Raw genomic sequence first — 54,767 nt, 5'->3', positions numbered from 1 at the left:
AGATGCCAGCCCCAGGGTGACCAGCACCACGCCGGCAAAGGACCCATCCGCCGATTCGACCCGGCGCGACACGGGCAAGACCCATTGTCCGCTGGTCTTGCTGAGCACCGGCGCACTGATGCGGCTGCCCAGCTGTTTGTGTGTCTTGTGATAAATAAAGTAATCACGGTCGGCATTGTTGCCTTCCTGCCCCGTGCCGGAGGAGGTGGCCAGCCAGTCGCCCTCGCTGTCAAAAATGAAGACGCCGGCAATTTCCACAAACCTCCTGGACAGCTGCACCAGATGCGATTCCAGGCGTTCGCCCGTATGGTCATCATTGCCTTCGTTGCGGACGTGCTCGGCGAGATCTTCCAGCATGACGTCGGCGATTTCCAGTTCCATGTACGCTTGCGAGGCGAGGGCACGCGCCATGTTTTCTGTCGTCGCGCCCGCTTCGCGCAGGCGCACCGTGTGCGAAGACCAGACGATCCAGACGGTCATGCCGAGCAGCATGGCGCACATGGAGAAAAAGGCGATGCCGGCCCAGATGACGGCTGGCCGCCTGTGGCTGCGCAAGTCCTCGGGCTGCGACGGGCCTGCCAGCGAGTGTATTGCGTCTTTTGCTGCGTGCATAGGCTTGCACCATTGATATGGTAAAAATATTGCCATACTACATTAAAAGCATGGGCACAAAGTTGCCACATTCTTATAGTTGCATGGAATAATAAGAATCGTCCGTTTGAACCTGGATTGGAATGGCATGGCCTACACAAAAAGCATCAGCACCGAACGCTTGATCCTGCGCAAACCGCAGCCATCCGATGAGGCGGCTCTGTTCGCCATGCATAGCGATCCCGACGTGATGCGCTATTTCAGCGAACCGCCGTGGACCGACGCCAGCCGCGCGGCGCGCCAGATCGCCGAAGACAGTGCCGCCTTCGAGAAAGAGGAATTCTTTCGCTTCGCCATCGAACTGAAGGCCACGGGAGAATATCTGGGCAGCTGCACCCTGTTTTCCCTGCACCCGCAAAACCGCCGCGCCGAGATCGGCTACGCGCTGGGCCGCCCGTACTGGGGCAAGGGCTATATGCACGAAGCCCTGTCGGCGCTGATCGAGTACGCGTTTGTCGAGCGCGACCTGAACCGCCTGGAAGCCGATATCGACCCGCTCAACGCCGGTTCGGCCAGCGCCCTGGAGCGCCAGGGTTTTAACCAGGAGGGTTTCCTGCCCGAACGCTGGATCGTCGACGGCCATGTCAGCGACTCCGCCCTGTACGGCTTGCTGCGGCGCGAGTGGGAGGCGGGGCGCCAGGATGGGGCGTCCGCCATGGCTGGACGGCGTGATGACGCCCGCTGACTTGCCCGCTTCCACCCACCCGCTGGTGATGCTCCGCCACCTGGCGCGCGCCGACGTGCCTGCCTGGTACGCCTATTTGTCCGATCCCGTCGTCGTGGAGTACACGAGCTGGGCCTTGCGCAGCGCCGATGACTTGCAGGCCAATGTCGATGACTACGCATCGGCCCGGCCAGCGTCATCGATCCGCCTGGCCGTGGTACTGCGCGACAGCGGCCGGCTGGTGGGCACCATCGGCTTCAATGCCATTTCCCCGCAGCATCGCACGGCGGAAATTGCCTATGACCTGGCGCCTGCCGTGTGGGGGCAGGGCGTGGCCACCTCCCTCGTGAACGCTGTCGCGGACTGGGGTTTCCAATGCCTCGGCTTCCTGCGCATCCAGGCGACTGTGCTGGAGAGTAATGAACGTTCGATCCGCGTGCTCGAGCGCTGCGCCTTCGGGCGCGAAGGCTATCTGCGCAGCTACCGGCAAGTCCGTGGAAGATCCGGCAACTTCTGGCTGTATGCGCGCATCGCCGAGCTTTCATGAGGCGCCTGGCCCGGTGCCAGGACCACGCGGGCCATGGAGGCGCATGCAGTCATCCGGGTATTTTCCAGCAAGCTCCGGCGTAGAAGGGGGGGCACGCGGCAGGCTGTGGCACACTCCTGTCCTCTTCACTCTTGCCGCAGGAAATGATGCACTGTCACCCCGTCACCGTCTTTTGCCGCTCCCTGGCCCAGCTGTCCGCCATGCTCGACAAGACCGGCACCGCGCCGCCACTGCTGGCGGCCCGCTTGCATCCGGACATGCTGCCGTTTGCCCAGCAGGTGCGCGCGGCGGCGGGCTTTGCCCTGCGCGGCTGCTGCCCGCTGGCAGGACTGGACGTGCCCGATTTTAGCGCGGCCGCCAGCCTGCAGGAACAGCTCGCGCAGACCATGCTTTACCTCCATGACATTCCCGCCGGGCGCTTTGACGGGCCGCCGGATCGCCTCTGCCGCGACCGCGCCGGCTTCGCCGACATCGCCTTGCCCGCCGACGAGTATCTGAATTTGTATATTTTGCCGAATTTCTATTTTCACTTCGGCATGGCGTATGCGATTGCGCGCAGCAGCGGCGCTGCCATCGGCAAGGGCGATTTCGACGGCTATCACGCATATGCGCCGGGGTTCAGCTTCGAGCGGCCGGCGTTATCGTAAGCGCGCCGGCCGCTACAGCCCCGCATCCTTCCAGGAAGCCAGCCCCAGCCGCTTCATTAGCCGGCCGGACAGCCCGCAGCTCCAGCAGCTCATGTGGATCTGCCGGTGCCGCGCCGGCCCTTGCGCATGCCAGGCGTGCTGTGCGTAATCGAGCAGCGCCTCGCTGAGCGGTGAGGCGTCCGCCGTGGGAGGCAGGCGCGTCATCAGTTCCAGCACGCCGTGGGGCGTCCCCTTGATCTGCAGCAAACCGGCCAGCAGGGCGCGCAGGATGGCGCCGTCGATGTTGCTGCTTGCTTGCGTGAACCGTTGTTGCCAGCAGAGGGGGCGTGCCGGCCACAAGGCCAGCAGCGCGGGCACGTCGGCCGTCCGCAACTGCCCGATCAATTCATCCGCCTCCTGAAACAGGTCGAGGCGGTCATACTCATCGTCGTCGCTGCGCAGCAGTTCATCCAGTTCGTTTAACAGGCTCATGCCACCACGTTGGTGGGCGCGCCCCGCACGAACGCTTCCACGTTGCCGATCAGGATGTCGGCCAGCTTCTGCATGGCTTCGCCGCTGGCCCAGGCCGTGTGCGGGGTGAGGATGAAGTTGGGCAGGCGCAAGTTCAACAGCGGGTTGTTTGGTGGCGGCGGCTCCTTGGAGAGCACGTCGAAGCCGGCGCCGGCGATGACGCCGTTCGTCAATGCCTGTGCCAGCGCCGCTTCATCGACGAGGCCGCCCCGCGCCGTGTTGATCAGCAGGGACGTCGGCTGCATGCGGGCCAATTCTTGCTCTCCGATGATGTGGCGCGTCTTGTCCGTCAGGGGCAGGTGCAGGCTCAGTACGTCGGAGGTGGCCAGCAATTCGTCAAAACTCACTTCCTGCACGCCGTCTTCCTGGATCGGGGAACGGTTGTGGACGATGACCTGCATGCCGAAGGCGCGCCCCAGCTGGGCCACGGCCTTGCCCAGCGCGCCATAGCCGAGCAAGCCCAGGCGGCTGCCGGCCAGGTCGCGGATGGGGTGGCCGAACAGGCAGAAGCGGTCCGACGCCTGCCACAGGCCCGCTTCCACGTCGGTACGGTAGGCGATGAGCTGGCGGCGCAGGGCCAGCATCAGGGCCAGGGTGTGTTCGGGCACGGTGGCGCGCGCATAGTCGCGGATATTCGCCACGACGATGCCCCGTTCGCGGCAGGCGGCCAGGTCGAGGATGTCCGTGCCCGTGGCGGCCACGGCGATCATTTGCAAGTCCGGCAGCTGGTCCAGCTCGGCTGCGCGCAGGGGCACTTTATTCGTGATGGCGATGGTGGCGCCTTGCAATCGGGCTACCGTCTGCTCGCTGCCCCGCGTGTGCGGGTATTCCTGCCAGCGGTGCGCGAAGGCGGGCGGGCGTACGGTGGCGATCAGGCTGTCGCGGTCGAGAAAGACGATGCGGTGCGGGTGCAGGTGCGGTGGTGTGCTTGCTGCGGTCATGGCTGGGCCTCGGTCAGGGCGGCACGCGCGGGCAGGGCGCTCTTGCCCTTCAGCTGCGTGGCCGGGTGGTTGGTAAACATGTCGGCGACCCATTCGACAAACACGCGCACCTTGGCGGACAGGTGGCGGTTGGGCGGATAGATCACGTGGATGGGCAGGGGGTCGGATTCCCATTCACTGAGCAATTCCACCATTTTGCCCTGTTCCAGCAGGGGCGCAAGCATGAAATGCGTCATTTGCACGATGCCCAGGCCCGCCAGGCCGGCCGCCGCATAGGCGTTCGAGTCGTTCAGGGCGATATGGCTGGGCATGGACATCTGGATGCGTTCGCCCGCGCGCGTGAAATCCCACTCGAACGTTTTACCGGTCTTGGCGGAAAAGAAATTCACGCCCCGGTGCTGCGCCAGGTCGGTCGGGTGCAGCGGCGTGCCGTAGCGCGCCAGATAGCCGGGCGCGGCGCAGGTCATGAAATGCAGCACGCCGACCCGGCGCGCGATCAGGTTCAGGTCGCCCAATTCACCGCCGCGCACGGCGCAATCCACGCCTTCCTCGATCAGGTCGACGGGGCGGTCGCTGCAGCCCAGCTCCAGCGAGATGTCCGGGTAGCGGGCAAAGAAGTCGGGCAGGGCAGGGATGATCAGTTCGCTGGCCAGGGCCGTGGGCGCATCCACGCGCAGCCGTCCGCTGGGACTCAGCCGCGTGCGCGACAGCGATTCCTCCGCTTCGCGCACGTCCGACAGGATGCGCACGCAGCGTTCGTAATACGCGGCGCCGTCGGACGTGATGCTGACGTGGCGCGTGGTGCGGTTGAGCAATTTAACCGACAAGCTCGTTTCCAGCGACTGGATCAGGGTCGAGACGGTGGCCTTCGGCAGCTGCATGTTTTCCGCCGCGCGCGTAAAGCCGCCCGCATCGACGACTTGGATGAAAACTTCCATGGCTTGCAGCTTGTTCACTTGATTTCCTATCACTTTCAGCGTGATTATTCAGAATCCTGAACAATCAATTCGTCATTGCACTCTTTATCAGATTGTAGATCAAGTCTATAGTTGTTGTACTGCAGCATAAATCTGATTGCCGCAGGAAGTTCACAGGAGAAAAATCATGGGTCATCGGAATGGAATCTTTGCAGTGCTCGCTCTCGCCATGAGCTCGCTTGCTCTGGCCGCGATGGTATCGACGGATGCCTACTCGATGGCGGCGCAAAGCGAAGCCAGCGGTTACAGCGCCCTGACCCATGAAATGGGTGGCACCTTGCTGTGCCTGAACGACGCGGTACTCGATGCTGCCGTGCAGCCCGTGGTGGCGCAATGACGTTTGCCGACGCCGCAGCCGAACTGGCACCTGGCCAGGCGCTGAAGATCCGCGACATCCAGGTGCAGGGCGCGCAGGATGCGCTGGCAGCGCGCGTCTATACGGCCGGCGTGCCGGGCGCCAAACAGCCGAACCTGATGGTCTTCTTCCATGGCGGCGGCTTCGTCGACGGCGACCTGGACGACGCGGACGACTTCCTGCGCTGCCTCGTGCTGAGCAACCCCGACCACGTGGTGCTGGCCGCGAACTACACCTTGGCGAAGGTGCGGCCATTCCCCGCCGCCGTGGAAGACGCGCATGCCGTGCTGCTGTGGGCAAAGAAGAACAAGTCCAAGCTGGGCTGGACGGGCAAGCAGATGGTGGTGTCGGGCATTGAGGCCGGCGCCAACCTGGCCGCCGTATGCGCCATGATGTCGCGCGACCGGGGCGGACCGCCCCTCGCGGGCCAGGTGCTGATCATGCCCATGCTCGACCCCGGCCTGTCGACCTGCTCGATGCGCTCCTTGCCGAGCTGCCCGGACTTGGCGGAAGTGGCCGACCAGTGCGCCGCCGCCTACCGCGGCTACCTGCCGAATGCCGCCGACCGCAGCCACCCGTACGCGTCGCCATTGCAGTCGAGCCGCCTGAAGAACCTGCCGCCGGCGCTCATCCTGTCCAGCGAAGACGACCCATTGCGCGACGAGGCTGAACAATACGGCAGCAAACTGATCGCCTGCGGCATCAAGACCACCGTGCGGCGCATGGCCGCCGCGCCGCTGCAGGACGCTACCGCCCGCAATGAGTGCGCGTGCAAGGTGCAGGTATTGAGCGAAATTAGCAGTTTCGTCGCCGGACTGGGGCAGGAACCCGAGTCATAAAGCCGCCATTTGCGGCGCTGCAAAAAAAATTACACTAATCAGTTTACTTTTTGAGTTTTGGTTGTTACACTGTCGAGTGTAGATTCTCATTGTAACTCCCTTTCTGTCTGCGTTGTGCATTCGCACAGCCGGCTTCGTCGTCCCCGTCTGCTTTTATCCCGCAGGCGGCCTGTTTACCTTTGATCGAGCGCCGTCGGGCGCCATGGCACCACCATTCACTTTTTAAGCTGGGTTGCTTCCTGCCGCCCATACCATTAGAAATTTTCATAAAACAGGGAAATAAAATGAAAAACGTTCAACAATTTTCCACTCTGCTGAAGCCCCTGGCTGCCTCGCTGGCGCTGGCAGGACTGGTGGCTGTGAGCCTGGCCGGCTGCGATTCGGCCAACAGCAAGGTGCCCGACGCGCCCGCGGCCGGCGGCCCGCCCATCTCGGCCGCCGCCGTGGTGGAAAAACAGATCACGGAGACGCAGGAATTCTCGGGCCGCCTGGAAGCGATCGAGCGCGTGGAAATCCGCTCGCGGGTCGGCGGCTTCATCACGGCCGTCAACTTCAAGCCGGGCAGCGAAGTCAAAAAAGGCGACGTGCTGTTCGTCATCGATCCGCGTCCGTTCCAGGCTGAAGTGTCGCGCGCCGAAGGCACGGCCGCTTCCGCCCGCGCCAAGGCGGAACTGGCCAAGCTGGAACTGTCGCGCGCTGAAAAGCTGCTGGCCGAAAAAGCCATCGCCCAGCGCGAATTCGATGAAAAGGCCTCGGGCCTGAAAGAGCTGGACGCCAACGTCCGCTCGGCGCAAGCCGCGTATGAAGCGGCCAGGCTGAACCTGTCGTACACGCAGGTGCAGGCACCGATCAGCGGCCGTGTCAGCAAGGCGGAAATCACCGTCGGCAACCTGATCGACGCGTCCGCCATCCTGACGTCGGTGGTGTCGACGGACCGCATCTACGCCAGCTTCGACGGCGATGAGGATACGTATTTGCGCGTGGCCGGCACGGCGCAAAAGGGCACGCCCGTCACCGTCAAGGTGGGCCTGGCCAACGAAACGGGCTTCCCGCATGAAGGCAAGCTGGAATTTGTCGACAACCAGCTCGATCCGGCCACGGGCAGCGTGCGCATGCGCGCCACCTTCGCCAACACGGACCGCCAGCTGGTGCCGGGCCTGTTCGCCCGCGTCCAGCTCGACGGCGGCAATGGCCCGCACGCGCAAAACACGGCGCTGCTGATCTCCGACCGCGCCGTCGGCACGGACCAGAGCCGCAAATACGTCTACGTGGTGGGCGCCGACAACAAGGCCGAATACCGCGCCGTCAAGCTGGGCCCGGCCTCGGACGGCTTGCGCGTGGTGCGCGAAGGCTTGAAGGCGGGCGAAAAAATCGTCGTCAACGGCTTGCAGCGCGTGCGCCCCGGCGCGCCCGTGACGCCGCAGATGGTGGCGATGGATTTTGACCCGACGGCGCCCGTCGCTCCCGCCAAACCTGAAGCAAAAGACGCCAAGATCGCCGCGAAAGCAGCATCGACTTCCAAGGAATAAACATGAATTTTTCCCGCTTTTTCATCGACAAGCCGATCTTCGCGGCGGTGCTGTCGATCGTCATATTCGTGGCCGGGCTGCTGTCGATTTTCGGCCTGCCCATCTCCGAATATCCCGACGTCGTGCCGCCATCCGTGGTGGTGCGCGCGCAGTACCCGGGCGCCAACCCGAAAGTGATCGCCGAAACCGTGGCCGCGCCGCTTGAAGAGCAGATCAACGGCGTCGAGAACATGCTCTACATGTCCTCGCAAAACACCTCCGATGGCGCGATGATGCTGACCGTGACCTTCAAGATCGGCACCAACGTCGAGCAGGCCGAGACGCAGGTGCAGAACCGCGTGCAGCGCGCCTTGCCGCGCCTGCCCGAGGAAGTGCGCCAGATCGGCGTGACCACCGTCAAGTCCTCGCCCAACCTGACCATGGTGGTGCACCTGGTCTCGCCGAACAAGCGCTATGACGACATGTATTTGCGTAACTACGCGGTGCTGAACGTCAAGGATCAATTGGCCCGTCTGCCCGGCATGGGCGACATCCAGATCTTCGGCGCCGGCGACTACGCCATGCGCATCTGGCTCGACCCGCAAAAAGTGGCGGCGCGCGGCATGACGGCCAATGACGTCGTCGACGCCATCCGCGAGCAGAACGTACAGGTGGCCGCCGGCGTGATCGGCGCCTCGCCAGCGAAGAACTCGGACTTCCAGCTGACCGTCAATACCCAGGGCCGTTTGCAGACGCCCGAGGAATTCGGCGCCATTATCGTGCGCACCAATGCCGACGGCGCCGTCACGCACCTGAAGGACGTGGCGCGCGTGGAAATGGGCGCCAACAGCTACTCGCTGCGTTCGCTGCTGAACAACAATCCGGCCGTCGGCATGGGTATTTTCGAGGCCCCGAATGCCAACGCGCTGCAATTGTCGTCCGACGTGCGCGCCAAGATGGACGAACTGAAAAAAGACTTCCCGCAAGGCGTGGAATACCGCATCGAGTATGACCCGACGCAGTTCGTGCGCTCGTCCATCGAAGCGGTGATCCATACGCTGTTAGAGGCCATCGCCCTGGTGGTGCTGGTGGTGATCATCTTCCTGCAAACCTGGCGCGCCTCGATCATCCCGCTGCTGGCAGTTCCCGTCTCCATCGTGGGCACCTTTGCCGTGATGCTGGGCTTTGGCTTCTCGATCAACACCCTGTCGCTGTTCGGCCTTGTGCTGGCCATCGGTATCGTCGTCGATGACGCCATCGTGGTGGTGGAAAACGTCGAGCGCAATATCGAGGAAGGCCTCTCGCCGCGCGACGCCACCATCCAGGCCATGAAAGAGGTGAGCGGTCCCATCGTCGCCATCGCCCTGGTGCTGTGCGCCGTGTTCGTGCCGATCGCCTTCGTGCCAGGTTTGTCCGGCGAGTTCTACCGCCAGTTCGCGCTGACGATCGCCATTTCGACCGTGATCTCCGCTTTCAGCTCGCTGACCCTGGCGCCTGCCCTGTCGGCCGCGCTGCTGAAACCGCACGATGCGCCGAAAGATGCGCTGACGCGCGGCATGGACAAGGTCTTCGGCCGCTTCTTCGCCTGGTTCAACCGCTTCTTCGGCCGTGCCTCGCACCGCTATGAAGCGGGCGTGAAGGGCGTGTTGGGCCGCAAGAGCGCCTCGCTGGGCGTGTATGCGCTGCTGGTCGTCGCCGCCATCTTCACCTTCAAGGCCGTGCCGGCCGGTTTCGTGCCGGCGCAGGACAAGCAGTACCTGGTGGGCTTTGCGCAACTGCCCGACGCCGCCTCGCTGGACCGCACGGAAGATGTCGTGCGCCGCATGTCGGACGTGATCAAGTCGGTGCCCGGCGTCGAATCGACCATCGCCTTCCCGGGCCTGTCGATCAACGACTTCACCAATGCGCCGAACTCCGGCATCGTCTTCGCCACCCTGAAACCGTTCGACGAGCGCACCAGCAAGGACTTGTCGGGCGGCGCCATCGCGGCCGAGATCAACAAGCGCCTGGGCGGCATCCAGGACGCCTTCATCATGGTCTTCCCGCCACCGCCCGTCAACGGCCTCGGTACCATCGGCGGCTTCAAGATGATGATCGAAGACCGCGGCAACCTCGGTTACGACGCGCTGTACAACGCCACGCAGGCACTGGCCGCCAAGGCCTACCAGACGCCGGAACTGGCGGGCGTGTTCTCGGGCTACCAGATCAACGTGCCGCAGCTGTTCGCCGACGTCGACCGCGTGAAGGCCAAGCAGATGGGCGTGCAGCTGCAAACCATCTACCAGACCTTGCAGATCAACCTCGGTTCGCTGTACGTGAACGACTTCAACCAGTTTGGCCGCACCTACCAGGTGCGCGTGCAGGCCGATGCGGCCTTCCGTTCGCATGCCCAGGATATCGCGCAGCTGAAGGTCCGTAATGACAAGGGCGAAATGATCCCGCTGTCGTCGTTGATGCGGGTCAAGGATACCTATGGTCCTGACCGCGTGCAGCGCTACAACGCCTACGCCGCAGCCGATTTCAACGGCGGCGCAGCCCCTGGCGTATCGAGCGGCCAGGCGCAAGCGGCGCTGGAACGTATCGCCAAGGAAGTGCTGCCGCAGGGGATTTCGTATGAATGGACGGAGCTGACCTACCAGGACATCTTGTCCGGCAATACGATGATCTACGTGTTCCCGCTGTGCGTGCTGCTGGTGTTCCTCGTGCTGGCCGCCCAGTACGAAAGCTGGACCCTGCCGCTGGCCGTGATCCTGATCGTGCCGATGTCCATCCTGTGCGCCTTGCTGGGCGTCAAACTGACCGGTGGCGACAACAATGTGTTCACGCAGATCGCGCTGTTCGTGCTGGTGGGGCTGGCGTCGAAGAATGCCATCCTGATCGTGGAATTTGCCCGCGAACTGGAAGACCATGGTCGCAGCGTCGTGCAAGCGGCGCTGGAAGCGTGCCGTCTGCGCCTGCGTCCGATTTTGATGACGTCGATCGCCTTCATCATGGGCGTCGTGCCCCTCGTGTTCTCGCACGGCGCCGGTTCGGAAATGCGCCATGCCATGGGCGTGGCGGTGTTCGCCGGCATGCTGGGCGTGACCTTCTTCGGCCTGTTCCTGACGCCCGTGTTCTATGTACTGCTGCGCACCCTGGCGCAGCGTTTTGAGAAAAAACCAGCCGCCGCTGCCGCCAAGCCTGTCGCCGCGCCAGCGCTGGACCTGGAAGGAGATATATATTGAAAACCAATTCAATCATCCGGCGCGCGGCGCCCGTCTTGAGCGCCATGGCCGCCGCAGTCCTGCTGGCCGCCTGCGCGGCGCCCGAGTTCAAGCAGCCGCAGATCGAGACGCCCACGGCGTTCAAGGAAGCGCAAGCGCCTGCCGTGCAGACGGCAGCCGATGGCACGCGCTGGAAGCAGGGCGTGCCAGCCGAGCGCCAGGCGCGCGGCGAGTGGTGGCTGGCCTTCAATGATCCGGCCCTGACTGGCCTGATCAACGATGCCACGCAGGCCAATGCCAACCTGGCCGTCGCCGCCGCCCGCGTCAGGCAGGCGAGGGCGATTGCCGGCATCGCCGAAGCGGACCGCATCCCGCAAGTGGGCGTGAACGTGGGGGCGCAGCGCAACCGCGCCTCCGCCATTTCGCTGGGCTTGCCGAACGGCGCGCCGGTCGCCGCCGGCAACGTCTACCAGGCCAACCTGACGGCCAGCTATGAGGTGGACCTGTTCGGCCGGGTGGCTTCGAACGTGAGCGCCTCGCGCAGCGATGCGCTGGCCGTGGAAGCGACCTACCGTTCCGTGCTGCTGTCCTTGCAGGCGGACGTGGCGCAGACCTACTTCCAGCTGCGCGCCACGGATGCGGAACTGGCGACCCTGGCCCGGACGGTGCGCCTGCGCGAGGAAAGCGTGCACGTGAACCAGCGCCGCTATGACTTGGGCGACATCGGCGAATTCGACCTGTCCCGTGCCCGCACGGAGCTGTCGACGGCGCGCGCCGAAGCCATCGGCCTGCAGCGCCAGCGCGCCACCAGCGAGCATGCGCTGGCCGTCCTGCTGGGCAAGCCTGCCGCCAGTTTCACGGCGGCAGCCAATCCGCTGGAAGACAGCGCCTTCCTGCCCGTGATCCCGGCCGGCATGCCGTCGTCGCTGCTGGAGCGCCGGCCCGACATCGCGTCGGCGCAGCGCACCATGGAAGCGTCGAATGCGCGCATCGGTGTGGCCAAATCGGCCATGTTCCCCGCCTTGACCTTGAATGCGTCCGGCGGCGGCGCGTCCGACACCTTCTCGGACATCTTCAAGTGGAGCAGCCGCTCCTGGCTGCTGGGCGCCCTGATGTCGATGCCCATCATCGACGGCGGCCGCAACAAGGCGGCCGTGACGCGCAGCGAAGCGCAGCTGGAAGAGTCGGTGGCGACGTATCGCCAGAGCGTGCTGGTGGCCTTCGCCGAGGTGGAAGACAACCTGGCCGGCCTGCGCATCCTGTCGGGCCAGACGCAGCAGATCGACGAAGCCGTCGTCTCGGCGCGCCGTTCGGCCGACCTGGCGCAGAAGCTGTACGACGCCGGCCGTTCCAGCTATCTCGATCTGCTGGACGCGCAGCGCAATCTGGCGACCATCGAGCGCAACGCCGTGCAGTTGCGCGGCAACCGCGCCGTCACCACGGTGGCGCTGATCCGCGCCCTGGGCGGCGGCTGGGGCGAGACGGAGCCGCAGGTGGCGGCCAACTGATTTCCGGCACCGCGGGCCGGCATTCCCGGCCCGCGGCAAGGAACATCGTCAAAACGGCGCCGTGCGATTGCACGGCGCCGTTTTTTTGTTTTCAGCGCGTTGAATCCGTTTGCGCAAAGGCCGCGTAAATACTCCTGCAATCACGCAAACGCAGTCATCCAGGAGATACCATCATGCGCACCTTTGTTCCCGCAGCACTGTTTGTCACGTCCATGCTGGCCGCCAGCGCCCCCTTTGCCGCCGACATGAGCACCATGGTGGGCGGCCAGAGCATGTACCCCAGCAAGGACATCGTCGACAATGCCGTCAATTCGGCCGACCACACGACCCTGGTCGCCGCCGTCAAGGCGGCCGGCCTGGTCGACACCCTGAAAGGCAAGGGCCCGTTTACCGTGTTCGCGCCGACGAATGCGGCCTTCGGCAAGTTGCCGGCCGGCACCGTCGAGACCCTGGTGAAACCGGAAAACAAGGCCACCCTGACGAAAATCCTCACCTACCACGTCGTGCCTGGCACCTACGACTTCAAGGCGCTGGCGAAGGAAATCCGCATGCATGACGGCAGGGCGACCCTGCCCACGGCCAGCGGCGGCAAGCTGATGTTCGCCATGAACGGCATGCATAACATCGTGGTCATGGATGAAAGCGGCAATAGCGCCAACATCAGTACCTATGATGTGTATCAATCGAATGGCGTGATCAATGTCATCGACACGGTGCTGATGCCGAAATAAAGAAACAGAGGACGAAAAAAAAGACAGGGAAAACCCTGTCTTTTTTGCCTGCGCGGCGCCGCTTACTTGGCTGGCGCTGCTGCTGGTGCGGAAGCTGCCGCTGCGGCTGGAGCTGCTGGCGTTGCCGGTGCTGCCTTCTTCGCCTTGTGATGCTTGGCTTTCTTGTGCGTGGCAGGCTTGACGGCGGCTGGCGCGGCTGGTGCTTCAGCCTTGGCTGCCGGCGCGACGGCGGCGGCAGGAGCTGCCGGTGCGGCAGAAGCGGCTGGCGCCTGGGCGAAAGCGGCGGTGGCGAACAGGCTGGCGATCAGGGTAGCGATAACTTTTTTCATGATGAAATCCTATAAGGTGAAGTGGCTGGTAAATTCGGGTACTGACGGACTGGATTACTTGGCTGGAGCCGCTTCAGCGGTGGCCGACGCCAGTTTCGCATCTGCCTTGGCCTTGGTTTTTTTCGCAGCGTGGTGGGCCTTGGCCTTGGTGGCGGCGGCTTCCGTTTTCGCGCTGGCGACTTCCGTTTTCGCGGCGACGACAGCCTTGGCTTCTTTCGCGTCCGCTTTCACGGCCGTTTGCGCTTCCTTGGCGTCCGCTTTCACGACGGCCTTGGTGTGGGCCGCTTCCACTTTGGCGGGAACCGAGGCTGCCGGGGTGGCTGGAGCCGCTGGCGTTTGGGCGAAGGCTGCGGTTGCGAACAGGCCGGCGATCAGGGTAGCGATAACTTTTTTCATGGTGCAGTCCTCAGTGGTGGTTTGTCTGGTAAGTCTGTTGGTGCCGGAATGATTCCCGTGTCACTGAGCATAAAACGCGTCCCCGGACGCTTGCGTTGACGACCATTACAAACGCTTACAACTACCGCGTATCCGCCGTCAGGATGGCTTTCAGGATGTCTTCCGAGCGGCGCTGCCCGTAGCCCTTGCCGTAGGCGCTGGAAGCCACGCTCACCACCATGCGGCGTGCGGGAATGACATAGATCTTGTTGCCGCCATTGCCCGAGGCGAAATGCACGGCAAGCGGCGTGCCCGCGATGTCCTGCGTCTTCGCATACCAGAAATAGCCGTAGCTGTCCGCGTAGCGGTCCACGGCGCCGATGGCCACGCGGGGCGCCAGTGCGGCGCGCAGCCAGGCGGCGTCGATCACGCGCTGGCCGGCGAACATGCCGTCGTCCAGCAGCATCTGCCCGATGTTCGCCGTGTCGCGCGCACGCAGCGACAGATTGCCCTGGCCCTTCGGATGGCCGGCCACGTCGCGGCCCCAGCTCCAGCGGGTGATGCCCAGTGGCGCGAACAGGGCCTTCGCGGCAAAATCATCGAGGCGCGCGCCGCTGGCGTTTTCCACCACGCGCCCGGCGATGTACGATCCCAGCGAGTTATATCTGTACGCGCTGCCCGGCGCCGTGGCGGCCGGCACGCCGCGCACGAAGGCCGCAGGGTCGGGCGCTTCATCGAGCTTGTCCTCGTTGCCCGGCGAGAGTTCGTCTTCATCGAAGGCGGCCAGGCCCGAGCGCATCGTCAGCAGGTCGTCGAGCACGACCTTGCCGGCCGGGCTGTTTGCCACCTCTGGCCAGTAGTCGCCCACCGTCTTGCCGGTGGCCAGCCGGCCCTGCGCCACTGCCGCGCCCACCAGCAGGGCGGTGATGCTCTTGCCGGCCGAGCGGATGTCGTGCAGAGTGTCGGCAGTCTCGCCGTTGTAATAGCGCTCGGCCACGATGGCGCCGTCGCGCAGCACGACGACGGCGCGCAGGTCGCCATGGCTGTCGCCGTCCCGGGCTTGCAGGACTTGCTCAATGGTGGCGGGGGGCGCGTCCTGCGCCAGGGCGGCGCAGGGCAGGAAGAGGAGGGCGAGCAATGACAGGGACAAGCGGCGCATGGACAGCTTTCGTGGCGATGGTCGGATTGCCAGTGTCGCCCATTCGCGCCGCCTTGTGGCGTTTTGCCCTGCCTATTTGCTGAAGTTTGCATGAAGGCGCACCATGCAAAAAGGACAGCCGAAGCTGTCCTTGGTATTCGGAGCGAAGCCACCACGGAAGCGCAGACCCGGCGGACGCGCTCCCGTGGCGATTGCCGCGATTACTTCGCTGGCGCCGGCGCTGCCGGAACTGCCTCTGCTGCTTTCGTTGCATCCGCTTTCACCTTGGCCTTGCTGGCCTTGTGATGGGCCTTGGCCTTGGTGGCTTTTGCATCGGCCTTGGCGCTGGCCACGTCGGCTTTCGCATCGGCGACGACGGCCGCTTCCTTCGCATCGGCTTTCACGACCGCCTTGGTTTCCTTGGCTTCCGCTTTTGCTACGGCTTTCGTATGGGCCGCTTCCGCTTTGGCGGGAACCGGCGCTGCCGGGGTGGCAGGGGTTTGGGCGAAGGCTGCGGTAGCGAACAGGCTGGCGACGAGGGTGGCGATAACTTTTTTCATTGTATTGTCCTGGAGAGTGGTAAGCGAAGGTGTGTCGATGATTACTTGGCTGCTGCCGGTGCTGCTTCAGCGGTGGCCGAAGCCTGCTTTGCGTCAGCCTTGGCTTTCGTGTGCTTGGCCTTGTGATGGGCCTTGGCTTTCGTGGTGGCGGCTTCCGCTTTGGCGCTGGCCACGTCCGTTTTGGCGGCGACGATGGCTTTCGCTTCTTTGGCGTCCGCTTTCACGACGGCTTGCGCTTCCTTGGCATCGGCTTTCACGACGGCCTTGGTGTGGGCCGCTTCCACTTTGGCAGGCACTGCCGGAGCCGCTGGGGCTGCAGGCGTCTGGGCGAAGGCAGCGGTAGCGAACAGGCCGGCGATCAGGGTAACAATTGCTTTTTTCATGGTGCAGTCCTCGGTGGTGGTTTGTCTGGTATGTCTGTTGGTGCCGGGATGATTCCCGTGTCACTGAGCATAAAACGCGCCCCGGAAGCTTACCGTTGACCTTGTTTACACTTTCTTACAATCAGGTGCTTTAAAAGAAATTACCGAAAGATGAAGGCATGAAAACGAAAAAAGACAGCCGAAGCTGTCTTTTTGTGTGGCGCAATAAAACGCGCGGAGGGGATTACTTGGCTGCTGCTGCGGTCGCTTCAGTCTTGGCTTCGTCAGCCTTGGCCTTGGCTTTTTTCGCTTTGTGATGGGCTTTGGCCTTGGTGGCGGCGGCATCGGCCTTGGCGCTGGCGACATCAGCCTTGGCATCGGCGGCAACGGCAGCTTCTTTCGCGTCGGCTTTGACGACGGCCTTGGTTTCTTTCGCTTCTGCTTTAGCCACTTCCTTGGTGTGCTTGGCTTCGGCCTTGGCAGGCACGGCTGGCGTTTGAGCAAAGGCTGCGGTAGCGAACAAGCCGGCGATCAGAGTAGCGATTACTTTTTTCATGGTGCAGTTCCTCGAGAAGTGGGTTGTAGTTCAGGAGATGCATTTCCCCTGTCACTGAGGCAAAAACGCGCCGTAGGGCAATTGCGTTGACACGTTTTTTCTTAATTACAAACACTTACATTTGCCGGGACAGGCACTCTGTTAGCTGGCGTACCGCGCCCAAGCCCCTGGCGGACTAGACTCGATGCCATCGTCACCGCATGGGTCCGCCATGAAAGCCGCCCTGAAAACCTATCAAGCCAAGCGCAATTTCGCCGTCACGCCCGAGCCTGCGGAGGGCGGCGAGGCGGCGGGCGAGGAGCTTACCTTCGTGATCCAGAAGCACTGGGCCAGCCGCCTGCACTACGATTTTCGCCTGGAACTGGACGGCACGATGAAAAGCTGGGCCGTGCCGAAAGGACCCAGCTACGATCCGCGCGACAAGCGCATGGCCGTGCAGGTGGAAGACCACCCGATTGCCTACGCCAGCTTTGAAGGCACGATCCCCGAAAAACAGTATGGCGCGGGCAAGGTCAACATCTGGGACAAGGGCACGTGGCAGCCGCAGCCGGCCACGCCCGATGCGCGCGCCGCGCTGGCGGCCGGCGAGCTGAAATTCACCCTCTATGGCCACAAGATGCAGGGCAACTGGGTGCTCGTGCGCATGAAGGGCAAGGGCGATAAACGCAGCGAAAAGCAGCCCGTCTGGCTGCTGATCAAGGAAAAAGATGAATATGCCCGGCCGGCGCTGGAATTTTCCGTCGTCGACGAATTCCCCGACAGCGTCAGGGACAAGGCCATGCCCAAGCGCAAACCAGGCGCGCAGCAGGCGGCAGCGCCGGCCGCGAAGCTGCCAGCCGCCCTGTCGCCGCAGCTGGCCACGCTCGTCGATGCGCCGCCGCCGGACGCGCAAGACTGGATTTTCGAGGTGAAATTCGACGGCTACCGCATCCTCGCGCGTTGCGATGGCGATCATATTGCGTTAATCACCCGCAATGGCAACGACTGGACGGCCAAACTGCCGAAGCTGCGGCAGGCGCTGGAGCAGCTGGGCTTGCCGCCAGGCTGGTACGACGGCGAAATCGTCGTCAACGACGCCGGCGGCCACCCGGATTTCGGCGCCTTGCAGCGCGCCTTCGATGCGGACACGAGCAGCGAGATCGTGTATTACCTGTTCGACGTGCCGTTTTTCGATGGCCACGATCTGCGGGGCCAGAGCGTCGAGACGCGCCGGGCGCTGCTGGAGCAGTTGCTGCAGCGCTTGCCGGCCTCGCCGCTGGTGCGCTTCAGCGGCGCGCTCGATGCCAAGCCCCGGCAACTGCTGGCCCATGCCTGCCGACTGGGGCTGGAAGGGGTGATCGGCAAGCGGCGCGGTTCGCCCTACGTTGCGCGGCGTTCCGGCGACTGGATCAAGCTCAAATGCGGGCTGCGCCAGGAATTCGTCATCGGCGGCTATACGGCGCCGCAGGGCGCGCGCGAAGGCATCGGTTCGCTGCTGCTGGGCGTGCACGATGCACAGGGCAAGCTGCGCTACGCGGGCAATGTGGGCAGCGGATTTGACGCTGCGGCCTTGCGCGACTTGCGGCGCCGCCTCGAGGCGCTGGCCATCGGGACGAGCCCGTTCGCGGGCAAGGCGGGCGGCGTGCGCCAGCCCATCTGGGTCAAACCGGAGCTGGTGGCCGAGGTCGATTTTGCGCAATGGACCAGCGGCGGCGCCGTGCGCCACGCCGTCTTTCACGGCTTGCGCGCGGATAAACAGCCGGCCGCCATCGTGCGCGAGCGGCCACAGCGAATCGACAGGGAGAAGACGATGCAACACCAAGCCACGCCGGACAGCGTCTTGCCGGCCAGTTTCAAGGTCAGCCATGCGGATAGGGTGATCGACAAGGATAGCGGCGCCAGGAAGATCGACCTGGTGCGTTATTACGCGCTGGTGGGCAAGCTGATGCTCGTGCATTTGCGGGGCCGGCCCGTGTCGCTGGTGCGCGCGCCGGCCGGCGTGGGCGGCGAGCTGTTTTTCCAGAAGCATGCGGACACGTCCACCATGCCCGGCGTCAGGCAGCTCGATCCCGGCCTCGATCCCGGGCATGCTTCCATGCTGGAAGTGGCCAGCGTACAGGGCCTGTTGTCGGCGGCGCAGTGGAATGTGGTGGAATTTCACACGCAAAACGCGCTGGCCAGCGCCTATGACACGCCGAACCGCCTGGTGTTCGACCTGGACCCGGGCAAGGGCGTGGCCTGGCCCGCCATCCGCGAAGCGGCCGTGCTGCTGCGCGCCTTCCTGACGGAACTGGGCTTGCCCGCCTGGCTGAAAACCAGCGGCGGCAAGGGCTTGCACGTGGTCGTGCCGATCCGCCCGAAACACGACTGGGATACGGTCAAGGCGTTTTCGCAAGCCATCGTGGCGCACATGGCGCAGCTGATACCCCAGCGTTTTGTGCTGAAAAGCGGGCCGTCGAACCGGGTCGGCAAGATCTTCATCGATTATTTGCGCAATGGCCGGGGCGCCACCACCGTGTGTGCGTGGTCGGCCCGCACGCGTTCGGGGCTGGGCATTTCCGTGCCGCTGGCCTGGGAGGAGCTCGACAAGCTGAAGGCGGGCGATCAATGGAACGTGGGCAACGTCCACAGCCGCCTCGACGTGGGCAACGCGCCGTGGGCGGGCTATGCGCGCAGCGCGAAAGGGCTCGATGCGGCCATGAAAAAGCTGGCCTTTACGCCTCCGGCTTGAATGGCAGGGCGGCGCGCGCCAGTTGCAGGGCTTCGTCGATGGCGGCGTTGAGCTGGGGAATCTCGACGGGTTTGGTCAGGTAGCGGAAAAAGCCCGCGGCCAGGCCATGCCGGATGTCGCCTTTCATGGCGTTGGCCGTCAGGGCGATGACGGGGATGTGCGCCGTGCGTGGATCGTTGCGCAGGATGCGTTGCGCCTGGTTGCCATTCATGCCGGGCAGGTTGATATCCATCAAGATGACATCGGGATGGCGTTCCAGCGCCAGCGCGATGCCCTGGCGCGCGTCGGTGGCCGAGATCATGCGCAGGTGGGGCAGGAAGCTGACGATGTCTTCCACCAGGCGCAGGCTGGCCGGATTGTCTTCCACGTACAGCAGCAGGGCCTGGCCGCTGTCCTCGCCCCCCGCGTCGCCGGCAGGTTCGGATGGCCCCTCCTTGTCTACCGGCATGCTGTCGGGCGGCGCGGCCATGGTGTCGAGTTCGATCCAGAACACGCTGCCCACGCCGAGGCAGCTGTGCACGCCCATGCGCCCGCCCATCAGTTCGACCAGGCGCTTGGTGACGACCAGGCCGATGCCCGTGCCTTCCTCGCTGCCGGCCTCCTGCCCCAGGCGGTTAAACGGCTGGAACAGTTCGGCCATCTGCGCGTCGTCCAGCCCCTTGCCCGTGTCGCGGATGGCGATGCGCACGCACAGCGCGTCGGGCTGCGAGATTTCCAGCTCCACCTTGCCGGCAGGGCGGTTGTACTTGATGGCATTCGACAGCAGGTTCAGCAGCACTTGCTTGAGGCGCGTATGGTCGGCCCTGAGCGTCAGCGCGTCGCAGGCGGGAAAAATCAGGTGGATCTGGCGCTGCTGCGCCTGTTCTTCCACCATCACGCGCACTTCCTCGATCAGCGTGGGCAGCGTCACCGCTTCCATCGACAGGCTCAGGCTGCCTGATTCGATCTTCGCCAGGTCGAGGATTTCATTGATCAAGGTGAGCAGGTGGCGGCCCGAGGTGACGATGTTTTGCACGAAGGTGCGTTTTTGCAGCACGGTGGCGGGCAGGGCTTCGTTGGCCAGCAGCTGGGCAAAGCCGAGGATGGCGTTCAGCGGCGTGCGCAGCTCGTGCGACATACTGGTGAGAAAACGGTCCTTCGCCTGGCTGGCCCGCTCCAGTTCGACCTTCTGTTCGTTGAGCGTGCGTTCGATGCGCTTGCGCTCGGAGATGTCGCGGATGGCCGATGAGACGAGCACGCCTTCGTCCGTTTCCAGCGGCGACAGGCTGATTTCGACGGGAAATTCGGTGCCATCGCGGCGCAAGCCGTACAGTTCCAGCCCGGCGCCCATGGAGCGGGCGCGCGGCGCAGTGGAAAAGGCTTGCCGGTGCTGCGGATGATCCATCGCATAGCGGGCCGGGATCAGCACTTCGACATTGCGCCCGAGCAACTCCGCGCGCGAGTAGCCGAACAGGCGTTCCGTCTGCGAATTGACGAGCACGATCTCGCCATCGCCGTTGACGATGACGATGGCGTCCGGCGCCGATTCGAGCAGACCGCGGAACTTTTGCTCGGCCCGGCGGCGGTCGCTGACGTCGCGGATGGCGCTGATGACGAAGGTGCCGATTTCCGTCTGGATGGGCGACAGGCTGATTTCCACGGGGAACTCGACGTTGTCCTTGCGCAAGCCCAGCAATTCCAGGTCGGCGCCCATGGTGCGCGTGCGGGGCTGGTCGAAATAGCGCGCCCGGTGTCCCACGTGCGCATGGCGCAGGCGTTGCGGCAGCAGGCTGTCGATTTGCCTGCCGTTCAATTCGCCTTCCGCGTAGCCGAACAGGCGCTGCGCCTGCTGGTTGGCCAGCACGATGGCGCCCGTGGCGTTGACCATGATGACGCTGTCCGGCGTCGATTCGAACAGCACGCGGTAGCGCACCTCGACGAACTGGGCGTCGCGCGCCGCCTTCAGCAAGGTCGTGTCCTTCATGGTGGAAATCAGGTAGCGGGGGGTATCCACCCCGGCCTGTGCGGCCTGGCACGCCACGTCAACATGGATGAGTTCGCCATCCTTGCGCCGCCGCAGCGATTCGCGGTCGTAGCTGCCGTGCAGGGTCAACTGTTCGTCGATCAGCAGGGCCGCTTCGGCCTGTCCTGGCAAGGAGATCAGTTCCCACAGCGTGCGGCCCAGCGCTTCGTCGCTGGCATAGCCGAAGATGCGCTGGGCACCCACCGTCCAGCGCACGACGGCATGCTCTTCGTTCGTGATGACAACGCCGCCAGGGGCGCCGCTGAGGATAAGCTGATCTAACTCGGCATCCATTTTTTTCCGCACGCATGACAGGGCTTGCCGGGCGGCAGGCTGTGTGCATAACGTAGCGAGAACCTTGACCAAAGTCAATGTATTTATGATACGACATTCCTGCCAGGCCGGAATGCGCGGATCAGGCTGTCTTGCGCTTGCCGGCGGCCGTCTTGCGTGGCGCGGCCCGGCTCGCGCGCTTGCGCGGCGCTGCGGCGGGCGCCCGCTTGCCCAGACTTTGCTGCAGCAGGGCCACCAGGTCGATCACGTTGCTGCCGCGATCTTTTTCCGGCTCCGGCGATGGGGGCGTGATGGTCTTGGTCTGTTTCGCCTTGATTTTCTTCCTGACCAGCGCCAGCACGTCTTCGCGGTAGCTGTCGTGGTATTGCTCCGGATTCCACGCCTCGCTCATGCCTTCCACGAGCGACAGGGCCATCCTGAGTTCCTTGTCGCTGATGCCGGCCGCCTGCAGCGTGTTGCCCGGCAAGTCCAGGTCGTCCGTGGGGCGGAGCTCATCGGCGTAGCGCAATGTGTTGAGCACGATGGCATCGTCGACGCAGACGAGCGCGCACAAATGCTGCTTGGTGCGCATGACCACGCTGGCGATGCCCACTTTATTGGCCTTGCGCAAGGTTTCGCGCAGCAGCGCATAGACTTTCTCGCCGCCCTTGGCGGGCAGCAGATAATACGGGTGTTCATAAAAAGTCAGCGGCACTTCCGCCGCATCGACAAAGGTGAAAATGTCGATGGTTTGCGTGGCCTTCACGTTCGCCTGCCTTAAATCCTCGTCGGACAGCACCACGTATTCATCCGTCTTGTATTCGTAGCCCTTGATGATGTCGTCCCACTCGACTTCCTTGCCCGTCTGCTTGTTGTAGCGCTTGTAGCCGATGGGGGCGAAGTCGCGCCGGTCCAGCATGGACAAGTCCAGTTCATGGTCGAGGCTGGCAGAAATCAGCTCGACGGGAATGTGCACGAGGCCGAAGCTGATGGCGCCTTTCCACAGTGCCCGCGCCATGGCCTAGTCTCCCACCGTGCCGGTGACGGGCAGGACGATGCCCGTGATGTAGCTGGAACAGGCGGGCGAGGCGAGGAAGACGTAGGCGGGCGACAGTTCCTCGGGCTGGGCCGGGCGGTGCATGTCCGTGTCCTGGCCGAATTTCTCGATTTCCTCGGGCGACTTGTCGGCCGGATTGAGCGGCGTCCAGACGGGACCGGGCGCGATGGCGTTGACGCGGATGCCCTTGTCCAGCAAGTTGCCGGCCAGCGCCATGGTGAACGCATGGATGGCGCCCTTGGTGGTGGAATAGTCGAGCAAGTGTTTCGAACCCTGCAAACCCGTCACGGAACCCGTGTTGATGATGGATGCGCCCCGCTGCAAATGGGGCAGCACGGCCTTGGCCATGTGGAAGTAGCCATAGACATTGGTCTTCATGGTCAGGTCGAAGCGTTCCTCGCTCAGGTCGAGCAAGGACTCCGCGTGCTCCTGGAAGGCGGCGTTGTTGACCAGCACGTCGATGTGCGTGAATCTCTCCAGCACCTGGCTGACGGCTTGCTGGCAAAAGCCCTGGTCGCGCACGTCGCCGGGTATCAAAAGGCAGCTCTGGCCTTCCGCTTCCACGTAGCGCTTCGTTTCGTTGGCATCCGCATGTTCGTTCAGGTAAATGATGGCGACATCGGCCCCTTCGCGCGCATACAGCACGGCCACGGCGCGGCCGATGCCCGAATCGCCGCCCGTGATGATGGCCACCATGCCGGCCAGCTTGCCGCTGCCGCAATAGTCGGGCGCCAGGAAGCGGGGTTTCAACTGCATCTGCGCCTCGATGCCGGGCTTGTCCAGGTGCTGGGCGGGCAGGGGAGGCGTTGGCTGGCTGCGGTGGCCCGTCTGCACGTGTGGCTTGCTATCGCGCTTGTCCGGCTTGGCGGCATCGCGGCCATCCTGCTCCTGCTGGATGGCGCGCTGCAAGTTGCCGGCGGACTGGTCCTTGTTCTCGTTCATGCTGGCCTCCGTGGAAACGACAAGCCAGTATCGGCGCGGCAGGGGCGCCAAACGGTGCGCTTGCTAACAGAGTGGCACATTCCGGGCGAAAGTTATATGATGGTTGACATTATTGTGGGAGGCGACATGAAAGTGAGCAGAGAACAGGCGGCGCTGAACCGCGAACGCATCGTTGAGGTGGCGGCAAGATTGTTCCGCGAAAAGGGCTATGACGGCATCGGCGTGGCCGACCTGATGAAGAACGCGGGCCTGACGCACGGGGGCTTCTATGGTCATTTTGCTTCCAAGGAAGACCTGATGGTCGAGGCGTGCCAGCATGCGCTGGAGAAATCGCTGGACGGCTGGCGCGCGAAGATCGCCAGTAACCCGCAGCGGGCGCTGCCGGCGATTGTCGACAGCTACCTGACCACCCGGCACCGCGACGCGCCCGGCACGGGCTGCCCGGCGGCGGCCATGGGCGTGGACGTGGCGCGCATGTCGCCCGGCGCGCGTCCCGCCTTTGCGCAGGCGACGCGGCAGCAGTTTGCGCTGCTGGAAGGCTTGATGCCGGACGGCAGGCCAGAAGAGCGGCGCCAGCAGGCCATCACTGCCTTTGCCGCCATGGTCGGCGCCATGGTGCTGGCCCGCGCCGTCGATGACGGGGCGCTGTCGCAGGAAATCCTCGACGCCGTGAAGGCGCAATTGCTGCCGGAATAGCCTCGTCCCCCTGTCAGCCGGCCTCGTCGCATGATAGGCTTCGGTTTTCAGATTTTGGGATTTCATCATGCTGCTCTGGCTCAGGCAATACCGGCGTCCTCTGTTGGCCGGGGACATCACTGCCGGTATCGTTGTCGCCATGATGATGGTGCCGCAAGGCATGGCTTACGCGCTGGTGGCCGGTTTGCCGCCCGTGGTGGGCATCTACGCCAGCATCCTGCCGCCCGTGCTGTACGCCTTCTTCGGCAGCAGCATGACGCAATCCGTGGGACCCATGGCCATCGTCTCGCTGATGACGGCCGCCGCGCTGGCGCCGCTGGCCGACCCCGGTTCCTCCCTGTACATCGTGCTGGCCGCCCAGCTGGCCTTCATCAGCGGCCTCGTCCTGCTGCTGTGCGGCGTGCTGCGCCTGGGCTTCATGGCCAGCTTTTTGTCGCGTCCCGTGATCAGCGGTTTCAGCAATGGCGCCGCCATCCTGATCATCTGGGGCCAGATCACGCCCCTGCTGGGCGCCACCTGGCCCCACTGGCATGTGCCCAGCCTCGTCCTGGGACTGTCCAGCCTGGTCTTCCTGTGGCTGGCCAAACGCTACCTGTCGCGTTTGCTGCAGCGCTGCGGCCTGAACAAGGTGGCCGCCGACGTGGGCGCGCGCCTGGCGCCCATGGCGCTGGTGATTACGGGCATCATGCTGGTGACGTATGGCGGCCTGGAAGCCCTGGGCGTGCAGACGACGGGCCACGTGCCCAGCGGCTTGCCGGGCCTGAATATGGCCACCTCCAGCGCCCATTGGCGCACCCTGCTGTCGCCGGCGCTGCTGATCGCCTTCATCATCTTCCTGATGAGCATGTCCGCCGCCCAGACCCTGGCGCAGAAGCGCGGTGAAAAGCTGCATACGAACCGCGAACTGCTGGGCCTGGGCGCGGCCAACGTGGCCAGCGCGCTGTCGGGCGGCTTTCCCGTGACGGGTTCCATTTCCCGTTCCGCCGTCAATTTCCAGGCGGGCGCAAATACGCCGCTGGCCAGCATCATCACGGCGGGCCTGCTGGCGCTGGCGCTGGTGGCGCCCACGGGCTGGCTGGCCCTGCTGCCGTTGCCCGTGCTGGCGGCCACCATCATCTTTGCCGTCGCCAGCCTGCTGGACTGGGATACCTTGAAGCTGTCGTGGCGCTACGACCGCAGCGACGCCCTGGCCCTGCTGGCGACGACGGCCGGCGTGCTGGTGCTGGGCGTGGAAGCGGGCGTCGTGATCGGCGTGCTGCTGTCGATGGGCACGCTGATCTGGCGCGCCAGCCGCCCGCACATCGCCGTGCTGGGCCGCATCCCGAACAGCGAGCACTTCCGCAACGTGGAGCGCTACGAGGCGCAGACCCTGCCCGACGTCCTGCTGCTGCGCATCGATGCGGGCTTGTTCTTCGGCAATGTGGAAGCCGTCACGGAGCGCGTGGAAGACGAGTTGCGCGGCCATCCGACGGCGCGCCACCTGGTGCTGGTCTTGTCGGCCGTCAACCAGATCGACAGCACGGCCCTGCTGGGCTTGATCGAGCTCAACAGCACGCTGGCCAAGCGCGGCATCAGCCTGAACCTGGCCGAAGTGAAAGGCCCCGTGATGGACCGCCTGCGCCAGAGCAGTTTTTTGAAAGACCTCAGCGGCAAGCTCTACCTGAGCACGGCATTGGCCACGGCTGACCTGAGCGGAGGAAACGCATGAGCATGGAATTGAATCTGCACGGCGAGCCGCGCGTGATTGATGGCATCCTGGCGCTGGAACAGGCGCTGCAGGAGGCGCTTACCCTGGCCCAGTGCGAGCTGTGGCTGACCCTGGCGACGGACGCGGAGCAGGGCCCGGCCCTGTGCATGCTGCGCAATGGCGGCAACGCCTGGCTGATGTATCTGTCGGGCCAGGATGATCTCAGCTTTCACTCGCTGGGCGACGAGGAGGCGGACGGTGTTTGCAGCTATCTGCTGGCGAACGGGCAGGTGGACGAATATCCGGAAGCGTGGTGCGTGGAGGTGGCACAGTGCCAGCGGGCTTTGCTCGCCTTTTTCAGGACGGGCGGCGCGCGGCCTGCCGCCATCGCGTGGGAGGCGGATTGACATGCCGCACACCATCATCGCCGATATCGACCGGGACTTGCTGGCCGCGCTCAACGCCCGGGCGGGCTTGCTCGAGTTGCGCGCCATTTTGCTGCGCTACCACGCCAGCGGCGTGACGGCAGCGCAAGTGGCCGCCTTGCTGCAGGAGCTGCGTGCCGCCACGCAGGAAGGGCTGCTGGAAGACGTGATACTGGAAACCCTCGACATGGTGACGGGCTGGTGCGCGCCACAGCTGCGGGTATGGGACGAAAACCATGCATCCTGACAAGTTCAAGCAAGTGGCGGGGCTGACGTCCGCCGAACGCCATGCCTACTTCGTGCGCAAGGTGGCCGACACGCAGGCAGTGTGGGGTCTGCACCAAGCGGGCTGGGCCACGGCGCAAGCCCATGGACAGGTGGCGATACCGTTCTGGCCGGAAGCGGCGTTTGCCCAAGCGTGCGCCAGCGGCGACTGGGAACATTTCCAGCCGCGCGCCATCGCGCTCGGCGATTTCCTGCACAAGTGGCTGCCCGGCATGACGGGCAATGGCGAGCTGGCTTTCGTCTTTCCGGTGCCGCAAGGCAGCGCCAGCGTCGCGGCGCCTTGCGATTTGCTGGCAGATTTGAAAGAGGAGGCCGGACAATATGAGTGAACAACGCCTCGATGCCTGGTACGACGGCTCGGCCATCTGCCTGATCGCCGTCGGTGCGCACGGCGACCCGTTGGACCTGGGCGACGACGAAGTGCGCGCCCTGATCGAGAAATTGCAGCAATGCCTGGCCGAGTCCGAGGCGGGCGCGGTACCTGAATGAAGGCTCAGGCGGCCGCCAGCGCCTTTTCCATCGCCACGCTGGCCAGACTGATGCCGCTGGGATGCGCATACGCTTCCTCGCGCAAGGCGACGAATCCTGCCGCCCGGTAAAACGGCACGGCATTGAGCGAGGCGGACAGGCGCAGGCGCCCCATGCCGCGCTGTCGCGCCAACTGCTCCAGCGCCGCCAGCAGGCGCTTGCCGATACCCAGGCCCGCGCGCGCGGGATCGACGAACACGGCATCGACTTCCTGCCTGTCCGCATCGAGCATGGCATAGCCGGCGAGAACGCCATCCTGCAGCGCGACGATGCCGCCACCGGCAGCCAGCATGGCCGCATACGATGCCGGCACGGGTGAGGTCGTCCAAACAGTAATGTGCTCCGGCGCATAATGCGTGGCGCAACTGACGCGCACGGCCACCGTGCGCAGGGCCCACAGGGCGTCGATATCAGAGGGCAGGGCGGGGCGCAGGGTGACGGGCATGGACGCTTTCGGGCAAAAGGCCATGCTAGCGCAATGGATGGCAAGGCGCCAGCAGGGGCTTGTCCAGCCGTCACTGCGCCGGCTGGTCCGGATCGATATAGTAGGACCCCGGCGGCGCGCCCGGTACCTTCACCCGATGGAGAAAGTCACATCTGGCAAGCTGGGTAAGTAAATACCTACGTCGTCTATTTCTTGATATTTATACTGATTTTCAATCATGAATCCATGTTCCACGCAAAGGCCTGGTTCGACCGGAATTTCTTCTGTAGCACGCAAGCGCAGACTCTTTGCTTGAAGGAATTGTCCTTCCGCAGTTGCCCTTTTGGTGTCGCCATCACCTATTGCATCGTGCCAGCTGGCATAAAAGGGCTGAAGCTGGAATTGTTCGGTATCAGCGGTACCGCTGCGTAACGATGGATGGCGTTGCGAGCGGTTGTATTGTCAAATGTTTTTCCTAAGCAATAGACTTGCCCCGCCAGTTGACGTTATCATGTTTTTGTAAGTGTCGGTGGCCGCGCAGTCGGCGCATCGATGACACGGGATGACAGGCGAAAGCGAGCATGGGCATGGCGAATGATGCGTGACGTGCCGGGCGGCTTGCGGCCTGGCGGCGGGATGGGCAGGGCAGCGGTGCGCCGCTGCCGCCGCCCATTGCTGTGGCTATTGTGTGCCGCCGCCGTTGCCGCACCGGTGTCCGCCGCCGCGCCACCGCTGCGCAGCCAGCGCGTGCTCTTCCTGAACGCCTACGATTACGGCCGCGCCGGCGTGGAATCGTACACGCGCACCTATGTGGCGGCCATGACGGCGGCCGGCCTGGCCAGCGAGAATGTCATGGTCGAGCATCTGAGCCTCAATACCCAGGGCGATCCGGCACTGCGCGGCGAGATGCGCGATTTGTTGCTATTAAGATACACTCATATGATGGGGCGCAAGGCCGATTTGATCGTGGCCATGCAGCAGCCGGCACTCGACTATCTGCTGACGGAACTGGCGCCCCTGGCGCGCGGCGTGCCCGTGCTGGCGATCAATACCTCGGGCAAGGCCTTGCCGGCCGGCAGTACCGGCGTCATCTGGCAGCAGAAGGCGAATGTCGACTTTCCCGGCACCCTGGCGCAGGCGATGGCGCTGTTTCCCGATACCAAGACCATCGTCATGGCCGTCGGCGCCAGCGAGGCCGACCAGGCCCTGAAGCGCAGCATGGAGCAGGCGGCGCTGGCTTGGCAGGGCCGGGTGGCCATGCAGTATCTCGACCACCTCACCCTGGCGCAGATGCGCGAGACGGTGGCGCACCTGCCTGCCGATACGTTGTTGGTGGCGGGCAATGTCAACCGCGACGTGGCCGGCAACCTCGCCACGCCCGTGCAGTTTGCGGGGCAGCTGGCGCGGCTGGCGAACGTGCCTGCCTTCGGCATGTACAACGCCAGCGTGGGCCAGGGCATCCTCGGCGGCTCCATCCTGCATATCGAACGGGCCGCGCAGCAGGTGGCGCAGCTGTCGCTGGCGCTGCTGGCGGGCAAGTCGCCCGGCGCGCCCGGGACCCTGCTGCCGCCGGCACGTCCCGTGCCCATGTATGACTGGGAGCAATTGCAGCGCTGGGATGCCGACGTCAGCCGTCTGCCGCCGCAAACCCTGTTCGTCAACCGTCCGCCACAGCTGTGGCATGAGCACCGCGTTGCCGTGCTGTCCGTGGGCGCCGTGTTCATCGTGATGGCCGGCCTGCTGAGCGCCTTGCTGCTGCAGCGGCGCCGCCTGCGCCGCGCCGAGAGGGAGGCGCGCGAAAGCGAGCAGCGCTTCCGCATCCTCGTGGAGCACGCGCCCGAAGCCATCGTCGTCTACGACCTGGACCTGGACCGCTTCATCGACGCCAACAGCAGCGCGCAGCGCATGCTGGGCCTGTCGCGCGAGCAATTGCTGCGCAAGGGGCCGTTCGACCTGTACAGCCCGGAGCAGCCCGACGCCTTGCCGCTGGGCCTGATGGTGGAGGAGCATTTGCGCCGCGCCATGCTGGGCGAGCCCATCCTCGTCGAGCGCAACGTGCGGCGCGCCGACGGCACCGTCTTTCCCTGCGAGGTGCGGCTGGTCAAGCTGCCGATGGAAGGGCGGCGCCTGGTGCGCAGCGGCATGGTCGACATTTCCGAGCGCAAGCACAGCGAACAGGAACTGCTCGGCTACCGCGACCACCTGGAAGAGCTGGTGCAGCAGCGCACGGCCGCCCTGTCCGTCGCCGTCACCGAGGCCGAATCGGCCAACCGCGCGAAAAGCGTCTTCCTCGCCAACATGAGCCATGAATTGCGCACGCCCTTGAATTCCGTGATCGGCTTTTCGCAGATGATGGCCGATTCGAGCAGCATGTTCGAGGAAGAAAAGCATAACCTGGCCATCATCAACCGCGCCGGCCACCATCTGCTGACCCTGATCAATGACATCCTGGAACTGTCGAAGATCGAGGCGGGCCGCATGCAGCTGCAAGCGGGACCCGTGGACTTGAACGGCTTGCTCGACGAAGTGCTCGAGATGGTGCGCATGCGCTCGGGCGACCAGGGCATCGCGCTGCGGCTGGAGCGCTCGGGCGTGCCGCCACTGGTGCGCCTCGATGGCGCCAAGCTGCGCCAGGTGCTGCTCAATCTGCTGTCCAACGCGCTCAAGTTCATCGAGCAGGGCAGCGTGACCCTGGCCTTGCACTGCCAGGCGCAGGACGATGGCCAGGTGGCGCTGGCGTTCGCCGTGCGCGATACGGGCAGCGGCATCGCCGAGGCCGACCTGGAACGCATCTTCGAGCCCTTCGTGCAGGCCGACAGCGCCGTGGCGCAGGCGGGCACGGGCCTGGGGCTGACCATTTCGCGCGAATTCGTGCGCCTGATGGGCGGCGAGCTGCGCGTCGAGTCGGCCCTGGGGGCAGGCTCCGTGTTCCGCTTCGACCTGCGCGCGCCGCGCGTGCTGCAGCCAGCCGCGGCGCTCGCGGCGCCGGGCCGCGTGGCGCGCCTGCCGCCCGCGCAGCGGGGGCGCACGGTGCTGCTGGTAGACGATGACGAGAATTGCCGCAAGCTGCTGGCCGGCCTGCTGGCGCCGCTCGGTTTCCAGCTGCACGAGGCGGCGGGCGGCGCGCCGGCCCAAGCCATGCTGGCGGCGCAGCGCTACGACATGGTGCTCAGCGACTGGCGCATGCCGGACATGGACGGCCTGGCGCTGACGCGCTGGCTGCGCGCCCAGGCGCACCTGGCGCAGCCGCGCCTCGTGATCATGACGGCCTCCGCCTTCGAGGAAGAAAAGCAGGAAGCGCTGGCGGCCGGCGCCGACGGCTTCCTGCGCAAGCCGATCGAGCAGGAGCACCTGTTCGCCATGCTGGAGCAGCAGCTGGGCCTGCGCTTTCAGCGCGCCGAGGCGCAAGGGCCCGCTGCGCCCGGCGCCGCCCTTGACCTGGCGCAGGCGATGGGCCGCCTGGGCGCGGCCGAGCGGCAGGCGCTGCTCGAATCGGTGCAGGCGCTCGATTTGCGCCGCAGCGCCATCGTGCTGGCCGGCGTGGCCACCCGCTGGCCGCAGCTGGCCGCGCATCTGGCCGCCATGCTGGAACAGCACCAGTACCAGCCGCTGTGCGCCCTCCTGGCGCAGCTGGCCGGCGAGCCGCAAGGCACGGACGCATGAGCGTGCACGTGCACCGGCGCGCGCGCCTGGACCGCGTCTCCGTCGTGCTGGCCCTCAGCGTGTGCCTGACCCTTGCCGTCACCGCGCTGCTGCTGGTGTTTGCCGTGCTGTTTTACCAGTCCGAGCGCGAACAGCGCTGGCAGCAGCTGCACCGCAGCCTGTCCCTCAGCGCGGACCAGCTGGCGGTGGCCATCGAGCTGCCCCTGTGGAACCTCGATGAACGGCAGATGCTGGCCATCATGCGCAGCACCCTGGGCAACGGCGAACTGGTGGCCAGCACCCTGGCGCCGGGCTTCGGCAAGGAGGCGCTGGTCCTGCGCCGCACTGCGGCGGGTGCCTTCGAGACGCTGTCCGCGCCGCCCGGCGATGCCGGCCTGCTGGTGCAGCGCCGCGCGGTGACGATGGGCGGGCAAGCCATCGGCAGCGTCGCCGTGTACGCCACGCCGGCCCTGCTGCATGCGCAGCTGCGCCAGCGCGCGCTGGCCATCGGCGCCATGATCGTGGCGCTCGACGCGATCCTCGTGGCCAGCATCTGGCTGCTGATGTGGTACCTGATGATCAAGCCCCTGCGCGCCATCGGCCAGTACGCGGCCGGCGTCAAGGCGGGGCAGGGCGACGCATGCGCCGCCCCGCCGAAAGCCTGCTTCCTGGGCGAGCTGCGCACCCTGTACCGCACCATCCGCGACATGGTGGCCCTGCTCGACAGCCGCTACCGCGCCCTGCAGCGCAGCGAGGAGCGCGTGCAGATGGCCACCGGCGCGGCCAGCATCGGCATCTGGGACTGGGACGTCATCAGCGACGCGCTGGAGTGGGACGCGCAGATGTACGCGCAGTTCAAGGCCGATGCGCACGGCGCCACGCCGGCGGCGGCCATCTGGCGCGCGGCGCTGGTGCCCGACGACGTGCCGGCGGCCAAGGAAGCCCTGCGCGCCGCGCTGGGCGCCGGCCACGCCTTCACGCACGAGTACCGCATCCTGTGGCCCGATGGCGCCATCCGCTACATCAAGGCCGACGCCGTGATCTTCCGCGACGGGCAGGGCCGGCCCATGCGCCTGGTGGGCTCGAACTACGACATCACGGCGCACCGCGAGGCGGAACTGGAGCTGCTGCGCCACCGCCACCACCTGGAAGAACTGGTGGCCGAGCGCACGGGCGCGCTGTCCGTGGCCGTCAGCCAGGCGCAGGCGGCGAACCGCGCCAAGAGCACCTTCCTGGCGAACATGAGCCACGAACTGCGCACGCCCTTGAATTCCGTGATCGGCTTTTCGCGCCTGATGGCCGCCTCGCCGAACATGCAGGCCGATGAAAAGCGCAACCTGGCCATCATCCACCGCTCGGGCAATCATCTGCTCACCCTGATCAATGAAATCCTCGACCTGTCGAAGGGCGAGGCGGGGCGGCTGCAGCCGCAGGCGGAAGTGGTGGCGCTGGCGCCGCTGCTGCAGGAAGTGATGGACATGCTGGGCATGCGCGCCGAGCAGCAGGGCCTGGCGCTGCAGCTCGACTGCGTGGCCGTGCCGGCGGCGGCGCTGCTCGACGCCACGCGCCTGCGCCAGGTGCTGCTGAACCTGATGTCGAACGCCGTCAAGTTCGCCGGCGGCGGCCGCATCACCCTGCGCGTGCGCGGCGAGCGGCTGCACGACGCGCAATGGCGCCTGTCCTTCGCCGTCAGCGACACGGGCATCGGCATCGCCGCCGCCGACCAGCAGCGCATCTTCGAGCCGTTCGTGCAGGCCGACAGCGCGGGGCCGAAGGACGGCACGGGCCTGGGACTGGCCATTTCGCGCGAGTTCGTGCAGCTGATGGGGGGCGAGCTGACGCTGGAGTCCATGCCGGGCCAGGGCGCCACCTTCCGTTTCAGCATACCCGCGCAGGCGGCCCAGGCGCCGTCGCCGGCCTCGGTGCCGCCGGCCGTGCCGGCGCCGGCCGGGGCGCGGCCCATGCTGCAGGCGGGCGACCTGGCGCTGCTGGACCATGACGCGCGCGCGGCCCTGCTGGTGGCGCTGCGCGAATTGAACCTGGCCCGCGTGGCGCTGCTGCTGTCGGCGCTGCCGCCGGCGGCAGCGCCGCTGGTGCCGGGCTTGCAGGCCATGCTGGAGCAGCACCAGTACCGCCAGCTGTGCGCCCTGCTGGAAACGGACGGCGCCCTGGCGGCGGTGTGAAGTGTGGACGGCCAACATCGCTTTGGATAAAAAGGCCGCCAAACGGCCGGCGATGGATGGTGCTAAATTGCAATAAAGATTATGATGATGGTACGTAGTTCACTGCAAAGAAATGTCTTGTCCAGCGCGGCAACCGAGCGCCGCGCCTCATCCAAAGCTGAGAGAACTGCTACATGCACCGCGATTTTTCGGAAGTGAACTCGAAGGGCGAAGTACTGATCGTTGAAGATACGCCGGCCTCGCTGAAGCTGCTGAGCGATTTGCTCGGCGGCGCCGGCTATGCGGTGCGCCAGGCGCCGAACGGCGAACTGGCCCTGTGGACGGCGCAGGCGCGTCCGCCGGAACTGATCCTGCTCGACGTGCGCATGCCGGGGCTGGATGGCTTTGAAGTGTGCCGGCGCCTGAAGGAGATTCCCGCCCTGCGCCAGGTGCCCGTGATTTTCCTGTCGGCGCAGTACGATACGGACGACAAGGTGCGCGGCTTTGCGCTGGGCGCCGTCGATTTCATCGCCAAACCGTTCCAGGCCGAGGAAATCCTCGCCCGCACCGACGCGCACGTGCGCCTGGCGCGCGCGCAGCTGCAGCTGGCGCAGGAGCGCGCCAACCTGGAGTGCCGCGTGGCCGAACGCACGGCGGAACTGGAGCAGGTGGCCAGCACCCTGGCGCGCGAAGTGCAGATGCGCCGCGCGAATGAAGAATTGCTGCGCCTGTCCGGCCAGGTCTTCGAGGCGACGCAGGACGCCATCCTGATCACCGATCCGGCCGGCGTCATCGTCACCGCCAATCCCGCCTTTACGCGCATCACCGGCTACGCCGCGCAGGAAGTGGTGGGCACGGACATCATGCGCCTGCATGCCGAATACACGGGCGAAGCGGTGCTGCAGGCCATGCGCCAGGGCTTGCGCAGCAGCGGCTGCTGGTCGGGCGAGGTGCAGACGCGGCGCAAGAGCGGCGACACCTATCCCTGCCTGCTCAGCGTCTCCACCGTGCACGGCCCGGACGGCGCCGTCGTCAACTACGTGGGCGTCTTCCTCGACATCAGCGAGCGCAAGGCCGAGCAGCACTTGATCGATTTCCTCTCCTACCACGACGCGCTGACCGGCTTGCCGAACCGCGTGCTGCTGCGCGAACGCTTCGAGCAGGCGCGCGCGAACGCCGCGCGCGACGGCCAGCAGGTGGTGCTGATGTGCCTGGACCTGGACCGCTTCAAGAACATCAACGATTCGCACGGCCAGGCGGTGGGCGACAAGGCGCTGCAGGTGGTGGCGCGCTTCCTCTCCGGCTGCGTGCGCGAAGGCGACACGGTGGCGCGCCAGGGCGGCGACGAATTCCAGATCCTGCTGCAGGACGACGCCCTGCTGGGGCGCACCCTGGGGCTGGCGCAAACCATCCTGGCCGGCTTGCGCGAAGAACTCAGCGTCGATGGCGAACGCCTGGCCCTGACCACCAGCATCGGCATCGCCATGTGCCCGGCCGACGGCGACAGCCTTGACGACGTGCTGCGCCACGCCGACACGGCCCTCGTGCGCGCCAAGGAAATGGGGCGCGACCACTACGCCTTCTTCACGGAGCGCATGGGCAGCGACATCCGCGCCCGCCTGGCGATGCAGCAGCAGCTGCGCGGCGCCATCGGCCGCGATGAATTCGAGGTGCATTACCAGCCGCAGATATGCTTGCGCACGGGCGCCATGCTGGGCGCCGAAGCCCTGCTGCGCTGGGACAATCCCGTGCTGGGCAAGGTGCCGCCGGGCCTGTTCATCGCGCTGGCCGAGGAGTACGGCTCCATCACGGCCATCGGAGAGTGGGTGCTGGAAAGCGTCTGCGCGCAGATCCGCGCCTGGCACGATGCGGGCCTGGGCAGCATCAAGGTGGCCGTCAACCTGTCGGGCAAGCAGTTCGCGCAGGACCGCACGGTGCCCTTCGTCGAGGCGGCCCTGCGCAAGTACGGCATCGCGCCTGCCTGCCTGGGCATCGAGATCACGGAAAGCACGGTGATGGGCGACCCGGACAAGGCGGTGGCGGCCCTGACGCGCCTGAAGGACATCGGCGTGGGCATTTCGCTCGACGACTTCGGCACCGGCTATTCCAGCCTGGGCTACCTGAAGCGCTTTCCCATCGACGTGCTGAAGATCGACAAATCCTTCGTCGACGACGTCACCACCAGCAGCAGCGACGCGGCCATTGCCCGCTCCGTCATCTCGCTGGCGCACAACCTCGACATGCGCGTCATAGCCGAAGGCGTGGAGACGCGCGCGCAGGTGGATTTTTTGACGGAACACGGCTGCGACGAGATGCAGGGCTATTACTTCAGCCGTCCCCTGCCGGCGGACGCCTTCACGGCGCTGCTGCGCGAAAAAAGGATGCTGGCGCCGGCGTGAGCGGGTATGCTGGCTCTTTTTCTTTTGGGCAAGTATTTCGTGAAAAGACTGATACCCGCGCTCCTCGGCGCATGCATGCTGTTCAGCGGCCCCGTCTTGGCTGCTGCCGCCGTACCCGCCACCGTGTTGCCTGCGGGCGCCGCCGGCCAGTTCCAGCAGATTTACAGCGCCGAATGGCAATGGCGCCAGGAGCACAAGCGCGACGCCGGCCTGCCGCGCGTGGACGCCGCCACGCAGGAGACGCGGCGCGCCTACTGGGAGCGCGTGCTGGCGCAGCTCGACGCGCTCGACGCGGCCAGCCTGCAGGGCGAGGATGGCGTCAACTTTGCCGTCTACCGCGCGCAGGTGGCGGCCTTGCTGGCGGCGCAGCAGTTCCGCGAATACGAGCGGCCCCTCAATGCCGACACGGCTTTCTGGAACGAGCTGGCATACGCGGCCCGCAAGCCGCGCCGCACCGGCGCCGACTACCGCGCCTACCTCGCGCAGCTCAATGACGTGCCGCGCTATTTCGGCGAGCAGATGGAGAATATGCGCGCCGGCCTGCGGCGCGGCTTCACGCCGCCCCGCGTGACCCTGGCCGGGCGCGAGCAGGCGCTGGCCGAAGTGGCCCACGCGGCCGATGCGCGCGCCACCCTGTACTACCAGCCCTTCCTGCAGCTGCCGCCCAGCATGCCCGAGCAGGAGCAGTCGGCCCTGCGCGCGGGGGCCGTGCAAGCCATCCGCGACGCCGTCATGCCGGCCTTCGGCGAGCTGCTGGCCTTCATGCGCGACGAGTACATTCCCGGCGCGGGCACGACCCTGGCGGCGGAACGCCTGCCCGACGGCAAGGCCTACTACCAGTCGAAGATCACGGAATTCACCACCACGGCCCTGAGCGCGGCGCAGATCCACGCCATCGGCCTGCGGGAGATGGCGCAGATCCGCGCCGAGATGGATGCCACCATCGCCAGGACGGGCTTCCAGGGCGACTTTGCCGCCTTCCTGCAATTCTTGCGCAGCGATCCGCAGTTCTATGCCCGCACGCCGCAGGAGCTGCTGATGCGTTCGGCCTGGGTGGCGAAGAAGTTCGATGCCAAGGCGGCGCAGTATTTCGGCTACCTGCCGCGCCAGCGCTTTGCCATCATCCCCGTGCCGGACGAGCAGGCGCCCCATTACACGTCGGGCCGCGGCGGGCCGGGAGTCTACCTGGTCAACACCTATGACTTGCCGTCCCGGCCCCTGTACAGCATGCCGGCGCTTACCCTGCACGAATCGGCGCCCGGCCACGCCTTCCAGATGCCGGTGGCGCTGGAGCAGAAGGGGCGGCCGGCCTTCCGCCGTGCCTACATCTCCGCGTATGGCGAAGGCTGGGCCCTGTACTGCGAGCGCCTCGGCGCCGAGATGGGCATCTACGAGAATGCCTATGAAACCTTCGGCATGCTCAGCTACCAAGCCTGGCGCGCCGCGCGCCTGGTGGTCGACACGGGCATCCACGCGCAGGACTGGACGCGCGCGCAGGCGCAGGCCTACCTGCACGCGAACACGGCCCTGTCCGCGCATGAAATCGAGACGGAGGTGGACCGCTACATATCCTGGCCGGGCCAGGCGCTGTCGTATTACCTGGGCGAGATGGCCATCCTCGACGGCCGCCGCAAGGCGGAAACGGCGCTGGGCGAGCGCTTCGACATCCGCGCCTTCCACGACATGGTGCTGGAAATGGGGTCCGTGCCGCTGCCCGTGCTGGAACGGCGCATCGACGGCTTCATTGCCGACGGCGGCAAGAGTCCCTACCTGGCGGCGCCGTGACGGCGTAGCGCACGCCGCGCGGCCAGTGCACCAAGGTGGTGCACTGGCCGCGCGCTGCTCAGGCACTTGTGACTTTGAAGTGCACGATTCTCACTTTCCCATCCCTTGACGGTGCGCCGCGCCGTCCAATACGCGTCTCCTTCGTGACTGGCACATTTTCTGCTTTGTTGATCGTTATTTACACGATCGCAGCGCATGCCAGACAGCTCCCATCCCGCAACGCTCCTTGACACCGGCACGCACAGCGCTTGGCAGGCGCAGCTGCGCCTGGGCTTTGCGCTGCACGATGGCGTCAGCCGCCTCGTCGAGCGCACGCACAGCGGTCCCCTGCGCGTGCAAAAGCCCCTGTATCCGGAAGGCGATGACGTCTGCCACGCCATCATCATCCACCCGCCCGGCGGCGTGGTGGGCGGCGACCAGCTGGCCGTGCATGCGACGGCGGGCGAGGGCGCGCATGCCTTGCTCACTTCCCCCGGCGCCGCCAAGTGGTACTGCGCCAACGGCCACGTCTCGGGCCAGCATGTCGTGCTGCGCGCGGACAGCGGCGCGGCCATCGAGTGGCTGCCGCAGGAGAGCATCTTCTTCGACCAGGCCTGCGTGCGCCTGCGCCACGAAGTGGAGCTGGCGGCCGACGCCAGCTACATCGGCTGCGACATCGTCTGCCTGGGCCGCAGCGCCTCGGGCGAGACGTTTAACACGGGCAGCATCAGCCAGCACGTGCAGATCCGCCGCGGCGACAGGCTGCTGTGGTGGGAACAGGGCGTGCTGGCGGCCGGCGGTGCGCTGATGGCCAGCCCCCTGGGCCTTGGGGGGCACACGGTGTGCGCCACCCTGATCGCCGTCGGCGCGGCCCCCGCCGTGCTGGCCGCCTTGCGCGAGATCAAGGTGCCGGCCGGCGCCCTGTTTGGCGCCACGCAGATGAAATCGCTGGTGGTGGTGCGCCTGCTGTGCGGCGACAGCGAGGCGGCGCGCCGCGTCATGCTGGCCGCCTGGCAGCTGCTGCGCCCCGCCATGCTGGGGCGCGACGCCGTCGTGCCCCGCATCTGGAACACTTAATCAGGAAAGAAGCGCAAGGAAAACCATGGACCTGACACCCCGCGAAAAAGACAAGCTGCTCATTTTTACCGCCGCGCTGCTGGCCGAACGGCGCCTGGCGCGCGGCCTGAAGCTTAATTACCCGGAAGCGGTGGCCCTGATCAGCGCCACCATCATGGAAGGCGCGCGCGACGGCAAGTCCGTGGCGCAGCTGATGTCGGATGGCACGCAGATCCTGTCGCGCGCCGACGTCATGGACGGCATCGCCGAGATGATCCCCGACATCCAGGTGGAGGCGACGTTCCCGGACGGCAGCAAGCTGGTGACCGTGCACCACCCGATACCGTAGTTTTTCGAGCGGCCAGGGCGCCACCCGCGCCTTGGCTGTTTTTGCGCCGGCGATCCGCCGGCCAGCGACCAGCGCATAGAGGAAGGAAACCATCATGACACCAGGCGAATACAGATTGGAAGAGGGCGAAATCAGCCTCAATGCGGGCCGCGCCACGGCCACCGTGGTGGTGGCCAACCGGGGCGACCGGCCCATCCAGGTCGGCTCGCACTTCCACTTTTTCGAGGTCAACCCGGCGCTGGCCTTCGAGCGCTGGCGCGCCTACGGCATGCGCCTCAATATCACGGCCGGCACGGCCGTGCGCTTCGAACCGGGCCAGCAGCGCACGGTGGAACTGGTGGCGCTGGCGGGCGAGCGCAAGGTCTACGGCTTCAATGGCGAAGTGATGGGCGAATTGCAGGATACTCCACCGGGAAAGGATTGAGATGGCCAGCATTCCCCGCAGCGCGTATGCCGAGATGTTCGGCCCCACCAAGGGCGACCGCATCCGCCTGGCCGACACGGAACTGTTCATCGAGATCGAGCATGACTACGCCATCTACGGCGAAGAAGTGAAATTCGGCGGCGGTAAAGTCATCCGCGACGGCATGGGCCAGTCGCAGCGCTGCGCGGCCGAGGTGATGGATACCGTCATCACGAATGCCGTCATCCTCGACCATTGGGGCATCGTGAAGGCCGACATCGGCCTGAAAAACGGCCTCATTTTCGGCATCGGCAAGGCGGGCAACCCGGATATCCAGCCCGGCGTCACGCTCGCCATCGGCGGCGCGACGGAAATCATCGCCGGCGAAGGCATGATCGTCACGGCCGGCGGCGTCGATACGCACATCCACTTCATCTGCCCGCAGCAGATCGAGGAAGCCCTGATGAGCGGCGTGACGACCATGCTGGGCGGCGGCACGGGACCGGCCGTGGGCACGGCCGCCACCACCTGCACGCCGGGACCGTGGCATCTGAACGCCATGCTGGCGGCCGCCGACGCCTTCCCGATGAACCTGGGCTTCATGGGAAAAGGTAATGTGAGCCTGCCGCTGCCGCTGGAAGAACAGGTGCGGGCGGGCGCCATCGGCCTGAAACTGCACGAGGACTGGGGCAGCACGCCGGCCGCCATCGACAATTGCCTGTCCGTTGCCGACCGCATGGATATCCAGGTGGCGCTGCACAGCGACACCCTCAACGAGGGGGGCTTTCTCGAGCATACCCTGGCCGCCTTCAAGGACCGCACCATCCACACCTTCCACACGGAAGGGGCGGGCGGCGGCCATGCGCCGGACATCATCGCCGCCGTGGGCCAGGCCAACGTGCTGCCATCGTCGACGAATCCCACGCGCCCGTTCACCGTCAACACGCTCGACGAGCACCTGGACATGCTGATGGTATGCCACCACCTGGACCCGGCCATCGCGGAAGACGTGGCCTTTGCCGAGTCGCGCATCCGCCGCGAAACCATCGCCGCCGAAGACATCCTGCACGACATCGGCGCCATTTCCATGATGTCGTCCGACTCGCAAGCCATGGGGAGAGTTGGCGAAGTGATCATGCGCACCTGGCAGACGGCGCACAAGATGAAGGTGCAGCGGGGCGCCCTGGCGCCCGACACGGCGCGCAGCGACAATTTCCGCGCCAAACGCTATATCGCCAAGTACACCATCAACCCGGCCATCACGCACGGGATTTCGCACGTGGTGGGATCGCTCGAGGCGGGCAAGATCGCCGACATCGTGCTGTGGAAGCCCGCCTTCTTCGGCGTCAAGCCGTCGATGATTCTAAAAGGCGGCATGATCGCCGCCGCGCAGATGGGCGACCCGAACGCGTCCATCCCCACGCCGCAACCCGTGCACTACCGCATGATGTTTGGCGCCTTCGGCGGCGGCCTGAAAAAGTCGTTTACCTTCGTGTCGCAGGCGGCCTACGAGCTCGATATCGGGCACCAGCTCAAACTCAACAAATCCGTCATCGCCGTGAAGAACATGCGCGGCTTGCGCAAGACGGACATGATCCACAACGGCGCCACGCCGCACATGGAAGTGGACCCGGAAACCTACGCCGTGCGCGCCGACGGCCAACTGCTCGTGTGCGAGGCGGCGTCCGTGCTGCCCATGGCGCAGCGTTATTTTCTATTTTAAGCGGGAGACAAGCATGCTCACTTTGCATACCAAATTAGGTCCCGACGATGGTCGGGCGCCCACCGCGCAACTGGTGCTGCCTTATGACCAGCGCGAAAAATGCCGGCTGCGCGCCGTGCTGTCGAATGGCGAGGACGTGGCCGTGTTCACCGTGCGCGGCACGGTGCTGCGCGACGGCGAGCGCATGACGGGGCCCGGCGGGCAGGTGGTGCAGATCGTCGCCGCGCGCGAACCGACCTACCTGGTGCGCTGCGCGGACGCCCACACGCTGCTGCGCTGCGCTTTTCATCTGGGGAACCGCCACACGCAGGCGCAGGTGGGCGACGGTTTTCTGCGCATCCGCAAGGACCCGGTATTGAAGGAGATGCTGGAAGGCTTGCAGGCATTGGTGACGGAAGAAAGCGCGCCGTTCGAGCCGGAAGCGGGCGCCTATGGCGGCGGCCACGGCCACCACGACGGCCATGGCCAGCACTTGCTGGCGCCCGTGCCGCTGCGGCAGAAAATCCACCGCCCCGGTGATACGCCGGGCGCCGCCTGATGCAAGCCCCGGCCCTGTTGCATCTGCTGCAGTTCGCCAGTCCTGCCTTGCCGATCGGCGCCTACAGCTATTCGCAGGGGCTGGAGGCGGCGCTCGAATCGGGGCTGGTGACGGATGCGGCCACGGCGCGCGAATGGATCGCGCAACACCTGGAGCAGGTGGTGGCGCGCTGGGAAGCGCCCCTGTGCTGGCGCTTGATGCTGGCATTCGAACAGCAGGACCTGTGCGCCGTGCGGTGCTGGAGCGAGCGCTTTATCGCTTCGCGCGACACGGCGGAGTTTCGCGCCGAGACCATCCAGATGGGCTATTCGCTGACCAAATTGCTGGCCGAACTGGGCGTGGCCGACGGCGTGCTGATCGACATGCTGCAGGGCCAGCCCGAAGTGGCCCTGCCCACCGCCTATGCGTGCGCCGTGGCGGCGCTGGCCATCCCGCGCGAGGAAGCGCTGCTGGCCATGCTGTTCGCGTGGGCGGAAAACCAGGTGCTCGTGTGCGTGAAATCCGTGCCGCTGGGACAGGTGGCGGGCCAGCGCCTGCTGCTGTCGCTGCGGCCGGAGCTGGAAGCGGCGGCACTCACGGCGCAAACCTTGCACGACGACGAGATGGGCAACTGGGCGCCAGGCCTGTCCTTGCTGTCGATGCGGCACGAAGTGCAGTACAGCCGCCTGTACCGTTCCTGAACCTTACAACCAGAGAGCAAACATGACTTCACCACCTTCCAATCCCCTGCGCGTGGGCATCGGCGGCCCCGTCGGCTCGGGCAAGACGGCTCTGTGCGAAATGCTGTGCAAGGGCATGCGCGAGCGCTACGACATGGCCGTCATCACGAATGACATCTATACCAAGGAAGACATGGAAATCCTGCTGCGCGCCGATGCCTTGCCGGCCGAGCGCCTGATGGGCGTGGAGACGGGCGGCTGCCCGCACACGGCCATCCGCGAAGACGCGTCGATCAACCTGGAAGCGATCGCGCGCATGCAGGCGGACTTTCCCGATCTCGACTTGATCCTGGTCGAATCGGGCGGGGACAATCTGGCCGCCACCTTCAGCCCGGAACTGTCGGACCTGACGATTTACGTGATCGACGTGGCCGGCGGCGAAAAGATCCCGCGCAAGGGCGGCCCCGGTATCACGCGCTCCGATTTGCTGATCATCAACAAGACGGACCTGGCGCCGTATGTGGGCGCCAACCTCGACGTGATGGCGCAGGATGCCAGGCGCATGCGCGGCGAGCGCCCCTTCGTGTTCACCAACCTGCGCAGCGGCGATGGCGTGCAGGTGGTGATCGATTTTATCCGCGAGCAAGGTTTGCTCGACCAACCCGGCAAGGAGCTGCAATGAGTGCAAGACTGATGAAACAAACAGCCGCCGTGGCCGCATTGTGCCTGCTGGCCTTGCCGGCCATGGCCCATCCCGGCCATGGCGAGAATGCAGGCTTCCTGGCCGGGCTGGCGCACCCGTTCACGGGCATCGACCATTTGCTGGCCATGCTGGGCGTGGGCATCTGGGGCGGCCAGCAGCGCCGCGGCCTGGTCCAGCCCGCCACCTTTCTCGGCATGATGCTGTTTGGCGCGCTGGCCGGCATGGCGGGCTTGCCGGTACCGGGACTGGAAACGGGCATCGCCGCCACAGTGGTGCTGGTGGGGCTGGCCATCGCGCTGGCGCTGGCCGTGCCGAACTGGCTGGCCGTGGGCCTGGTGGGGATCTTTGCGCTGGCGCATGGGAATGCGCATGGACAGGAATTGCCGGCCGCCGCTGCCGCCTTCGGCTTCCTGCTGGCCTCGGCCATCCTGCTGTTTGCGGGCCGCTTCATCGGCCAGGTGCTGGCCGAGCGCGTGCTGCGCCTGGCCGGCGTGGCCCTGGCCGCCGCCGGGGTAGTGCTGATGGGAATGAATTAACCGGGCTTGCGTTCGGACAGCACGATGGGCGCTGCGTTTTCCGGGTGCAAGCCCTGGTGGCCCGCATACGCGGCGGCGATGGCCGCCATGTCGGCCTCCTTGTCGCCCGTCAGGTACAGATGGTCGACGACGCCCAGCACCTTGTTCGGGTAGTCGATGTAGACCAGCAGCAGCGGGACCTTGGCGGCCAGCGCCAGGTGGTAAAAGCCGCTTTTCCAGCTGGGGCGGTAGCTGCGCGTCGCTTCCGGCGTGATGGCCAGCCAGTACCAGTCGGCGGCCAGCATGCGTTCGGCCTGGCGCTGAATCGTGCCGCTGGTGGTGCTGCGGTCGACGGGTTCGCCGCCCAGGTAGCGCAGCACCTTGCCCATGGGGCCGCGGAACAATGAATCCTTGGCCAGCCAGCGGAACGGCAAGGACAGCGCCCATTTGCCGAACAAGCCCACCATGAAATCCCAGTTGGACGTGTGCGGGTAGACGACGGCGATGCCGCGCGGCCCCGGCAAGGGGCGGAAGCGCATGCGCCAGCCGAACAGGTGCAGCACGCGCAGCGCGCAGCGCTGGTGCCAGGTCGGCAAGTCGCCCGCTTGTACAAATAAATCGTCCATCGATACCCTTCAGTGACACTGTTTTAATGGGATGGCGCTGGTGGCCATTTTCCTTGAAGCAAAAATTCTGCGCAGGCATTCTATACGGGGCTGGCGGTGGCGACAAGCAGCCGAGGCCGCTATCCATGCGGTGTCGGGGCTGTTCGTACTGCCATTTTAACCATGCTTGCCTCCTGTGCCGGGCACTAAATGCACGGGATGTGGTCAAAACTTGATGCAAGGTTGATTCACCCGCTATGGAGCCATGGCATGAAAAACAGTAGCGATGATGTACATGGAAACAATGTCCGAACGGACAAAGTGATGGCCGAGCTCGTCGAGCGTGGTGTGGCGTTTCATCACGCCCTGGGCCGGACGGTCGCAACGGCCTATTTGCGCGAGCACGCCGTGCCGGCCGAAGTGATACGCCGCGTCTTCAGCAGCGTGCAGGCGCGCCGCCCGGCCCGGCCGGCACGGCGCCGATGGCGTTGAGGGGGAGCGAGTAGCGACCGAGTCGCGACGCAACAAGGCGGCGGGCGCCGCGATCATCACGCAGTCAGTTGCGTTGGTATCGTTGCGCCCGCCGCCATTGGGGGATGAGCAGCGCGGTGCTGCTCACGGTGCTCTCAGGACGTCGTTCAGGCTTGTGCCGCCAGCGCGGGGTAGTCCGTATAGCCCGCGGCGTCCGGCGCGTACAGGGTGTTCGGGTTCAGCGGGTTGAGCGGCGCGTCGCTGTGCAGACGGATGGGCAGGTCGGGGTTGGCGATGAACCACAGGCCAAAGGCCACGGCATCAGCTTCGCCCTTGGCCAGCAGGGCTTCGGCCGCCGCCTTGTCCATTTTCTCGTTGGCAATGTACACGCCGCCAAATTCCTGCTTCAGGTACGGGCCCAGGCGGTCTTCACCGAGCGCTTCGCGCGCGCAGATGAAGGCGATGCCCCGTTTGCCCAGCTCGCGTGCCACATAGCCGAAGGTGGCGCGCGGGTTCGAATCGCCCATGTCGTGCGCGTCGCGGCGCGGCGCCAGGTGCATGCCGACCCTGTCGGCGCCCCATACTTCGATGCACGCGTCCGTCACTTCCAGCATCAAACGGGCGCGGTTTTCAATCGAGCCGCCATAGTTGTCGGTGCGCAAGTTGGTGCTGTCCTGCAGGAACTGGTCGAGCAGATAACCATTGGCGCCATGGATTTCCACGCCGTCGAAGCCCGCTTTTTTCGCATTCTCTGCGCCCAGGCGGTAGGCTGCCACGATGCCGGGGATTTCTTCCGTGTCCAGCGCACGCGGCGTGACGAACTCCTGTTTCGGGCGGACCAGGCTGACATGGCCGGCCGGCTTGACGGCGCTGGGCGCCACGGGCAGGTCGCCATCGAGGAAGACGGGTGCTGAAATGCGGCCCACGTGCCACAGTTGCAGAACGATCAGGCCGCCCGCGTCATGCACGGCCTTGGTGATGTGTTTCCAGCCTTCCACCTGCTCGTCGGACCAGATGCCGGGCGTATCGGCATAGCCCACGCCCTGCGGCGTGACGGCCGTCGCTTCCGAAATGATCATGCCGGCCGAGGCGCGCTGCGTGTAGTACTCGGCCATCAGGGCGTTGGGCACGCGGCCCGGATTGCCGGCACGCGAACGCGTCAGCGGCGCCATGATGATGCGGTTTTTCAGTTGCAGGCTGCCAATGGTGATGGGGTCGAATAAAGTTGCCATGATTGTTATCTTTCCTGTCGAGAGTGCCGCGAACGGCGATATGGATGAGGGTGCTGTTACAAACCTTGCTGCATGTGGTCCAGAAAGGCCTGGATGGTGGCTTCATTGCGCTTGAAAAAGCTCCATTGACCAACTTTCCTGGCGGAAATCAAGCCGGCCTTTTGCAAGGTGGCCAGATGCGCCGAGACCGTCGATTGCGACAGCCCCAGCCGCCGGTCGATGAGGCCGGCGCAGACGCCGAAGTCGAGCGGATGGTCCTGTTCGCAAAAATACTGCTCCGGCTCCTTCAGCCACTGCAGGATCTGCCGCCGTACGGGATTGGCCAGCGCCTTGTGGATGGCGTCGATGTCCATGCTGTTTCTCCTGGTCGATGTTCGTCTTCAAACGATATATGTATCGTCTTTTATGAATTTCAATATCGGTATATTACGATATAAGTAAAAAACGTGCTGGCCAGTGGATTTTTCAGGCGGGGCGGGTGGAAGGGCAGCCGGTCGGCCGCCCCGGCAAGTTTCAGGCGAAGTGGAACAGCAGCAGGGCGATGACGGCAGGCACCGTTTGCAGGTAGAGGATGCGCGTCATGACGGTGGCCGCGCCCCACACGCCGGCCACGGCGATGCAGGCCAGGCCGAAGACGGTGAATGCATGGGCGATGGCCGCGTCCGGGTGGAAAAAGCCCAGCGCCAGCGCCGCCACGAGAAAGCCGTTGTAGCAGCCCTGGTTCGACATGGCGGGGCGCACGATATCCGCCTTTTCCTTGGACAAGCCAAACACCTTGCGTCCGCGCGCATCGAACAGCACGGTTTCCAGCAGCACGATGTAGACGTGCAGCAGCAGGATGAGGGCGGTAAGGATTTGGGCCAGTAGCAGCATCATTGTTCCCGAGAGTGAGTGGATGCAGCAATTATGCTGCCACAAGCATGTTTTTTGGCAATATTTGATTGGAGCGGCCGCACTAGAAAAAATGTGTTTGCGGCAAGGGTTTCCACCCGATGGTATACTTTTCCCTTTGCTCCTGTGGGGACGACCCCGCTCGAAGTGGGGGCTGCATGGCGGGGACGACCCTGCCGCCTCGGGAGAAATAGATGGCGTGGATCATTCTGGTATTGGCGGGCTTGCTGGAAATCGGCTGGGCCATCGGCCTCAAATATAGCGCCGGTTTTACACGCCTCGTGCCCTCCGTCTTGACGGCGGTGTCCATGCTGGGCAGCGTGGTGATGCTGGGCCTGGCCTTGCGCACCTTGCCGCTGGGCACGGCCTACGCCATCTGGACGGGCATCGGCACCGTGGGCACGGCCATCTTCGGCATCATGGTGCTGGGCGAACCGGCCAGCGCCGCGCGCATCGCCTGCATCGCCCTGATCGTGTCCGGCATCCTGGGCTTGAAACTGCTCAGCCCGCAATAAAGGATGCCAGCATGAGCCTCACCATGACGTATTTCTACCTGGCTATCGCCATCATCGCCGAAGTCATCGCCACCAGCGCCTTGAAGGCCTCCGAGGGCTTCAGCCGCTTGTGGCCCAGCGTTATCACCGTGGTGGGCTACAGCATCGCCTTCTGGTGCTTGTCGCTGACCCTGAAGGTCATTCCTACCGGCATCGTGTATGCGATCTGGTCGGGCGTGGGCATCGTGCTCATTTCCGCCGTCGGCTGGTTCTGGTTCAAGCAAAGCCTCGATACGCCGGCCTTGATCGGCCTGGGGCTGATCATTGCCGGCGTGCTGGTGATTAACCTGTTCTCCAAGTCGGTCGGCCACTAATCAAAAGCTGCTGGCCACCCGCGCCAGGTAATACCATTCGGCATTGGCTTGCGCGTTGACGTCCGGGAAGAGGATGTAGGCGTCGAATTCGGCCGTCACAGGCGTGCCGTCCGCGCGTACGCCGATCTGCTCGCCCTGTTTGACCTTGTCAAAGCTGGACCAGGTCTTGATGAAGCGGTCGCTTGCATGCAGCTTGTCGTGCACGACGACCATGTTCAGCGCTTCCATGTCGGCGTCGGCGATCGGTTCAGGCTGTGGTGCATCGATGAAGCCCAGGAAGGCGAGGGTGTTCATGATGGCGCGGTAGGCCACGTCCGGCGCGGCCGGGTCCGCGTGCTGGCCGCATTCCAGGGTCAGCGCATAACCGCCCGTCGAGCGCATGTATTCCGTCGTGCCCACGCCATAGCGCAAGACCAGGCCCACCTGGTCGCTATTGCCCAGGCGGCGCTGCACGCCCTGGCCATACGCATGCAGCCAGCCATCGACGAAGCGGCGCACGCCCAGGCGGCGCGCCAGCGCGCGTTCCTTGTCTTCGTGTTGAAACGGTTGCAGCGGGCCATCGTTGTTGCGCGGTCCCACCATGACGAAGGGCTGGCTGTCGGCATTGAACGAGTGCAAGTCCAGCAGCACGTCGTGCTGGCCCAGCAGAGGGCACAGCCAGTTGGCGATGCGGTCTTCGAAATCCTGCGGATTGTCGTTCGGAAACAGGTTGCGGTTCAGGTTGCGGTCGCCGCTGCGCACGCCCTTGGCGTAGGCGAGCGGGTTGGTGATGGGCACGAAGGTGACGCTGCCGGCCACGATGGAGAGGGCGCCGCTGTCGAGTTCAGCCATCACGCGGTGGATGCCCTTGGTGCCGCAGGTTTCATTGCCGTGCACGGCGCCGGTGACGATCAGGCGCGGGCCGCTGCCCTGGCCCGTGTAGTTGATGGATTTGAAGTGGAGTGCGCTGCTCATGCTGGACATATCCTATGCTGTTGCGGGAAGGGAAAGCGGGGTCGGCATATTTTAGCGGGATTCGCCGTGCACGCCTGCAAAAAGTTGGCCATGGCAAGGTGCGCCGTGGCATGATCGGCGCCACCGTTGTTTTCCCTTGCCGATCCCATGTCCAGTACGTCCCATCCTTCCCGCCTGTATGGCCTCGATACCTTGCGCGCGCTGGCCATCGTGCTCGTCTTCATGAACCACTATCTGCTGTTCGTCAGCGAGGGCGGGGCGTTCGGTTTCTGGGGCGAAATCGGCTGGGTGGGCGTGGACCTGTTCTTTGCCCTCAGCGGCTATCTGATCGGCAACCAGATCTTCGCGGCCTTGCGCAGCGAACACGGTTTTTCCCTGTCCCGCTTCTATGCGCGGCGGTTCCTGCGTACCTTGCCCAATTTCTATGTCGTGCTGGCTTTGTATTATTTGTGGCCCGGGTTTCGCGGCGACAGCGCGCTGCTGCCGCTGTGGAAATTCCTGACCTTCACGCAAAACATCAACCTGACGCCGGGCACGGCGTTTTCCCATGCCTGGTCCTTGTGCGTGGAAGAGCAGTTCTACGTGCTGCTGCCGGCCGTGGCGCTGGCGATCGCAGCCTGCCGCAAGTCCCTGCTGTGGGCGTGGCTGGCCGTGGCCGCCAGCTTGATCGTCGGTATGCTGGTGCGCGCCTATCTGTGGGAGGAATATGTGCACGTGCCGCGCGGCGGCCTCGGCTATTACAAGTACATCTACTATGCCTCGTGGTGCCGCTTTGACGAATTGGTGGCGGGCGTGGCGCTGGCCTTGCTGAAGAACTGGCATCCGGCCGCATGGACGCGCCTGACCGCCTATGGCAACCGTACTTTGCTGGCGGGAATCGCCGGCACGGCGCTGATGTTTTACGTGTTTCTCACCGATCACTACGGCTACTGGGTGACGGTATTCGGCTATCCGGCCCTGGCCGCCAGTTTTACCCTGCTGCTGGTCGCGGCGCTCAGTCCCGGCAGTGCGCTATATCAACTGCGCGTGCCGGGTGCGGCCAGCCTGGCCCTGTGGTCGTATGCGATCTACTTGTTGCACAAGCAGCTGTGCATCTTGCTGCGCCCCGTCTTGCAGGATATGGGGCATGGGCCGGATGGTGCGCCGGCAATACTGATCAGCATTGCTGTCAGCATCGCCACGGGCTGGCTCCTATATAGAGTGGTGGAAACGCCGTTCATGCGCTTGCGGGCGCGCTACGTGCCCGCCAATCATGCCTGACGGCTACATGTCGATCACATCGAGTCCGCGCGGTGTGCCTACAAGCAATTCCAGGATGGCATGCACGCGCAGATTCGTGTCTTCCTGTTCCGTGTTGTAGATCAGGCTGCGCAAGCCGGGTACGGCTTCCGTGATGTGGGGACTGGCGTAGGCATTGATCAACAACAAGACCAGGTCCGTGGCGCCCGCGCCGGGCTGGCGCCGCAAGCGGTCGTGGATCACGTTCAGCAGCGCGCGCTGCATGCGCGGCGTGGGATTGGTGATGTAGGCGAAGACGCTAGGCGTGTTGGCGATGGCCGTGCAGATGCGCCGCTCCATCTCGTCCGGCTTCACGTCGGAAGCGATATCGAAATACGCGGCTTCCCAGCGCGTGCGCGCATACGGGTGGCCGGGCGGGAAGGAGTCGGCCGTTTCAAAACCGCAGATGCGGCTCAGTGTTTTCAGCCAGGCTAATAAGGTGGAGTTCATGCCCCGATTCTAGCGGCATTCCAGGTGCCCCGGGCCTACTCTATATAAAGCAGGCTGACGCCCAGGGAAATGATTAAAGTTTCCTGTAAAAGAGCCCTTGTCATTCTGGGAAAGCCTCTCTATAATGCTGGTCTTCGGGGCGCGGTTAGTTCAGCTGGTTAGAATACTTGGTCGACATCCAAGGGGTCGGGGATTCGAATTCCTCACCGCCCACCAGAATTTTGCAGTAGATGGTTTTTAAGCTGGCGCAAGCCGCAAGCGGTCATTTGAAATACAATGATCAACAAAAGTTTTACGGGCGGTTAGTTCAGCTGGTTAGAATACTTGGTCGACATCCAAGGGGTCGGGGATTCGAATTCCTCACCGCCCACCAGAATGCAGTTAGAGAGAAAGGTAAAACCGGTTATGACACCGCGAACTACTACCAAGCTTTGGGAGTGACGCTAGTCGAACGGGTTTCCTTTGTCTCAAAAAAGTGAAAAACGCGGCTAGTCCGCGTTTTTTTGCGTCTGCGTTTTCCTTTCAGTTTTTCAGTCCACACCATTCATTGCAGTTTTACCTGGCGCCAGCGCCGATATGGAGATCAATATGCTTACAATCCGACTTCCCGATGGTTCCGCCCGTCAATTTGACGGCCCGGTCACCGTGGCCCAGGTTGCGGCCAATATTGGTACCGGCCTGGCCAAGGCTGCCCTGGCCGGCAAGGTCGATGGCAAGCTGGTCGATACTTCCTATCTGATCGAGCGAGACGCGGAACTGGCGATTGTCACGGACAAGGACGCCGACGGCCTGGAAGTGATCCGTCACTCGACGGCCCACTTGCTGGCGTATGCCGTCAAGGAATTGTTCCCGGACGCGCAAGTGACCATCGGTCCCGTGATCGACAACGGCTTCTATTACGACTTCGCCTACAAGCGCCCGTTCACGCCGGAAGACCTGGTGGCGATCGAAAAGAAAATGGCGGAACTGGCCAAGAAGGACGAGCAAGTCACGCGCAAGGTTGTTGCACGCGACGAAGCCATCGACTACTTCAAGGGCATCGGCGAAGCGTACAAGGCGGAATTGATCGGATCGATTCCGGCCGACCAGGAAGTGTCGCTGTATTCCGAAGGCAAGTTTACGGACTTGTGCCGCGGCCCCCACGTGCCATCGACGGGCAAGCTGAAAGTGTTCAAGCTGATGAAGCTGGCCGGCGCCTACTGGCGCGGCGACTCGAAAAACGAGATGCTGCAGCGTATCTATGGCACGGCCTGGGCCAGGAAGGAAGATCAGGAACTGTACCTGCACAACCTGGAAGAGGCGGAAAAGCGCGATCACCGCAAGCTGGGCAAGCAGCTGGACTTCTTCCATTTCCAGGAAGAGGCGCCAGGCCTGATCTTCTGGCATCCGAAAGGCTGGTCGATCTGGCAACAGGTCGAGCAATACATGCGCAATGTCTACCAGGTCAATGGTTATCAGGAAGTCAAGGCGCCGCAAATCCTCGACCGCGGCCTGTGGGAAAAAACGGGTCACTGGGACAATTACCGTGAAAACATGTTCATCACGGAATCGGAAAACCGCGCCTACGCGCTGAAACCGATGAATTGCCCTGGCCACGTGCAGATTTTTAACAACGGCATGCGCAGCTACCGCGACTTGCCATTGCGCTACGGTGAGTTCGGCCAATGCCACCGCAATGAGCCGTCGGGCGCCTTGCACGGCATGATGCGCGTGCGCGGCTTTACGCAGGATGACGGCCACATCTTCTGTACGGAAGAGCAAATCGCCGCCGAAGTGACGGCTTTCCACCAGCAGGCGATGGATGTCTACACGGCCTTCGGTTTTACCAATATCGACGTGAAGCTGGCCTTGCGTCCGGATAGCCGCATCGGCACGGAAGAATCGTGGGACAAGGCGGAAGAATCGCTGCGTTCTGCCCTGCGCGCCTGTGGCGTGGAGTGGACGGAATTGCCGGGCGAGGGCGCGTTCTATGGTCCGAAGATCGAATATCACCTGAAAGACAGTCTGGGCCGCGCATGGCAAGTGGGCACCGTGCAGATCGATCCGTCCATGCCGGGCCGCCTGGGTGCCGAATACGTGGCCGTGGACAATACGCGACAGGTGCCCATCATGCTGCACCGCGCGATCGTCGGTTCGCTGGAACGTTTCATCGGCATCCTGATCGAACACTACGCGGGCGCCATGCCGTTGTGGTTGTCGCCAGTGCAGGTGTCGGTGTTGAATATTTCCGACGCTCAAGCTGATTATGTACAAGAAGTAACAACAAAACTGCGCAAAGCGGGGCTGCGCGTACAGGCTGATTTGCGTAACGAGAAGATTACCTATAAAATACGTGAACATTCCGTACAAAAATTGCCTTACATCTTAGTAATTGGCGACAAAGAACGGGATGCCAATACGGTGGCCGTGCGGGCGCGGGGTAATGTCGATCTGGGCGTGATGTCCGTCGATGCCCTGATAGAGCGACTCAAACATGAAGTCGACACCAAGGCCTGACGAGGAAACTCGCTGCACGACCGTTCTACAAGATTTTTAAAGGAAATTACAATAGCTACTGACAAGTCACATCGCATCAATGGCGAAATCACTGCCCCTGAAATGCGTTTAAGCGGGGTCGATAACGAGCCACTCGGTATCGTAAGTTTGGCCGAAGCCTTCCGCCTGGCGGAAGAGGCAAACGTCGACCTGGTGGAAATTGCGCCTACCGCGCAGCCACCGGTGTGCCGTTTGATGGACTACGGCAAATTTAAGTATTCGGAGCAAAAGAAAGCTCACGAAGCCAAATTGAAGCAAAAGATCATCCTCGTGAAGGAAGTCAAATTCCGTCCGGGGACTGATGATGGTGACTACAATATCAAGTTGCGTAATCTCATCAAGTTCCTCGAGGATGGCGATAAAACCAAGATCACCTTGCGTTTCCGCGGCCGTGAGATGGCGCACCAGGATATTGGCTTCCGCATGCTGGAACGTCTGAAGGCCGATCTGGAGCCGTATGGCCAGGTCGAGCAGTTCCCGAAGATGGAAGGCCGCCAAATGATCATGGTTCTTTCGCCTAAGAAGAAGAAGTAAGCTACAATAGCGTTTTACTGTGGGTGGAAACTGCGCGTGCCAGCATTGGCGCGGCGTCAAACCCCAGGCAGAATTTGCGCGGCCCGGTCAGCAATGCCCGGGCCGCGTGAACTGTAGCGGACTCGCATCCGCTGCACAACATGTGAAAGCAGGCATCTAAGCGCAGCGTCGTGTTGCCACCTGCAATCCTGTTATAAATGGAGCTGTCCGTAAGAGGACAGATTGCTATGCCTAAAATGAAGACCAAAAGCTCCGCGAAAAAACGTTTTCGCGTGCGTCCAGGTGGAACAGTCAAGTCGGGTCACGCGTTCAAACGCCACATCCTGACCAAGAAAACCACCAAAAACAAACGTCAGTTGCGCGGTACCCGTAACATCAACGCATCGGATGTCACATCCGTCATGCGCATGATGCCGACTGCTTAATCTCACACTCAATTTAAGGAGTTACTATGCCTAGAGTAAAACGTGGGGTTACAGCTCGTGCCCGTCATAAGAAGATTCTTGTTCAAGCTAAAGGCTACCGTGGTCGCCGCAGCCGTGTATACCGTGTTGCCAAGCAAGCAGTTATGCGCGCTGGCCAATACGCTTACCGCGATCGCCGCAACAAGAAGCGCGTTTTCCGCCGCCTGTGGATCGCCCGTATCAACGCTGCTTCCCGTGAGCATGGCGTAACGTACAGCGTATTCATGAACGGCTTGAAAAAAGCAAATATCGAACTGGACCGTAAAGTCCTGGCCGATATGGCTGTGATGGACAAGCCAGCATTCGCTGCGATTGTCAACGCAGTTAAAGCAAAAATCGCTGCGTAAGCATCGGTCATTGCACAACGTCACCCACAGGGTGACGTCATAAAGAGCGGGGCAGGGGTGTGAACCTTATGCCCCGTTTCCGTTTTTGATTGTTGGACTTTTGATAATTAAGTCCAGAATTGATGTCCAAAACAGGAAATGCCGCATGAACTCCCTAGAAGAACTCGTCGTCTCGGCCCAGGCTGACTTTATCGCCGCCGCAGACGCTGCCGCACTTGAAAACGCCAAAGCCCGCTACCTGGGCAAGACTGGCCAGATTACCGAAATGATGAAGGGCCTGGGCAAGCTGGACCCGGACGCGCGCAAGGCGCAGGGCGCCCTGATCAACGCCGTCAAAGTGCAGATCGAGGACGCGCTGACGGCGCGCCGTGAGGCACTGGCAGATGCCCAGATGCAAGGCCGCCTGAACGCCGAAGCGATCGACGTGACCCTGCCTGGCCGTGGCCGCATGCCCGGCGGCATCCATCCCGTCATGCGCACGTGGGAGCGGGTCGAGGAAATCTTCCGCTCCATCGGTTTCGACGTGGCCGACGGCCCCGAAATCGAGAACGACTGGACCAACTTTACGGCGCTCAACAGCCCGGAAAACCACCCGGCCCGTTCCATGCAGGACACGTTCTACATCGATGGCAACGATACCGATGGCAAGCCTTTGCTGCTGCGCACGCACACGAGCCCCATGCAGGTGCGCTATGCGCGCACGCATACGCCGCCGATCAAGGTCATCGCGCCGGGCCGCACCTACCGCGTCGACAGCGATGCCACCCATTCGCCCATGTTCCACCAGGTCGAAGG

The 54,767-nt window shown here is 64.3% G+C and carries 58 protein-coding genes and 2 tRNA genes (2 of these 60 cut by a window edge); 39 read left to right on the top strand and 21 right to left on the bottom strand.

The genetic code is table 11. The features are described 5' to 3' along the window. A protein-coding gene (locus tag AC07VL_RS20995; protein WP_494807549.1) for a GGDEF domain-containing protein crosses the window boundary here: on the bottom strand, positions 1-612 show its beginning. Its footprint begins 972 nt before the window's first position; only the first 612 of its 1,584 coding nucleotides appear in the window; the start codon lies at positions 610-612; its stop codon lies off the left edge, out of view. A 127-nt stretch (positions 613-739) separates the two neighbouring features. Between AC07VL_RS20995 and AC07VL_RS20990 the strand changes: the two genes are divergently transcribed. The 3 genes from AC07VL_RS20990 to AC07VL_RS20980 all read left to right on the top strand — a co-directional run bounded on the left by AC07VL_RS20990 (position 740) and on the right by AC07VL_RS20980 (position 2,509). Continuing rightward, positions 740-1,336, top strand: a complete 597-nt coding sequence (locus AC07VL_RS20990; RefSeq protein WP_494807548.1) for a GNAT family N-acetyltransferase — start codon at positions 740-742, stop codon at positions 1,334-1,336. Then, the gene (locus AC07VL_RS20985) at positions 1,323-1,862 is read left to right on the top strand and encodes a GNAT family N-acetyltransferase (protein ID WP_494807547.1); all 540 of its coding nucleotides are present in this window, start codon (positions 1,323-1,325) and stop codon (positions 1,860-1,862) included. Before AC07VL_RS20990 ends, AC07VL_RS20985 begins: the two co-directional genes overlap by 14 nt. A 143-nt stretch (positions 1,863-2,005) precedes the next feature. Further along, positions 2,006-2,509: a DUF1993 family protein gene (locus tag AC07VL_RS20980; protein WP_494807546.1), complete on the top strand. Its 504-nt coding sequence runs from the start codon at positions 2,006-2,008 to the stop codon at positions 2,507-2,509. Between the two features lie 12 nt (positions 2,510-2,521). Here the strand turns inward: AC07VL_RS20980 and AC07VL_RS20975 are convergent, their stop codons facing one another. Genes AC07VL_RS20975 through AC07VL_RS20965 form a run of 3 tightly spaced genes read right to left on the bottom strand, consistent with a single transcriptional unit; the run spans position 2,522 to position 4,916 of the window. Continuing rightward, entirely contained in the window at positions 2,522-2,980 is a 459-nt protein-coding gene (locus tag AC07VL_RS20975; RefSeq protein WP_494807545.1) for a hypothetical protein, read from the bottom strand. Further along, a complete protein-coding gene (locus AC07VL_RS20970; protein ID WP_494807544.1) occupies positions 2,977-3,960 on the bottom strand; it encodes a D-2-hydroxyacid dehydrogenase in 984 nt (327 codons plus the stop codon). Before AC07VL_RS20970 ends, AC07VL_RS20975 begins: the two co-directional genes overlap by 4 nt. Further along, a complete protein-coding gene (locus AC07VL_RS20965) occupies positions 3,957-4,916 on the bottom strand; it encodes a LysR family transcriptional regulator (RefSeq protein ID WP_494807543.1) in 960 nt (319 codons plus the stop codon). The genes AC07VL_RS20970 and AC07VL_RS20965 overlap by 4 nt, the downstream gene beginning before the upstream one ends. A gap of 190 nt (positions 4,917-5,106) precedes the next feature. On the opposite strand from AC07VL_RS20965, the gene AC07VL_RS20960 reads away from it, so the two are divergent. From AC07VL_RS20960 to AC07VL_RS20935, 6 genes are all read left to right on the top strand, one after another. Beyond that, the gene (locus AC07VL_RS20960; protein WP_494807542.1) at positions 5,107-5,274 is read left to right on the top strand and encodes a hypothetical protein; all 168 of its coding nucleotides are present in this window, start codon (positions 5,107-5,109) and stop codon (positions 5,272-5,274) included. After that, positions 5,271-6,131 carry an alpha/beta hydrolase gene (locus AC07VL_RS20955; RefSeq protein ID WP_494807541.1) on the top strand — a complete coding sequence of 287 codons (861 nt, stop codon included), beginning with the start codon at positions 5,271-5,273 and terminating at the stop codon, positions 6,129-6,131. Before AC07VL_RS20960 ends, AC07VL_RS20955 begins: the two co-directional genes overlap by 4 nt. 284 nt (positions 6,132-6,415) lie before the next feature. Beyond that, positions 6,416-7,660, top strand: a complete 1,245-nt coding sequence (locus AC07VL_RS20950) for an efflux RND transporter periplasmic adaptor subunit (protein ID WP_494807540.1) — start codon at positions 6,416-6,418, stop codon at positions 7,658-7,660. A 2-nt stretch (positions 7,661-7,662) separates the two neighbouring features. Then, positions 7,663-10,863 (top strand): efflux RND transporter permease subunit, encoded by a 3,201-nt coding sequence (locus AC07VL_RS20945; RefSeq protein ID WP_494807539.1) that lies wholly within the window; start codon positions 7,663-7,665, stop codon positions 10,861-10,863. A 44-nt stretch (positions 10,864-10,907) separates the two neighbouring features. Beyond that, on the top strand, positions 10,908-12,350 hold the full coding sequence (locus AC07VL_RS20940) for an efflux transporter outer membrane subunit (protein ID WP_494807560.1): 1,443 nt from the start codon (positions 10,908-10,910) through the stop codon (positions 12,348-12,350). A 173-nt stretch (positions 12,351-12,523) separates the two neighbouring features. Next, a complete protein-coding gene (locus AC07VL_RS20935) occupies positions 12,524-13,081 on the top strand; it encodes a fasciclin domain-containing protein (RefSeq protein WP_494807538.1) in 558 nt (185 codons plus the stop codon). Positions 13,082-13,143: 62 nt separating this feature from the next. Here the strand turns inward: AC07VL_RS20935 and AC07VL_RS20930 are convergent, their stop codons facing one another. The 6 genes from AC07VL_RS20930 to AC07VL_RS20905 all read right to left on the bottom strand — a co-directional run bounded on the left by AC07VL_RS20930 (position 13,144) and on the right by AC07VL_RS20905 (position 16,401). Next, entirely contained in the window at positions 13,144-13,410 is a 267-nt protein-coding gene (locus AC07VL_RS20930) for a hypothetical protein (protein WP_494807537.1), read from the bottom strand. Positions 13,411-13,464: 54 nt separating this feature from the next. Then, a complete protein-coding gene (locus AC07VL_RS20925) occupies positions 13,465-13,806 on the bottom strand; it encodes a hypothetical protein (RefSeq protein ID WP_494807536.1) in 342 nt (113 codons plus the stop codon). Between the two features lie 121 nt (positions 13,807-13,927). After that, a complete protein-coding gene (locus tag AC07VL_RS20920) occupies positions 13,928-14,944 on the bottom strand; it encodes a serine hydrolase domain-containing protein (protein ID WP_494807535.1) in 1,017 nt (338 codons plus the stop codon). A gap of 200 nt (positions 14,945-15,144) precedes the next feature. After that, positions 15,145-15,483, bottom strand: a complete 339-nt coding sequence (locus tag AC07VL_RS20915) for a hypothetical protein (RefSeq protein WP_494807534.1) — start codon at positions 15,481-15,483, stop codon at positions 15,145-15,147. Positions 15,484-15,524: 41 nt separating this feature from the next. Beyond that, positions 15,525-15,866: a hypothetical protein gene (locus AC07VL_RS20910; RefSeq protein ID WP_494807533.1), complete on the bottom strand. Its 342-nt coding sequence runs from the start codon at positions 15,864-15,866 to the stop codon at positions 15,525-15,527. Positions 15,867-16,089: 223 nt separating this feature from the next. Next, entirely contained in the window at positions 16,090-16,401 is a 312-nt protein-coding gene (locus tag AC07VL_RS20905) for a hypothetical protein (protein WP_077406305.1), read from the bottom strand. A 211-nt stretch (positions 16,402-16,612) separates the two neighbouring features. On the opposite strand from AC07VL_RS20905, the gene ligD reads away from it, so the two are divergent. Further along, positions 16,613-19,111: a DNA ligase D gene (gene ligD / locus AC07VL_RS20900; RefSeq protein WP_494807532.1), complete on the top strand. Its 2,499-nt coding sequence runs from the start codon at positions 16,613-16,615 to the stop codon at positions 19,109-19,111. Here the strand turns inward: ligD and AC07VL_RS20895 are convergent. The 3 genes from AC07VL_RS20895 to AC07VL_RS20885 all read right to left on the bottom strand — a co-directional run bounded on the left by AC07VL_RS20895 (position 19,095) and on the right by AC07VL_RS20885 (position 23,385). Then, positions 19,095-21,407: a PAS domain S-box protein gene (locus AC07VL_RS20895; protein ID WP_494807531.1), complete on the bottom strand. Its 2,313-nt coding sequence runs from the start codon at positions 21,405-21,407 to the stop codon at positions 19,095-19,097. The genes ligD and AC07VL_RS20895 overlap by 17 nt on opposite strands. Before the next feature lie 121 nt (positions 21,408-21,528). Then, positions 21,529-22,404, bottom strand: coding sequence for a non-homologous end joining protein Ku (gene ku, locus AC07VL_RS20890; RefSeq protein WP_494807530.1), 876 nt, complete (start codon positions 22,402-22,404; stop codon positions 21,529-21,531). A 3-nt stretch (positions 22,405-22,407) separates the two neighbouring features. After that, a complete protein-coding gene (locus tag AC07VL_RS20885; RefSeq protein WP_494807529.1) occupies positions 22,408-23,385 on the bottom strand; it encodes an SDR family oxidoreductase in 978 nt (325 codons plus the stop codon). A gap of 126 nt (positions 23,386-23,511) precedes the next feature. On the opposite strand from AC07VL_RS20885, the gene AC07VL_RS20880 reads away from it, so the two are divergent. The 6 genes from AC07VL_RS20880 to AC07VL_RS20855 all read left to right on the top strand — a co-directional run bounded on the left by AC07VL_RS20880 (position 23,512) and on the right by AC07VL_RS20855 (position 26,967). After that, complete coding sequence (locus AC07VL_RS20880) at positions 23,512-24,081, top strand: TetR/AcrR family transcriptional regulator (protein ID WP_494807528.1); 570 nt, start codon at positions 23,512-23,514, stop codon at positions 24,079-24,081. Positions 24,082-24,148: 67 nt separating this feature from the next. After that, positions 24,149-25,789 carry a SulP family inorganic anion transporter gene (locus tag AC07VL_RS20875; RefSeq protein ID WP_494807527.1) on the top strand — a complete coding sequence of 547 codons (1,641 nt, stop codon included), beginning with the start codon at positions 24,149-24,151 and terminating at the stop codon, positions 25,787-25,789. After that, on the top strand, positions 25,786-26,175 hold the full coding sequence (locus AC07VL_RS20870; protein WP_494807526.1) for an Imm1 family immunity protein: 390 nt from the start codon (positions 25,786-25,788) through the stop codon (positions 26,173-26,175). Before AC07VL_RS20875 ends, AC07VL_RS20870 begins: the two co-directional genes overlap by 4 nt. Position 26,176: 1 nt before the next feature. Then, positions 26,177-26,440 carry a hypothetical protein gene (locus tag AC07VL_RS20865; RefSeq protein WP_494807525.1) on the top strand — a complete coding sequence of 88 codons (264 nt, stop codon included), beginning with the start codon at positions 26,177-26,179 and terminating at the stop codon, positions 26,438-26,440. Further along, positions 26,430-26,807 carry a DUF2750 domain-containing protein gene (locus AC07VL_RS20860; protein WP_494807524.1) on the top strand — a complete coding sequence of 126 codons (378 nt, stop codon included), beginning with the start codon at positions 26,430-26,432 and terminating at the stop codon, positions 26,805-26,807. The genes AC07VL_RS20865 and AC07VL_RS20860 overlap by 11 nt, the downstream gene beginning before the upstream one ends. Next, the gene (locus AC07VL_RS20855; protein ID WP_494807523.1) at positions 26,800-26,967 is read left to right on the top strand and encodes a hypothetical protein; all 168 of its coding nucleotides are present in this window, start codon (positions 26,800-26,802) and stop codon (positions 26,965-26,967) included. Before AC07VL_RS20860 ends, AC07VL_RS20855 begins: the two co-directional genes overlap by 8 nt. Positions 26,968-26,971: 4 nt before the next feature. Here the strand turns inward: AC07VL_RS20855 and AC07VL_RS20850 are convergent, their stop codons facing one another. Together AC07VL_RS20850 and AC07VL_RS20845 are read right to left on the bottom strand one after the other, a co-directional pair. Next, entirely contained in the window at positions 26,972-27,451 is a 480-nt protein-coding gene (locus tag AC07VL_RS20850) for a GNAT family N-acetyltransferase (RefSeq protein ID WP_494807522.1), read from the bottom strand. A 129-nt stretch (positions 27,452-27,580) separates the two neighbouring features. Further along, complete coding sequence (locus AC07VL_RS20845; RefSeq protein ID WP_494807521.1) at positions 27,581-27,727, bottom strand: T6SS immunity protein Tli4 family protein; 147 nt, start codon at positions 27,725-27,727, stop codon at positions 27,581-27,583. A 297-nt stretch (positions 27,728-28,024) separates the two neighbouring features. Here AC07VL_RS20845 and AC07VL_RS20840 point away from each other — a divergent pair, with 297 nt between their 5' ends. From AC07VL_RS20840 to AC07VL_RS20785, 12 genes are all read left to right on the top strand, one after another. Beyond that, entirely contained in the window at positions 28,025-31,093 is a 3,069-nt protein-coding gene (locus tag AC07VL_RS20840; RefSeq protein WP_494807520.1) for a sensor histidine kinase, read from the top strand. Further along, complete coding sequence (locus tag AC07VL_RS20835; protein WP_494807519.1) at positions 31,090-33,255, top strand: sensor histidine kinase; 2,166 nt, start codon at positions 31,090-31,092, stop codon at positions 33,253-33,255. The genes AC07VL_RS20840 and AC07VL_RS20835 overlap by 4 nt, the downstream gene beginning before the upstream one ends. 173 nt (positions 33,256-33,428) lie before the next feature. Continuing rightward, the gene (locus AC07VL_RS20830) at positions 33,429-35,633 is read left to right on the top strand and encodes an EAL domain-containing response regulator (protein ID WP_494807518.1); all 2,205 of its coding nucleotides are present in this window, start codon (positions 33,429-33,431) and stop codon (positions 35,631-35,633) included. A 39-nt stretch (positions 35,634-35,672) separates the two neighbouring features. Beyond that, positions 35,673-37,418, top strand: coding sequence for a DUF885 domain-containing protein (locus AC07VL_RS20825; protein ID WP_494807517.1), 1,746 nt, complete (start codon positions 35,673-35,675; stop codon positions 37,416-37,418). A 195-nt stretch (positions 37,419-37,613) separates the two neighbouring features. After that, positions 37,614-38,474 (top strand): urease accessory protein UreD, encoded by an 861-nt coding sequence (locus AC07VL_RS20820; RefSeq protein ID WP_494807516.1) that lies wholly within the window; start codon positions 37,614-37,616, stop codon positions 38,472-38,474. A gap of 25 nt (positions 38,475-38,499) precedes the next feature. Continuing rightward, positions 38,500-38,802: an urease subunit gamma gene (locus tag AC07VL_RS20815; RefSeq protein ID WP_494807515.1), complete on the top strand. Its 303-nt coding sequence runs from the start codon at positions 38,500-38,502 to the stop codon at positions 38,800-38,802. A gap of 94 nt (positions 38,803-38,896) precedes the next feature. Continuing rightward, positions 38,897-39,226, top strand: coding sequence for an urease subunit beta (locus AC07VL_RS20810; RefSeq protein WP_494807514.1), 330 nt, complete (start codon positions 38,897-38,899; stop codon positions 39,224-39,226). Between the two features lies 1 nt (position 39,227). After that, positions 39,228-40,928 carry an urease subunit alpha gene (ureC, locus tag AC07VL_RS20805; protein WP_494807513.1) on the top strand — a complete coding sequence of 567 codons (1,701 nt, stop codon included), beginning with the start codon at positions 39,228-39,230 and terminating at the stop codon, positions 40,926-40,928. Positions 40,929-40,941: 13 nt separating this feature from the next. Continuing rightward, positions 40,942-41,466 (top strand): urease accessory protein UreE, encoded by a 525-nt coding sequence (gene ureE / locus AC07VL_RS20800; RefSeq protein ID WP_494807512.1) that lies wholly within the window; start codon positions 40,942-40,944, stop codon positions 41,464-41,466. Further along, positions 41,466-42,146, top strand: a complete 681-nt coding sequence (locus AC07VL_RS20795; RefSeq protein WP_494807511.1) for an urease accessory protein UreF — start codon at positions 41,466-41,468, stop codon at positions 42,144-42,146. Before ureE ends, AC07VL_RS20795 begins: the two co-directional genes overlap by 1 nt. 22 nt (positions 42,147-42,168) lie before the next feature. Further along, a complete protein-coding gene (ureG, locus tag AC07VL_RS20790; RefSeq protein ID WP_494807510.1) occupies positions 42,169-42,807 on the top strand; it encodes an urease accessory protein UreG in 639 nt (212 codons plus the stop codon). A gap of 11 nt (positions 42,808-42,818) precedes the next feature. Then, positions 42,819-43,364, top strand: coding sequence for a HupE/UreJ family protein (locus AC07VL_RS20785; protein ID WP_494807509.1), 546 nt, complete (start codon positions 42,819-42,821; stop codon positions 43,362-43,364). Here the strand turns inward: AC07VL_RS20785 and AC07VL_RS20780 are convergent. After that, positions 43,361-43,969: a 1-acyl-sn-glycerol-3-phosphate acyltransferase gene (locus tag AC07VL_RS20780; protein ID WP_494807508.1), complete on the bottom strand. Its 609-nt coding sequence runs from the start codon at positions 43,967-43,969 to the stop codon at positions 43,361-43,363. The genes AC07VL_RS20785 and AC07VL_RS20780 overlap by 4 nt on opposite strands. Positions 43,970-44,218: 249 nt before the next feature. Between AC07VL_RS20780 and AC07VL_RS20775 the strand changes: the two genes are divergently transcribed. Next, entirely contained in the window at positions 44,219-44,440 is a 222-nt protein-coding gene (locus AC07VL_RS20775; RefSeq protein ID WP_494807507.1) for a hypothetical protein, read from the top strand. Between the two features lie 146 nt (positions 44,441-44,586). On the opposite strand, the gene AC07VL_RS20770 is transcribed toward AC07VL_RS20775, so the two are convergent. The 3 genes from AC07VL_RS20770 to AC07VL_RS20760 form a co-directional block, all read right to left on the bottom strand. After that, complete coding sequence (locus AC07VL_RS20770; protein ID WP_494807506.1) at positions 44,587-45,651, bottom strand: alkene reductase; 1,065 nt, start codon at positions 45,649-45,651, stop codon at positions 44,587-44,589. 56 nt (positions 45,652-45,707) lie between these two features. Next, complete coding sequence (locus AC07VL_RS20765; RefSeq protein ID WP_070217983.1) at positions 45,708-46,004, bottom strand: ArsR/SmtB family transcription factor; 297 nt, start codon at positions 46,002-46,004, stop codon at positions 45,708-45,710. Positions 46,005-46,164: 160 nt separating this feature from the next. Beyond that, complete coding sequence (locus tag AC07VL_RS20760; RefSeq protein WP_494807505.1) at positions 46,165-46,527, bottom strand: DUF1304 domain-containing protein; 363 nt, start codon at positions 46,525-46,527, stop codon at positions 46,165-46,167. A gap of 209 nt (positions 46,528-46,736) precedes the next feature. Here AC07VL_RS20760 and sugE point away from each other — a divergent pair, with 209 nt between their 5' ends. After that, entirely contained in the window at positions 46,737-47,057 is a 321-nt protein-coding gene (gene sugE / locus AC07VL_RS20755) for a quaternary ammonium compound efflux SMR transporter SugE (RefSeq protein WP_070217981.1), read from the top strand. A 23-nt stretch (positions 47,058-47,080) separates the two neighbouring features. Then, on the top strand, positions 47,081-47,410 hold the full coding sequence (locus AC07VL_RS20750; RefSeq protein WP_070217979.1) for an SMR family transporter: 330 nt from the start codon (positions 47,081-47,083) through the stop codon (positions 47,408-47,410). On the opposite strand, the gene AC07VL_RS20745 is transcribed toward AC07VL_RS20750, so the two are convergent. Further along, positions 47,411-48,373: a M14 family metallopeptidase gene (locus tag AC07VL_RS20745; protein ID WP_436495313.1), complete on the bottom strand. Its 963-nt coding sequence runs from the start codon at positions 48,371-48,373 to the stop codon at positions 47,411-47,413. It lies immediately after the preceding gene. A 138-nt stretch (positions 48,374-48,511) separates the two neighbouring features. Between AC07VL_RS20745 and AC07VL_RS20740 the strand changes: the two genes are divergently transcribed. Next, positions 48,512-49,624, top strand: a complete 1,113-nt coding sequence (locus tag AC07VL_RS20740; protein WP_494807504.1) for an acyltransferase family protein — start codon at positions 48,512-48,514, stop codon at positions 49,622-49,624. A 3-nt stretch (positions 49,625-49,627) separates the two neighbouring features. On the opposite strand, the gene AC07VL_RS20735 is transcribed toward AC07VL_RS20740, so the two are convergent. Next, a complete protein-coding gene (locus tag AC07VL_RS20735; RefSeq protein ID WP_494807503.1) occupies positions 49,628-50,092 on the bottom strand; it encodes a hypothetical protein in 465 nt (154 codons plus the stop codon). 138 nt (positions 50,093-50,230) lie between these two features. Between AC07VL_RS20735 and AC07VL_RS20730 the strand changes: the two genes are divergently transcribed. The 7 genes from AC07VL_RS20730 to pheS all read left to right on the top strand — a co-directional run. Further along, positions 50,231-50,308: transfer RNA gene (locus AC07VL_RS20730), tRNA-Val, on the top strand. Positions 50,309-50,388: 80 nt separating this feature from the next. Then, positions 50,389-50,465: transfer RNA gene (locus AC07VL_RS20725), tRNA-Val, on the top strand. A gap of 215 nt (positions 50,466-50,680) precedes the next feature. After that, a complete protein-coding gene (gene thrS / locus AC07VL_RS20720; protein ID WP_494807502.1) occupies positions 50,681-52,588 on the top strand; it encodes a threonine--tRNA ligase in 1,908 nt (635 codons plus the stop codon). Between the two features lie 12 nt (positions 52,589-52,600). Next, on the top strand, positions 52,601-53,161 hold the full coding sequence (infC, locus tag AC07VL_RS20715) for a translation initiation factor IF-3 (protein ID WP_374755240.1): 561 nt from the start codon (positions 52,601-52,603) through the stop codon (positions 53,159-53,161). A gap of 227 nt (positions 53,162-53,388) precedes the next feature. Then, a complete protein-coding gene (gene rpmI / locus AC07VL_RS20710) occupies positions 53,389-53,586 on the top strand; it encodes a 50S ribosomal protein L35 (protein WP_038493025.1) in 198 nt (65 codons plus the stop codon). A gap of 26 nt (positions 53,587-53,612) precedes the next feature. Further along, positions 53,613-53,972 carry a 50S ribosomal protein L20 gene (gene rplT, locus AC07VL_RS20705; protein ID WP_010399214.1) on the top strand — a complete coding sequence of 120 codons (360 nt, stop codon included), beginning with the start codon at positions 53,613-53,615 and terminating at the stop codon, positions 53,970-53,972. A gap of 145 nt (positions 53,973-54,117) precedes the next feature. Continuing rightward, positions 54,118-54,767: the 5' portion of a phenylalanine--tRNA ligase subunit alpha gene (gene pheS / locus AC07VL_RS20700; protein ID WP_494807501.1), read on the top strand. 367 nt of this gene lie beyond the right edge of the window; the window shows 650 of its 1,017 coding nt (coding positions 1-650); it begins with the start codon at positions 54,118-54,120; its stop codon lies off the right edge, out of view.

It is taken from the genome of Janthinobacterium sp. GW821-FHT03C08, assembly GCF_059420905.1.
The sequence above is the reverse complement of the archived record's forward strand: the minus strand, read 5'-3'. Positions and strand labels throughout refer to the sequence as shown.

Coding starts and splice junctions, on each gene's coding strand:
- AC07VL_RS20895 (WP_494807531.1), bottom strand. CDS start 21,407: ATGGATGCCGAGTTAGATCAGCTTATCCTCAGCGGCGCCCCTGGCGGC.
- ureG (WP_494807510.1), top strand. CDS start 42,169: ATGACTTCACCACCTTCCAATCCCCTGCGCGTGGGCATCGGCGGCCCC.
- AC07VL_RS20875 (WP_494807527.1), top strand. CDS start 24,149: ATGCTGCTCTGGCTCAGGCAATACCGGCGTCCTCTGTTGGCCGGGGAC.
- rplT (WP_010399214.1), top strand. CDS start 53,613: ATGCCTAGAGTAAAACGTGGGGTTACAGCTCGTGCCCGTCATAAGAAG.
- AC07VL_RS20955 (WP_494807541.1), top strand. CDS start 5,271: ATGACGTTTGCCGACGCCGCAGCCGAACTGGCACCTGGCCAGGCGCTG.
- AC07VL_RS20820 (WP_494807516.1), top strand. CDS start 37,614: ATGCCAGACAGCTCCCATCCCGCAACGCTCCTTGACACCGGCACGCAC.
- AC07VL_RS20885 (WP_494807529.1), bottom strand. CDS start 23,385: ATGAACGAGAACAAGGACCAGTCCGCCGGCAACTTGCAGCGCGCCATC.
- AC07VL_RS20910 (WP_494807533.1), bottom strand. CDS start 15,866: ATGAAAAAAGCAATTGTTACCCTGATCGCCGGCCTGTTCGCTACCGCT.
- ku (WP_494807530.1), bottom strand. CDS start 22,404: ATGGCGCGGGCACTGTGGAAAGGCGCCATCAGCTTCGGCCTCGTGCAC.
- AC07VL_RS20905 (WP_077406305.1), bottom strand. CDS start 16,401: ATGAAAAAAGTAATCGCTACTCTGATCGCCGGCTTGTTCGCTACCGCA.
- AC07VL_RS20735 (WP_494807503.1), bottom strand. CDS start 50,092: ATGAACTCCACCTTATTAGCCTGGCTGAAAACACTGAGCCGCATCTGC.
- AC07VL_RS20920 (WP_494807535.1), bottom strand. CDS start 14,944: ATGCGCCGCTTGTCCCTGTCATTGCTCGCCCTCCTCTTCCTGCCCTGC.
- AC07VL_RS20930 (WP_494807537.1), bottom strand. CDS start 13,410: ATGAAAAAAGTTATCGCTACCCTGATCGCCAGCCTGTTCGCCACCGCC.
- AC07VL_RS20865 (WP_494807525.1), top strand. CDS start 26,177: ATGCCGCACACCATCATCGCCGATATCGACCGGGACTTGCTGGCCGCG.
- thrS (WP_494807502.1), top strand. CDS start 50,681: ATGCTTACAATCCGACTTCCCGATGGTTCCGCCCGTCAATTTGACGGC.
- AC07VL_RS20950 (WP_494807540.1), top strand. CDS start 6,416: ATGAAAAACGTTCAACAATTTTCCACTCTGCTGAAGCCCCTGGCTGCC.
- AC07VL_RS20935 (WP_494807538.1), top strand. CDS start 12,524: ATGCGCACCTTTGTTCCCGCAGCACTGTTTGTCACGTCCATGCTGGCC.
- AC07VL_RS20990 (WP_494807548.1), top strand. CDS start 740: ATGGCCTACACAAAAAGCATCAGCACCGAACGCTTGATCCTGCGCAAA.
- AC07VL_RS20975 (WP_494807545.1), bottom strand. CDS start 2,980: ATGAGCCTGTTAAACGAACTGGATGAACTGCTGCGCAGCGACGACGAT.
- sugE (WP_070217981.1), top strand. CDS start 46,737: ATGGCGTGGATCATTCTGGTATTGGCGGGCTTGCTGGAAATCGGCTGG.
- ureC (WP_494807513.1), top strand. CDS start 39,228: ATGGCCAGCATTCCCCGCAGCGCGTATGCCGAGATGTTCGGCCCCACC.
- AC07VL_RS20775 (WP_494807507.1), top strand. CDS start 44,219: ATGAAAAACAGTAGCGATGATGTACATGGAAACAATGTCCGAACGGAC.
- AC07VL_RS20840 (WP_494807520.1), top strand. CDS start 28,025: ATGATGCGTGACGTGCCGGGCGGCTTGCGGCCTGGCGGCGGGATGGGC.
- AC07VL_RS20795 (WP_494807511.1), top strand. CDS start 41,466: ATGCAAGCCCCGGCCCTGTTGCATCTGCTGCAGTTCGCCAGTCCTGCC.
- AC07VL_RS20860 (WP_494807524.1), top strand. CDS start 26,430: ATGCATCCTGACAAGTTCAAGCAAGTGGCGGGGCTGACGTCCGCCGAA.
- AC07VL_RS20815 (WP_494807515.1), top strand. CDS start 38,500: ATGGACCTGACACCCCGCGAAAAAGACAAGCTGCTCATTTTTACCGCC.
- AC07VL_RS20770 (WP_494807506.1), bottom strand. CDS start 45,651: ATGGCAACTTTATTCGACCCCATCACCATTGGCAGCCTGCAACTGAAA.
- AC07VL_RS20745 (WP_436495313.1), bottom strand. CDS start 48,373: ATGTCCAGCATGAGCAGCGCACTCCACTTCAAATCCATCAACTACACG.
- AC07VL_RS20870 (WP_494807526.1), top strand. CDS start 25,786: ATGAGCATGGAATTGAATCTGCACGGCGAGCCGCGCGTGATTGATGGC.
- AC07VL_RS20970 (WP_494807544.1), bottom strand. CDS start 3,960: ATGACCGCAGCAAGCACACCACCGCACCTGCACCCGCACCGCATCGTC.
- ligD (WP_494807532.1), top strand. CDS start 16,613: ATGAAAGCCGCCCTGAAAACCTATCAAGCCAAGCGCAATTTCGCCGTC.
- AC07VL_RS20855 (WP_494807523.1), top strand. CDS start 26,800: ATGAGTGAACAACGCCTCGATGCCTGGTACGACGGCTCGGCCATCTGC.
- AC07VL_RS20760 (WP_494807505.1), bottom strand. CDS start 46,527: ATGATGCTGCTACTGGCCCAAATCCTTACCGCCCTCATCCTGCTGCTG.
- AC07VL_RS20940 (WP_494807560.1), top strand. CDS start 10,908: ATGGCCGCCGCAGTCCTGCTGGCCGCCTGCGCGGCGCCCGAGTTCAAG.
- ureE (WP_494807512.1), top strand. CDS start 40,942: ATGCTCACTTTGCATACCAAATTAGGTCCCGACGATGGTCGGGCGCCC.
- AC07VL_RS20985 (WP_494807547.1), top strand. CDS start 1,323: ATGACGCCCGCTGACTTGCCCGCTTCCACCCACCCGCTGGTGATGCTC.
- AC07VL_RS20925 (WP_494807536.1), bottom strand. CDS start 13,806: ATGAAAAAAGTTATCGCTACCCTGATCGCCGGCCTGTTCGCAACCGCA.
- AC07VL_RS20960 (WP_494807542.1), top strand. CDS start 5,107: ATGAGCTCGCTTGCTCTGGCCGCGATGGTATCGACGGATGCCTACTCG.
- AC07VL_RS20810 (WP_494807514.1), top strand. CDS start 38,897: ATGACACCAGGCGAATACAGATTGGAAGAGGGCGAAATCAGCCTCAAT.
- AC07VL_RS20915 (WP_494807534.1), bottom strand. CDS start 15,483: ATGAAAAAAGTTATCGCCACCCTCGTCGCCAGCCTGTTCGCTACCGCA.
- AC07VL_RS20750 (WP_070217979.1), top strand. CDS start 47,081: ATGACGTATTTCTACCTGGCTATCGCCATCATCGCCGAAGTCATCGCC.
- AC07VL_RS20980 (WP_494807546.1), top strand. CDS start 2,006: ATGATGCACTGTCACCCCGTCACCGTCTTTTGCCGCTCCCTGGCCCAG.
- AC07VL_RS20945 (WP_494807539.1), top strand. CDS start 7,663: ATGAATTTTTCCCGCTTTTTCATCGACAAGCCGATCTTCGCGGCGGTG.
- AC07VL_RS20830 (WP_494807518.1), top strand. CDS start 33,429: ATGCACCGCGATTTTTCGGAAGTGAACTCGAAGGGCGAAGTACTGATC.
- AC07VL_RS20850 (WP_494807522.1), bottom strand. CDS start 27,451: ATGCCCGTCACCCTGCGCCCCGCCCTGCCCTCTGATATCGACGCCCTG.
- AC07VL_RS20835 (WP_494807519.1), top strand. CDS start 31,090: ATGAGCGTGCACGTGCACCGGCGCGCGCGCCTGGACCGCGTCTCCGTC.
- AC07VL_RS20880 (WP_494807528.1), top strand. CDS start 23,512: ATGAAAGTGAGCAGAGAACAGGCGGCGCTGAACCGCGAACGCATCGTT.
- AC07VL_RS20785 (WP_494807509.1), top strand. CDS start 42,819: ATGAAACAAACAGCCGCCGTGGCCGCATTGTGCCTGCTGGCCTTGCCG.
- rpmI (WP_038493025.1), top strand. CDS start 53,389: ATGCCTAAAATGAAGACCAAAAGCTCCGCGAAAAAACGTTTTCGCGTG.
- AC07VL_RS20765 (WP_070217983.1), bottom strand. CDS start 46,004: ATGGACATCGACGCCATCCACAAGGCGCTGGCCAATCCCGTACGGCGG.
- AC07VL_RS20780 (WP_494807508.1), bottom strand. CDS start 43,969: ATGGACGATTTATTTGTACAAGCGGGCGACTTGCCGACCTGGCACCAG.
- AC07VL_RS20740 (WP_494807504.1), top strand. CDS start 48,512: ATGTCCAGTACGTCCCATCCTTCCCGCCTGTATGGCCTCGATACCTTG.